The 56,016-nt window shown below is 67.1% G+C and carries 53 protein-coding genes (2 of these 53 cut by a window edge); 43 read left to right on the top strand and 10 right to left on the bottom strand.

Features of this window, described 5'->3' with window-relative positions; genetic code table 11:
• The 17 genes from ACWIEX_RS00575 to ACWIEX_RS00495 form a co-directional block, all read left to right on the top strand.
• Window positions 1-399, top strand: partial view of a copper chaperone gene (locus ACWIEX_RS00575; protein ID WP_454031221.1) — the end only. 429 nt of this gene lie to the left of the window's left edge; 399 of the gene's 828 nt are visible here — the last part of the coding sequence; its start codon lies beyond the left edge, outside the window; its stop codon occupies window positions 397-399.
• 117 nt (window positions 400-516) lie between these two features.
• A complete protein-coding gene (locus tag ACWIEX_RS00570) occupies window positions 517-1,011 on the top strand; it encodes a CMD domain-containing protein (RefSeq protein ID WP_454031220.1) in 495 nt (164 codons plus the stop codon).
• Window positions 1,008-1,589 carry a peroxidase-related enzyme gene (locus ACWIEX_RS00565; protein ID WP_091862095.1) on the top strand — a complete coding sequence of 194 codons (582 nt, stop codon included), beginning with the start codon at window positions 1,008-1,010 and terminating at the stop codon, window positions 1,587-1,589. Before ACWIEX_RS00570 ends, ACWIEX_RS00565 begins: the two co-directional genes overlap by 4 nt.
• Window position 1,590: 1 nt before the next feature.
• Window positions 1,591-2,547, top strand: a complete 957-nt coding sequence (locus tag ACWIEX_RS00560) for a LysR family transcriptional regulator (protein ID WP_454031219.1) — start codon at window positions 1,591-1,593, stop codon at window positions 2,545-2,547.
• Window positions 2,544-3,998, top strand: a complete 1,455-nt coding sequence (locus ACWIEX_RS00555; RefSeq protein ID WP_454031218.1) for a SidA/IucD/PvdA family monooxygenase — start codon at window positions 2,544-2,546, stop codon at window positions 3,996-3,998. The genes ACWIEX_RS00560 and ACWIEX_RS00555 overlap by 4 nt, the downstream gene beginning before the upstream one ends.
• Complete coding sequence (locus tag ACWIEX_RS00550) at window positions 3,998-4,972, top strand: ABC transporter permease (protein WP_454031217.1); 975 nt, start codon at window positions 3,998-4,000, stop codon at window positions 4,970-4,972. The genes ACWIEX_RS00555 and ACWIEX_RS00550 overlap by 1 nt, the downstream gene beginning before the upstream one ends.
• Complete coding sequence (locus ACWIEX_RS00545; RefSeq protein WP_454031216.1) at window positions 4,969-5,871, top strand: ABC transporter permease; 903 nt, start codon at window positions 4,969-4,971, stop codon at window positions 5,869-5,871. Before ACWIEX_RS00550 ends, ACWIEX_RS00545 begins: the two co-directional genes overlap by 4 nt.
• Window positions 5,868-6,857 (top strand): ABC transporter ATP-binding protein, encoded by a 990-nt coding sequence (locus ACWIEX_RS00540; RefSeq protein ID WP_454031215.1) that lies wholly within the window; start codon window positions 5,868-5,870, stop codon window positions 6,855-6,857. The genes ACWIEX_RS00545 and ACWIEX_RS00540 overlap by 4 nt, the downstream gene beginning before the upstream one ends.
• The gene (locus ACWIEX_RS00535; RefSeq protein ID WP_454031214.1) at window positions 6,854-7,876 is read left to right on the top strand and encodes an ABC transporter ATP-binding protein; all 1,023 of its coding nucleotides are present in this window, start codon (window positions 6,854-6,856) and stop codon (window positions 7,874-7,876) included. The genes ACWIEX_RS00540 and ACWIEX_RS00535 overlap by 4 nt, the downstream gene beginning before the upstream one ends.
• A complete protein-coding gene (locus tag ACWIEX_RS00530; RefSeq protein WP_454031213.1) occupies window positions 7,873-9,444 on the top strand; it encodes an ABC transporter substrate-binding protein in 1,572 nt (523 codons plus the stop codon). The genes ACWIEX_RS00535 and ACWIEX_RS00530 overlap by 4 nt, the downstream gene beginning before the upstream one ends.
• Window positions 9,445-9,454: 10 nt before the next feature.
• A complete protein-coding gene (locus ACWIEX_RS00525; RefSeq protein WP_454031212.1) occupies window positions 9,455-10,741 on the top strand; it encodes an acyl-CoA thioesterase/bile acid-CoA:amino acid N-acyltransferase family protein in 1,287 nt (428 codons plus the stop codon).
• Window positions 10,742-10,899: 158 nt separating this feature from the next.
• Entirely contained in the window at window positions 10,900-11,937 is a 1,038-nt protein-coding gene (locus ACWIEX_RS00520) for an ABC transporter ATP-binding protein (protein ID WP_454031211.1), read from the top strand.
• 53 nt (window positions 11,938-11,990) lie between these two features.
• Complete coding sequence (locus tag ACWIEX_RS00515; protein ID WP_454031210.1) at window positions 11,991-13,280, top strand: ABC transporter substrate-binding protein; 1,290 nt, start codon at window positions 11,991-11,993, stop codon at window positions 13,278-13,280.
• Window positions 13,281-13,403: 123 nt separating this feature from the next.
• A complete protein-coding gene (locus ACWIEX_RS00510; RefSeq protein WP_454031209.1) occupies window positions 13,404-14,282 on the top strand; it encodes a carbohydrate ABC transporter permease in 879 nt (292 codons plus the stop codon).
• Entirely contained in the window at window positions 14,279-15,142 is an 864-nt protein-coding gene (locus ACWIEX_RS00505; RefSeq protein ID WP_454031208.1) for a carbohydrate ABC transporter permease, read from the top strand. The genes ACWIEX_RS00510 and ACWIEX_RS00505 overlap by 4 nt, the downstream gene beginning before the upstream one ends.
• Before the next feature lie 10 nt (window positions 15,143-15,152).
• On the top strand, window positions 15,153-15,995 hold the full coding sequence (locus ACWIEX_RS00500; protein WP_454031207.1) for an endonuclease/exonuclease/phosphatase family protein: 843 nt from the start codon (window positions 15,153-15,155) through the stop codon (window positions 15,993-15,995).
• On the top strand, window positions 15,992-16,816 hold the full coding sequence (locus tag ACWIEX_RS00495) for an inositol monophosphatase family protein (RefSeq protein ID WP_454031206.1): 825 nt from the start codon (window positions 15,992-15,994) through the stop codon (window positions 16,814-16,816). Before ACWIEX_RS00500 ends, ACWIEX_RS00495 begins: the two co-directional genes overlap by 4 nt.
• Window positions 16,817-16,987: 171 nt before the next feature.
• Here the strand turns inward: ACWIEX_RS00495 and ACWIEX_RS00490 are convergent, their stop codons facing one another.
• Both ACWIEX_RS00490 and ACWIEX_RS00485 read right to left on the bottom strand, forming a co-directional pair.
• Window positions 16,988-19,444, bottom strand: coding sequence for a DNA translocase FtsK (locus ACWIEX_RS00490; RefSeq protein WP_454031205.1), 2,457 nt, complete (start codon window positions 19,442-19,444; stop codon window positions 16,988-16,990).
• Window positions 19,445-19,720: 276 nt separating this feature from the next.
• A complete protein-coding gene (locus ACWIEX_RS00485) occupies window positions 19,721-20,377 on the bottom strand; it encodes a helix-turn-helix domain-containing protein (protein ID WP_454033431.1) in 657 nt (218 codons plus the stop codon).
• Window positions 20,378-20,577: 200 nt separating this feature from the next.
• Between ACWIEX_RS00485 and ACWIEX_RS00480 the strand changes: the two genes are divergently transcribed.
• Window positions 20,578-21,051, top strand: coding sequence for a hypothetical protein (locus tag ACWIEX_RS00480; RefSeq protein WP_454031204.1), 474 nt, complete (start codon window positions 20,578-20,580; stop codon window positions 21,049-21,051).
• Between the two features lie 27 nt (window positions 21,052-21,078).
• On the opposite strand, the gene ACWIEX_RS00475 is transcribed toward ACWIEX_RS00480, so the two are convergent.
• The 6 genes from ACWIEX_RS00475 to ACWIEX_RS00450 all read right to left on the bottom strand — a co-directional run bounded on the left by ACWIEX_RS00475 (window position 21,079) and on the right by ACWIEX_RS00450 (window position 27,192).
• A complete protein-coding gene (locus tag ACWIEX_RS00475; RefSeq protein ID WP_454031203.1) occupies window positions 21,079-21,798 on the bottom strand; it encodes a ribonuclease activity regulator RraA in 720 nt (239 codons plus the stop codon).
• A 131-nt stretch (window positions 21,799-21,929) separates the two neighbouring features.
• Window positions 21,930-22,847, bottom strand: a complete 918-nt coding sequence (locus ACWIEX_RS00470; RefSeq protein WP_454031202.1) for a dihydrodipicolinate synthase family protein — start codon at window positions 22,845-22,847, stop codon at window positions 21,930-21,932.
• Window positions 22,848-22,880: 33 nt separating this feature from the next.
• Window positions 22,881-24,392, bottom strand: coding sequence for a tripartite tricarboxylate transporter permease (locus tag ACWIEX_RS00465; protein WP_454031201.1), 1,512 nt, complete (start codon window positions 24,390-24,392; stop codon window positions 22,881-22,883).
• An 18-nt stretch (window positions 24,393-24,410) separates the two neighbouring features.
• Complete coding sequence (locus ACWIEX_RS00460; protein WP_454031200.1) at window positions 24,411-24,899, bottom strand: tripartite tricarboxylate transporter TctB family protein; 489 nt, start codon at window positions 24,897-24,899, stop codon at window positions 24,411-24,413.
• A 192-nt stretch (window positions 24,900-25,091) separates the two neighbouring features.
• Window positions 25,092-26,087, bottom strand: a complete 996-nt coding sequence (locus tag ACWIEX_RS00455; protein WP_454031199.1) for a Bug family tripartite tricarboxylate transporter substrate binding protein — start codon at window positions 26,085-26,087, stop codon at window positions 25,092-25,094.
• 70 nt (window positions 26,088-26,157) lie between these two features.
• Window positions 26,158-27,192 carry a 4-hydroxythreonine-4-phosphate dehydrogenase PdxA gene (locus tag ACWIEX_RS00450; protein ID WP_454031198.1) on the bottom strand — a complete coding sequence of 345 codons (1,035 nt, stop codon included), beginning with the start codon at window positions 27,190-27,192 and terminating at the stop codon, window positions 26,158-26,160.
• Between the two features lie 148 nt (window positions 27,193-27,340).
• Here ACWIEX_RS00450 and ACWIEX_RS00445 point away from each other — a divergent pair, with 148 nt between their 5' ends.
• From ACWIEX_RS00445 to ACWIEX_RS00405, 9 genes are all read left to right on the top strand, one after another.
• Window positions 27,341-28,747, top strand: a complete 1,407-nt coding sequence (locus tag ACWIEX_RS00445; RefSeq protein WP_454031197.1) for an NAD(P)H-dependent oxidoreductase — start codon at window positions 27,341-27,343, stop codon at window positions 28,745-28,747.
• A gap of 52 nt (window positions 28,748-28,799) precedes the next feature.
• The gene (locus tag ACWIEX_RS00440; protein WP_454031196.1) at window positions 28,800-29,465 is read left to right on the top strand and encodes a GntR family transcriptional regulator; all 666 of its coding nucleotides are present in this window, start codon (window positions 28,800-28,802) and stop codon (window positions 29,463-29,465) included.
• A gap of 282 nt (window positions 29,466-29,747) precedes the next feature.
• Window positions 29,748-31,340 (top strand): ABC transporter substrate-binding protein, encoded by a 1,593-nt coding sequence (locus ACWIEX_RS00435; protein ID WP_454031195.1) that lies wholly within the window; start codon window positions 29,748-29,750, stop codon window positions 31,338-31,340.
• Window positions 31,341-31,489: 149 nt separating this feature from the next.
• Window positions 31,490-33,106 carry an ABC transporter substrate-binding protein gene (locus tag ACWIEX_RS00430; protein WP_454031194.1) on the top strand — a complete coding sequence of 539 codons (1,617 nt, stop codon included), beginning with the start codon at window positions 31,490-31,492 and terminating at the stop codon, window positions 33,104-33,106.
• 95 nt (window positions 33,107-33,201) lie between these two features.
• Window positions 33,202-34,026: a M55 family metallopeptidase gene (locus ACWIEX_RS00425; RefSeq protein WP_454031193.1), complete on the top strand. Its 825-nt coding sequence runs from the start codon at window positions 33,202-33,204 to the stop codon at window positions 34,024-34,026.
• A 62-nt stretch (window positions 34,027-34,088) separates the two neighbouring features.
• Window positions 34,089-35,099 (top strand): ABC transporter permease subunit, encoded by a 1,011-nt coding sequence (locus ACWIEX_RS00420; protein WP_454031192.1) that lies wholly within the window; start codon window positions 34,089-34,091, stop codon window positions 35,097-35,099.
• 39 nt (window positions 35,100-35,138) lie between these two features.
• Window positions 35,139-36,047: an ABC transporter permease subunit gene (locus ACWIEX_RS00415; RefSeq protein WP_454031191.1), complete on the top strand. Its 909-nt coding sequence runs from the start codon at window positions 35,139-35,141 to the stop codon at window positions 36,045-36,047.
• A 4-nt stretch (window positions 36,048-36,051) separates the two neighbouring features.
• On the top strand, window positions 36,052-37,074 hold the full coding sequence (locus ACWIEX_RS00410) for an ABC transporter ATP-binding protein (RefSeq protein ID WP_454031190.1): 1,023 nt from the start codon (window positions 36,052-36,054) through the stop codon (window positions 37,072-37,074).
• Window positions 37,071-38,051 carry a peptide ABC transporter ATP-binding protein gene (locus tag ACWIEX_RS00405; RefSeq protein ID WP_454031189.1) on the top strand — a complete coding sequence of 327 codons (981 nt, stop codon included), beginning with the start codon at window positions 37,071-37,073 and terminating at the stop codon, window positions 38,049-38,051. The genes ACWIEX_RS00410 and ACWIEX_RS00405 overlap by 4 nt, the downstream gene beginning before the upstream one ends.
• Window positions 38,052-38,093: 42 nt before the next feature.
• Here the strand turns inward: ACWIEX_RS00405 and ACWIEX_RS00400 are convergent, their stop codons facing one another.
• The gene (locus ACWIEX_RS00400) at window positions 38,094-38,840 is read right to left on the bottom strand and encodes a glycerophosphodiester phosphodiesterase family protein (protein WP_454031188.1); all 747 of its coding nucleotides are present in this window, start codon (window positions 38,838-38,840) and stop codon (window positions 38,094-38,096) included.
• Between the two features lie 120 nt (window positions 38,841-38,960).
• Between ACWIEX_RS00400 and ACWIEX_RS00395 the strand changes: the two genes are divergently transcribed.
• From ACWIEX_RS00395 to ACWIEX_RS00365, 7 genes are read left to right on the top strand one after another with little or no spacing between them, the layout of a single operon-like run.
• On the top strand, window positions 38,961-39,800 hold the full coding sequence (locus ACWIEX_RS00395) for a MurR/RpiR family transcriptional regulator (RefSeq protein WP_454031187.1): 840 nt from the start codon (window positions 38,961-38,963) through the stop codon (window positions 39,798-39,800).
• A gap of 59 nt (window positions 39,801-39,859) precedes the next feature.
• A complete protein-coding gene (locus ACWIEX_RS00390) occupies window positions 39,860-41,467 on the top strand; it encodes an ABC transporter substrate-binding protein (RefSeq protein ID WP_454031186.1) in 1,608 nt (535 codons plus the stop codon).
• Window positions 41,464-42,327, top strand: coding sequence for an ATP-binding cassette domain-containing protein (locus tag ACWIEX_RS00385; RefSeq protein ID WP_454031185.1), 864 nt, complete (start codon window positions 41,464-41,466; stop codon window positions 42,325-42,327). Before ACWIEX_RS00390 ends, ACWIEX_RS00385 begins: the two co-directional genes overlap by 4 nt.
• Window positions 42,324-43,316, top strand: coding sequence for an ABC transporter ATP-binding protein (locus tag ACWIEX_RS00380; RefSeq protein WP_454031184.1), 993 nt, complete (start codon window positions 42,324-42,326; stop codon window positions 43,314-43,316). The genes ACWIEX_RS00385 and ACWIEX_RS00380 overlap by 4 nt, the downstream gene beginning before the upstream one ends.
• The gene (locus ACWIEX_RS00375) at window positions 43,313-44,038 is read left to right on the top strand and encodes a glycerophosphodiester phosphodiesterase (RefSeq protein ID WP_454031183.1); all 726 of its coding nucleotides are present in this window, start codon (window positions 43,313-43,315) and stop codon (window positions 44,036-44,038) included. Before ACWIEX_RS00380 ends, ACWIEX_RS00375 begins: the two co-directional genes overlap by 4 nt.
• Complete coding sequence (locus ACWIEX_RS00370) at window positions 44,038-44,970, top strand: ABC transporter permease (protein WP_454031182.1); 933 nt, start codon at window positions 44,038-44,040, stop codon at window positions 44,968-44,970. Before ACWIEX_RS00375 ends, ACWIEX_RS00370 begins: the two co-directional genes overlap by 1 nt.
• A 1-nt stretch (window position 44,971) precedes the next feature.
• The gene (locus ACWIEX_RS00365; RefSeq protein WP_454031181.1) at window positions 44,972-45,853 is read left to right on the top strand and encodes an ABC transporter permease; all 882 of its coding nucleotides are present in this window, start codon (window positions 44,972-44,974) and stop codon (window positions 45,851-45,853) included.
• A gap of 6 nt (window positions 45,854-45,859) precedes the next feature.
• On the opposite strand, the gene ACWIEX_RS00360 is transcribed toward ACWIEX_RS00365, so the two are convergent.
• Window positions 45,860-46,615, bottom strand: a complete 756-nt coding sequence (locus tag ACWIEX_RS00360) for an AraC family transcriptional regulator (RefSeq protein ID WP_454031180.1) — start codon at window positions 46,613-46,615, stop codon at window positions 45,860-45,862.
• A 92-nt stretch (window positions 46,616-46,707) separates the two neighbouring features.
• Here ACWIEX_RS00360 and ACWIEX_RS00355 point away from each other — a divergent pair, with 92 nt between their 5' ends.
• The 9 genes from ACWIEX_RS00355 to ACWIEX_RS00315 all read left to right on the top strand — a co-directional run.
• Window positions 46,708-47,907 (top strand): MFS transporter, encoded by a 1,200-nt coding sequence (locus ACWIEX_RS00355; protein WP_454031179.1) that lies wholly within the window; start codon window positions 46,708-46,710, stop codon window positions 47,905-47,907.
• 151 nt (window positions 47,908-48,058) lie between these two features.
• Window positions 48,059-48,838, top strand: a complete 780-nt coding sequence (locus ACWIEX_RS00350) for a GntR family transcriptional regulator (protein ID WP_454031178.1) — start codon at window positions 48,059-48,061, stop codon at window positions 48,836-48,838.
• The gene (locus tag ACWIEX_RS00345; RefSeq protein ID WP_454031177.1) at window positions 48,835-50,340 is read left to right on the top strand and encodes an ABC transporter substrate-binding protein; all 1,506 of its coding nucleotides are present in this window, start codon (window positions 48,835-48,837) and stop codon (window positions 50,338-50,340) included. Before ACWIEX_RS00350 ends, ACWIEX_RS00345 begins: the two co-directional genes overlap by 4 nt.
• A gap of 6 nt (window positions 50,341-50,346) precedes the next feature.
• Complete coding sequence (locus ACWIEX_RS00340; RefSeq protein ID WP_454031176.1) at window positions 50,347-51,273, top strand: ABC transporter permease; 927 nt, start codon at window positions 50,347-50,349, stop codon at window positions 51,271-51,273.
• A complete protein-coding gene (gene nikC, locus ACWIEX_RS00335; protein ID WP_454031175.1) occupies window positions 51,270-52,127 on the top strand; it encodes a nickel transporter permease in 858 nt (285 codons plus the stop codon). Before ACWIEX_RS00340 ends, nikC begins: the two co-directional genes overlap by 4 nt.
• A gap of 11 nt (window positions 52,128-52,138) precedes the next feature.
• Window positions 52,139-52,924 (top strand): SDR family NAD(P)-dependent oxidoreductase, encoded by a 786-nt coding sequence (locus tag ACWIEX_RS00330; protein WP_454031174.1) that lies wholly within the window; start codon window positions 52,139-52,141, stop codon window positions 52,922-52,924.
• A 13-nt stretch (window positions 52,925-52,937) separates the two neighbouring features.
• Entirely contained in the window at window positions 52,938-53,834 is an 897-nt protein-coding gene (locus tag ACWIEX_RS00325; RefSeq protein WP_454031173.1) for a polysaccharide deacetylase family protein, read from the top strand.
• A complete protein-coding gene (locus ACWIEX_RS00320) occupies window positions 53,834-55,378 on the top strand; it encodes a gamma-glutamyltransferase (protein ID WP_454031172.1) in 1,545 nt (514 codons plus the stop codon). The genes ACWIEX_RS00325 and ACWIEX_RS00320 overlap by 1 nt, the downstream gene beginning before the upstream one ends.
• A protein-coding gene (locus ACWIEX_RS00315) for an ABC transporter ATP-binding protein (RefSeq protein WP_454031171.1) crosses the window boundary here: on the top strand, window positions 55,375-56,016 show its 5' portion. 339 nt of this gene lie beyond the right edge of the window; 642 of the gene's 981 nt are visible here — the first part of the coding sequence; the start codon lies at window positions 55,375-55,377; its stop codon lies beyond the right edge, outside the window. Before ACWIEX_RS00320 ends, ACWIEX_RS00315 begins: the two co-directional genes overlap by 4 nt.

The raw sequence follows: 56,016 nt of genomic DNA, 5'->3' as shown, positions 1-56,016 counted from the left end.
AGCCTGGCCCAGGCAGCACTCCAATTTCCCTCGCTCGGACGCCTCGGCCCGATAGCGGGGGCGGTGGCGATCCTGATCGCCGGACTTGCACAGGCTTCGCACTGGAAAGCGCGGCTGCTGGCGGATTGCCATGCGGCTCCCCGCGCATCGGAGACTCCTCCCGGCGCGATTGCGGCCGCAGGGGCAGGCGCCATTCTCGGCCTGCGCTGCTGCCTGTCCTGTCTCGGCCCGATGGCGGCGCTGACTGCGGGCGGCCTCATGGATCTGCGCCTGATGGCCGGCGTGACGATCGCCATCACGGCCGAGCGCGTGTTGCCGGCGGAAACACGCGTCGCGGAGGCCATCGGCGCCCTCATGGCTGCCGCCGGGCTGCTTCTGTTCGTGCAAGTGCTCGGATGAACGGCTCGCCGCAGAACGCCCATGGCGACCAGTTTAGTTCGGCGCCGGCAAAGCTCCTTGACGCAGCGCAAATTCGTTGCTTCATTCGCAGAAGGTATCAATCAGTGGAGTTGATGCATGAAAGGGATCGCCATGGCTCAACCCGCCAACCCTGAGGCCTCTCCCTGGATCGGCGCCGCCGCATCGGCCGCCGCGCAATCGCGCAGCAATATCTTCGAGATGAGCCGGCAGGCCGAAAGCGCGGTGATCGACCCGCGCGACGCGGGCGGCTTTCCCTCCGGATGGCGCCGCGCCGTTGCCGCCCGGATCGCGACGCTGAACGCATTGCCGGAGCTCGCCGCGCATTATCTCGCACCCGTGGCCGATCCGGCCTTGCGCAGCCTCGCCGACCCCGCCGAGGCCGGGCGCGAGCCCCGCGAGCGCAGTGTCATCACCTTCATGGATCGGGTCGCGACCCAGCCGCGCGCTGTGCAGGCCGAGGAGATCGACGGGCTCAAGGCGGCCGGCGTGACTGATGCCGATATCGTGCGGCTCTGCGAACTCAACGCCTTCATGAGCTATCAGTGCCGTGTCCTCGCCGGGCTTGCGGCCCTCAAGGGAGCTTCCGCATGAGCCGGGTCGTGCATCGCTTCACCCGCAACGTGCCGGACTGGCAGCCGCGGGTCACCCCGGTCGACCTCGCCAAGGCGAGCCCCGAACAGCTCGACGCGCTGAAGGTTACGCCCTCCAACACCAAGGTCTCGGATTACGTGCTGGTGCTGGCGCATGATCCGGAGACGCTCAACGTGCGCTCGCCGCTGTTCAACGGGATCATGTACGACCCCGGCGGACTGAGCCGGGCCGAGCGCGAGCTCGGGGCGATCGGCGCCTCGGTGGTCAACCGCTGCATCTACTGCGCAGCCGTACATGCCGCCCGCCACGCGCAGCTCAGCAAGGACACTGCCGTCACCGATGAACTCTTCGCCAATGGCGAGAAGGCCAGGCTCGGCCCGCGCGACCAGGCGATCTTCGACTATTCGGTGAAGCTCTCGCAATCGCCGCCGGCCGTGACCGAGGCCGACACCGCCCGCTTGCGGGAAGCGGGGCTGGACGAGGCCGAGATCGTCGACCTCATCCTGTCCACGGCGCTGTTCGGCTGGGCCAACCGGCTGATGCACATCCTCGGCGACCCCGTCCGCAAAGACGGGTGAGATGAGCCGTCTCAAGATCCTCGAAGCCTATCTGCAGGTCGCCTCGCTCGGCAGCGTCACGGCCGCGGCGAAGCATCTGGGTGTGTCCCAGCCTTCGGTCAGCCGGATGATCCAGGAGCTGGAGCGCGATCTCGGCCAGCCGCTGTTCGAGCGCGTCGGCCAGCGCCTGGTGCTGACGCAGAACGGCATGGTGCTGCGCGACGATGTCGAGCGGGCACTGGCCGGCTTCGTCAACCTGTGGGAACGCGCCCGCGAGGTGATCGGCGAGGCCGAGCCGCCGATCCGGATATCGGCGGTTTCGTCGCTCGCCTTCGGCCTGCTCACCGATGCCTGGAACGGAGCGGATGCGCCACGGCTCGCGATCGAGGTCGAGAATCCCGACCGCGTGCAGAACGCGGTGATCTCCGGCAACGCGCAGCTTGGCGCCACCAGCGCGCCCTTGCTGCATCGCGATCTCGCGCTCGAATGGCTGGGCACCGCGCCTTGCGTGCTCGCCGTGCCCGAGACCGACCCGCTCGCTCAGGTCGAAGGACCCATCGATCTCCATGCCTTGTCGGGGCGGGACCTCGTCGGCATGTCGCTACGCCGAGGCTTTCCGGCGCGAATTCGCGCGGCGCTCCACACGGCCGGCGTCGATGTCCGGGTCCGGATCCGCACGACCTCGACCATGAACGTGCTCTCCTTCATCCGGGCCGGCGCGGGCATCGCGATCGTCGAGCCGCTGACGCTGACCGGCAACCCGACGCCGGGCATCCGCATCCTGCCGCTGGCGACCTCGATCCCCTATTGCTTCGGCGTGGTGACCGCGCGCGGCGTCACCATCTCCTACAAGGCACGCGACCTGATCGCCGCGCTCAAGACGAGTGCGCAGAAGCGGATCGCCGATTTCACCCTGATCCCGCCCGAAGAGCACCAGGCGCTCCTCGCCTCGCTGACCAAACAGGAAACGCGGCTGTGACGACGAAACAGGCCGAGACGCCGGAAGGGCTGGAGGCGCTGAACCGCCGCGTCGCCCGCGAACTCGAACTCTTGACCCTGCCGGCCGCTCCTTGGGTTCCGGAGACAAGCGTCGGCGGCGAACCGGTGCTCGACGTCGCGATCATAGGCGCCGGCATGGCCGGGCTTGCCGCTGCCGCGGCTTTCCGCAATCTCGGCCTGCGTGCCGTCAATTTCGACCGCCGCCCGCAGGGCTTCGAAGGCCCTTGGGCGACCACGGCGCGGATGGAGACGCTGCGCTCGCCCAAGACCCTGACGGGACCGGCGCTCGGCATTCCCTCGCTGACCTTCCGCGCCTGGTTCGAGGCGCAGTTCGGCGCTGCCGCCTGGGAGGCGCTCGACAAGATTCCGCGGCTGATGTGGATGGACTATCTGCGCTGGTTCCGCGAGGTTCTCGCTCTCGATGTCCGCAACGGCCATGAGATCGCGATGATCCATCCCGGCCCCGAGCATGCGACGCTGGAGATCGACGCCGCCGGCACCCGCCGGCGCGTGCTCGCCCGCCATGTCGTGCTCGCCACCGGCCGCGACGGGCTCGGCGGCCCCGCCGTGCCGGAGATCGCCGAGAGCCTGCCGCGCGGGCGCTGGGCCCATTCCTCGGACGAGAACGACTATGCGCAGCTCCGCGGCAAGCGGGTCGCCGTCATCGGCGCCGGTGCCTCGGCGATGGACAGCGCCGGCACGGCGCTCGAAGCCGGCGCGGCCAGCGTCGACCTGCTGATCCGCCGCCGCGACATTCCGCGCATCAACCGCGGCAAGGGCATGGGCCATCCGGGCTCGATCGCCGGCTATCGCCATCTCCCCGATGCCTGGAAATGGCGGATCAACAGCTATATCGCCCGCGAGCAGGTGCCGCCTCCCCGCGCCAGCGTGCTGCGCGTCTCGCGCCACCCGAACGCCTTCTTCCGGCAGGGCACCGCGCTGATCTCGGCCCGGATGGAGGGCGACGAGATCGTGGTCGAGACCAGCGCCGGCCCGATGCGCTTCGATTTCCTGATCTTCTCGACCGGCTTCAAGGTCGACTGGGGCAGCCGGCCCTTCCTCAGGGAGATCGCCGCTTGCGCCCGCAACTGGATCGATCGCGGCGTGCCCGAGGATGCCGAACCCAGCCTCAGTGCCATGCCCGATCTCGGCCCCGCCTTCGAGTTCCAGCCGAAGGTACCGGGCACCTGTCCTGGGGTCGAGCGCATCCATTGCTTCTGCTACCCGGCAATGATGTCTCACGGTACGGTCTCCGGCGACATTCCCGCGATCAGCGACGGCGCCGAGCGGCTGTCGCAGGCGATCGCGTCGAGCCTGTTCCGCGAGGATATCGAGGTGCATTTCCAGCGCGGCCAGGACTATGCCGAGCCGGAGATCTTCGGCGACGAATGGGTACCGATCCTGCCCGAGCCCGTGAAGGTGCCGGTCTGATGCTCGGGTGGCTGCTCCAGCGCGTCGCGCAGGCGCTCCTCGTGATCTTCGCCATGTCGCTCGTGGTCTTCCTCGGGCTGCACGCCGTCGGCAACCCCGCCGACCTCCTGCTGGCGCCGGACGCGACCCAGATCGACCGGGCGGAACTGGTGGCGCGGCTCGGCCTCGACCGGCCGCTCTGGGAGCAGTACCTCAACTTCGCGGGCAGCGCCCTGCAGGGCGATCTCGGCCGCAGCTTCGTCTACAACGTGCCGGCGGTGACGCTGATCCTGCAGCGCCTGCCGGCGACGCTGGAACTCGCCTTCGCCGCGATGATCTTCGCGGTCGTCATCGGCGTGCCGCTCGGGCTCTATGCCGGGCTCTATCCCGAGCGCCTGCTCTCGAAACTGATCCAGACCGGCAGCATCCTCGGCTTCTCGCTGCCGACCTTCTGGGTCGGGCTCCTGCTGATCATGACCTTCAGCGTCTCGCTGGGCTGGCTACCGGCGAGCGGGCGCGGCGAGACGGTGCGCGTCTTCGGGGTCGAATGGTCGTTCCTGACGCTGAACGGCTGGCGCCACCTGCTCTTGCCGGCGATCAACCTGTCGCTGTTCAAGGTCTCGCTGGTGATCCGCCTGACGCGAGCCGGCGTGCGCGAGGTTCTACCGCTCGACTATGTCCGCTTCGCCCGCGCCAAGGGCCTGCGCCGCGGCCGGATCGTGATGATGCATATCCTGCGCAACATCATGATCCCGCTGGTGACGGTGCTCGGGCTGGAACTCGGCTCGACCATCGCGTTTGCGGTGGTGACCGAGAGCATCTTCGCCTGGCCGGGCTCCGGCAAGCTCATCCTCGACAGCATCAACGCGCTCGATCGGCCGGTGGTGATGGCCTACCTGCTGGTCGTGGTGACGCTCTTCGTCATCATCAACCTCATCGTCGACATCCTCTACCGCTTCCTCGATCCGCGCGTCCGCGAGGAGGCCTCGGCATGACCACGGTTCCAGCCGCCGCTTCCGCCCGCCGTCCATCGAGCAGCGCGTTCCGCCGCTTCCTGCGCGCGCCTTCCGCCTGGATCGGGCTCGGCCTGATGACGCTGCTCGTGATCGGCGCCGTGTTCGCGCCGCAGATCGCGCCGCAGAACCCGTTCGACCTTGCCGCCATCGACGTGCTCGATGCCCGGATGACGCCGGGCTCCGTATCGTCCGGCGGCGACATCACCTATCTCCTGGGCACGGACGGCCAGGGCCGCGACCTGTTCTCGGCGATCCTCTACGGCCTCAGAACGAGCCTCACGGTCGGCGTCGGCTCGGCCGTGCTCGCCGGCATCATCGGCATCCTGCTCGGGCTGATCGCAGCCTGGAGCGGCGGCCTGATCGACGCACTGATCATGCGCCTCGTCGACTTGCTGATGTCGCTGCCCTCGATCCTGATCGCGCTCCTGATGCTGGCGCTGCTCGGCAAGGGCATCGGCAATGTCGTGCTGACCTTGGTGCTGCTGGAATGGGCCTATTATGCCCGCACCGCCCGCGCCCAGGCGCTGGTCGAGCGCAAGCGCGATTATTTCGAAGCCGCACGAGGGCTGGGCCTGCCGACCTCGCGCATCCTGCTGCGCCATGTCCTGCCCAATTGCCTGCCGCCGTTGCTGGTCATCGCCGCCTTGCAGGTCGCGCGCGCCATCACACTGGAGGCGACCTTGTCCTTCCTCGGGCTCGGCGCCCCGGTGACGCAGCCCTCGCTCGGCCTGCTGATCGCCAACGGCTTCCAGTTCATGCTCTCGGGCGAATACTGGATCAGCTTCTTCCCGGGGCTCACGCTGCTCGCGGCCATCGTCGCGATCAATCTCGTCGGCGACCGCCTGCGCGAAGTCCTCGATCCGAGGGCACTGAAATGACCGCGCCGCTGCTCGAAGTCCGGAAACTGCGCACCCGCTTCCGCACCGATCGCGGCGATCTCGACGCCGTGCGCGACGTCTCCTTCACCCTGCGGGCCGGCGAGACGCTCGGCCTCGTCGGCGAGAGCGGCTCGGGCAAATCGGTCACCGGCTTCTCGATCATGGGGCTGATCGACCCGCCCGGTCAGGTCGTCGGCGGCGAGATCTTCTTCCGCGGACAGGACCTGACCCGGCTCGACGAGGAGGCGATGCGCTCCTTGCGCGGCAACCGCATCGCCATGGTCTTCCAGGACCCGATGATGACGCTGAACCCGGTGCTCCGGATCAGCACGCAGATGATCGAGACGATCCGGGCGCATGAGGTGATCGACGACATCACCGCGCGTGGCCGGGCCCGCGACCTGCTCGGCACCATGGGCATCCCGAGCCCGGAGGCACGGCTCGACGCCTATCCGCACCAGCTCTCCGGCGGCATGCGGCAGCGCGTCGCCATCGCCATCGCGCTGATCAACAAGCCCGACCTGATCATCGCGGACGAGCCGACCACCGCGCTCGACGTCTCGATCCAGGCGCAGATCCTGGCCGAGGTGCAGCAGCTCACCCGCGAGAGCGGCACCGCCCTGCTCTGGATCACCCATGACCTCTCGGTGATCGCCGGCATCGCCGACGAGATCGCGGTGATGTATGCCGGGCGCATCGTCGAGCATGGCGGAATCGATGCCGTCCTCGACCAGCCCAGCCACCCCTATACGGCCGGGCTGATCGGCAGCCTGCCGGGAGCGAGCGCGCCGGGCGCGATGCTGGTGCAGATTCCCGGCACGACGCCGGACATGGTCGACCCACCCCGGGGCTGCGCCTTCGGGCCGCGTTGTGCCCGCCGCGATGATGCCTGCGAGCGCCAACCTGCCTTCACGGACGGTACGCACCGTTTGCGCTGCTTCCATCCGCTGTCCGGCCCCGCTTCATCGGCCGAGGTGGCGGCATGACGACGAAACCCGCCCCCGTTCCGGCGCTGGAGACGCATAATCTGAGCCGCCGCTTCGGCCGTGCGGACGGGCTCGCGGTCAAGCTGCATCTCGCCAGGCGGCAGCCCGTCATTCACGCGCTCGACGGCATCGACCTGACCATCCCGACCGGCGAATTCGTCGGGCTCGTCGGCGAATCAGGCTCCGGCAAGTCGACGCTCGGGCGCATCGCCGCTGGCCTGCTGCCGCCGAGCGGCGGCACGGCCGCGGTCTTCGGCCGCGATCCGCAGGGCGATCGCTCGGTCCACCGCGACGTGCAACTGATCTTCCAGGACCCGCAGGCGAGCCTCAATCCGCGCATGCGGGTGGCAGAGGCGATCGGCGAGGCGCCGCTGGTCCATGGCATCGCCTCGCGGTCCGAGATCGACGACTATGTCTGCACGCAGATGCGCCGGGCGGGGCTCGACCCGGTCTATCGCCAGCGCTTCCCGCACCAGTTCTCCGGCGGCCAGCGCCAGCGCATCTCGATCGCCCGCGCGCTGGCCATGCAGCCGCGCTTCCTGGTCTGCGACGAGTCGGTCGCCTCGCTCGACGTCTCGATCCAGGCGCAGATCCTCAACCTGTTCATGCAGCTCCGGCGCGAGCTCGACCTGACCTATCTCTTCATCAGCCACGACTTGCGCGTCGTCCAGCACATCGCCGACCGCGTCGTCATCATGTATCTCGGCCGCATCGTCGAGGATGCGCCGGCCGCCCGGTTCTTCGCCCATCCGAACCACCCCTATACGCAGGGGCTGCTGGCGGAGATCCCCGACCTGAAGCAGCGGCGGCGCGTCTATGCGCCGGTGAAGGGCGAAATCCCGAGCCCGGCCGCCCCGCCGCCCGGCTGCCATTTCCACCCGCGCTGCCCGGCCGCCTTCGACCGCTGCCGCGTCGAAAGACCCGCCCTGCGCGAAATCGTGCCGGGCCACCGTTCTGCCTGCCACCTCAACGACGTCGCAGCGGCCCCGGCCCGCGCGCAAACAGGAGAGATCGCATGACGACCAGACTGAGCACATTTGCCCTCTCGGCGGCACTGAGCCTCGCCGCAGGCGCCGCCCATGCGGAAGACCTGCGCATCGGCTTCGGTGACCCGGTCTCGGCGATCGACCCGCAGCTCAACAACCATGCCGGCGACCATTCGGTCTCGCAGCATTTCTGGTCGCGCCTCGTGGCGCAGAAGACCGAGGGCGGCGTGGTCCCCGATCTCGCGGCCTCCTGGAAGAACCTCGCGCCCAATACCTGGGAGTTCAAGCTGCGCGAGAACGCGGTCTGGACCGACGGCAAGCCGGTCACGGCCGAGGATGTCGTCTTCTCCTATGAGCGTGCCCAGGCCGTTCCGGGCTCGGTCGCCAGCTTCAAGGGCTTCCTGCGTAATGTCGCGAAGGTCGAGATCAAGGACCCGCACACGCTGGTGATCACCAGCCGCGCGCCCGATCCGCTGCTGCCGATCAACATCTCCAGCATCTATGTCGTCAGCAAGCATGTCGGCCAGACCGCGACGACGGACGACTACAACAGCGGCAAGGCGATGGTCACCGACGGCCCCTATGCCTTCGTCAGCTATACGCCGGGCGACCGCATCGAGATGAAGCGCAACGACAGCTTCTGGGGCCCGAAGGCCGAGTGGGACAAGGTCAACTACCGCTATATCGCCAACCCGGCGGCGCGCACGGCCGCCCTGCTCTCGGGCGATGTCGACGTCATCGACAAGGTCTCGTTCTCCGATATCGAGAAGCTCGAGAAGAACCCCAAGGTCAAGGTCTGGTCCTATCCGGGCCTGCGCGCCCTGATCCTGCAGCCGAGCTTCAACCCGAACCCGTCGAAATTCATCACCGACAAGGCTGGCAAGCCGCTCGACAAGAACCCGCTGCTCGATGTCCGCGTCCGCAAGGCGCTCAACATCGCGATCAACCGCGAGGCGATCGCGGATCGCGTGGCTCGCGGCGGCGTGACCGTGGCATCGCAGTGGATGCCGGCCGGGAGCTTCGGCTACGATCCCGACCGCGCCAAGATCGATCTCGACCCCAACAAGGCCAAGGCCCTGCTTGCCGAGGCCGGCTATCCCGACGGCTTCAAGCTGACCATGCATGTGCCGGGCGAGCGCTATCCGCTGGCGCCCGAGACCGCGCAGGCGATCGCACAGTTCTGGACCCGTATCGGCGTCGAGACGCAGGTCGAGGTTGTGCCCTTCTCGGTCTATTCCGGCGCGGCCAACAAGAACGAATATGCGATGAGCATGATCGGCTGGGGCAACGGCACCGGCGAAGGCACCTATGCGATGACCGCGATCCTCGCGACCGCCAACGCCTCGAAGGGCCTCGGTGCCTCGAACTGGGGTCGTTACAGCAACCCGAAGCTGGACGAGGCCCTCGCCAAGGCCAGCGCGGAGTTCGACGACGCCAAGCGCGAGGCGATCATCAAGGATGCGGTCAAGGTCGTGATGGACGATGTCGGGATCATGCCGCTCTATCACTACAAGAACATCTGGGCGAGCCGGCCGGACCTGAAGGTCGTGCCCTGGCATAGCGACCGCACCGTCGCGATGCAGGTCAGCAAGGCCAAGTAAGGACGCTGCCATGCCCGCCGCCTTCGCGATCAGCCCCGTCCTCGCCCTGATCGATGTACCCCGCCGGATTGTCCTGACCGGGCTGCCGACGGGCGTGGAGGTGACCATCGCCGCGGAAACCCCGCGCGACGGCCATCTCTGGCGCGCGGAGGCGGTGTTCGCGGCCAAGGCCGACGGCAGCGTCGACCTCGAACGCGATGCGCCCTTGCGCGGTGACTACGAGGGCGCGGCGGGTATGGGGCTGACCTGGGCGCAGACCGGCAATGGGGAGCTCTTCCCCGCGGACCTGTCCCGCCCGCTCGAAACCACGCTCATCGCCAAAATCGGCGGTGAGACCGTCGCAACCGGATGCTTCAGCCAGACACTGATGGCGGACGGCGTGACGCGGCACCCGCTCGCCGAGGATGGGCTCGTCGGGACGCTGTTCCTGCCGTCCGGCGCTGGCCCGCATCCGGCGATCATGATCCTGAACGGCTCGGGCGGCGGCATCAACGAGCCGCGCGCGGCGCTCTGGGCCTCGCGCGGCGTGGCTGCGCTGGCGCTCGGCTATTTCGGCGCGCCCGGCCTGCCGAAATATATCTCCAACACGCCGCTTGAGTATTTTGCCCGTGGCCTCGACTGGCTGCGTGCCCGCGTGCGGCCGAAGAACGACTTTGTCGCCGTCGCCGGGCAGTCGCGCGGCGGCGAGCTCGCGCTCCTGCTCGGCGCCACCTTCCCCGACAAGGTCTCGGCGGTGCTGGGCTATGTGCCGAGCGCCTTCGTGCATGGCGGGCAGGCCGCCGCCGATCCGGCTGCGGACCTCGGCCGCGACGGTCCCTGCTGGACTTTGAATGGCAAGCCGCTCGACCACCAATGGCAGGACAACGCCACGGCGAGCTGGAAGCCCTATGACGAGGCGACGGATATGCGCCGCAATGCCGACGCGATGCGGACCGCGCTCGCCCACCCCGTCGCCATGGCCCGTGCCCGCATCCCGGTGGAACGCATCGCCGGGCCGGTCCTCCTCATCTCGGGCGGCGACGACGGAGCCTGGCCTTCCGATCTCTATTCGCTGATCGTGCAGGCGAGTCTGCTCGCGGCCGGGCATCCGCACGAAGTCATCTGGAAGAACTGGCCGGCAGCCGGCCATTCCATCCTGTTTCCTCATACGCCCGCGACGCGCATCGCCCATCGCCACCCGGTCAGAGGCATCGCCACGACGATGGGCGGCACGCCGGCCGCCAATGCCGAGGCCAATGCCGGCGCCTGGGAAGCGGCTCTCGCCTTCGTCAGGCGCCATGGTGGGCAAGCCGGCTGACAGTCACCCCACAGCACGAGCGAACCTGTGGACCACCCATCGGCGGGCCACGGCCTCTTGTGCGGGGAAGAATTTTCACGTCATGTCCCGCTGACGCCATGCCGGCGCAGCACCACTGCGGTGCCGGCTCAACATGACCTCGGCTGGCCGGATCGCGAATGGTTTCTGTAGCGCTGAAGACGGTTTCGAAGAGCTGGGGCGGCGCGGCCGCCGTCGATGCGATCAGCTTCACCGTCGAAGGCGGCAATCTCGTCGCGCTGCTCGGCCCATCCGGCTGCGGCAAGTCGACGACGCTGCGGCTCATCGCCGGGCTCGAAGAGACCAGCGGCGGCACGATCGCGATCGGCGGGCGCGACGTCACCCATGCCTCGCCCTCGCAGCGCGGCATCGCCATGGTCTTCCAGAACTACGCGCTGTTCCCGCATCTGAGCGTCGCCGAGAACATCCTGTTCGGGCTCAAGGTGCGCAAGGTCGGGCGTGCCGAGCGCGACGAGCGCCTCGCCCGCGCCGCCTCGATCCTGGGCCTCTCCGCCCTGCTGGAGCGCAAGCCCTCGCAGCTTTCCGGCGGCCAGCAGCAACGCGTCGCGCTCGGCCGCGCCATCGTCGCCGAAGCGCCGGTCTGCCTGATGGACGAGCCGCTTTCGAACCTCGACGCCCAGTTGCGCGTGGAGATGCGCCGCGAGATCCGCGAATTGCAGCAGCGGCTCGGCATGACCATGGTCTATGTCACGCATGATCAGGTCGAGGCGATGACCATGGCCGACCAGGTCGTGCTGATGCGCAACGGCCGGATCGAGCAGGATGCCCCACCGGACATGCTCTACGAGAACCCCGCGACGATCTTCGCGGCCCGCTTCGTTGGCACGCCGCCGATGAACGTTCTGCCGCTCACCACGGTGCAGGCGCGGGGCGGTGTGGCGACCCCGCCCGACGACCTGGACCCCGCCGGACTCGCGGTTGGCATCCGCCCGGAGATGGTCGAGATCACCGAGCGCGGCATGGCCGCCGATGTCGTCGCGGTCGAATATCTCGGCTCCGACACGCTGCTCGAAACCCGCGTCGACGGGCATTCCTTCATCGTCAAGCGGCCCGGCAAGGTGCGGGCCACAGCCGGCGAAGCGGTCTACATCACGTTGTCACAATCGGCGCTGCACTGGTTCGACCAGGCGTCGGAACGGAAGGTGGTTCGCAACTGAACCGGCCGGAGCGTCGGACGAGCGGACCATCCCAACAAGGGAGAGAGGACATTATGGACAGGCGTGAATTTCTTGGCGGCACGGCCGCCCTTGCGGGCGCGATCGCTCTTCCCGGCATCGCCCGGGCGCAGGGCGCGGAACTCTCGCTCTTCTATCCGGTCGCGGTCGGCGGCCCGATCACCAAGCTGATCGACACCTACGCGGCCGACTTCGAGAAGGACAACCCGTCCATCAAGCTGAAGCCGATCTATGCCGGCACCTATCAGGAAACCATCGTCAAGGCGCTGACCGCGCATAAGAGCGGCACGCCGCCGGTGCTCTCGGTGCTGCTCTCGACCGACATGTTCACGCTGATCGACGAAGAGGCGATCGTGCCCTTCGACGACTTCATCAAGACCGACGAGGACAAGAAGTGGCTTGCCGGCTTCTATCCCGGCTTCATGGAGAACAGCCAGACCGGCGGCAAGACCTGGGGCATTCCGTTCCAGCGCTCGACCGTGGTGCTCTACTGGAACAAGGAGCTGTTCAAGGAAGCGGGCCTCGACCCCGAGAAGCCGCCGAAGACCTGGGCCGAGCAGCTCGAATTCGCGCAGAAGCTGACCAAGCGCGACGCCTCCGGCAACACCACGCAATGGGGCATCCAGATCCCCTCCTCCGGCTTCCCCTACTGGCTGTTCCAGGGCCTCACGACCCAGGCCGGCGCGATCCTCGCCAACAGCGCGGGTGACAAGACCGATTATGCCAATCCGGGTGTGGTCGAGGCGCTGCAGTACTGGGTCGACCTCGCGCAGAAGCACAAGGTCCATCCGCCCGGCATCGTCGAATGGGGCACCACGCCGCGCGACTTCTTCGAGAAGAAGGTCGCGATGATGTGGACCACCACCGGCAACCTCACCAATGTCCGCGCCAACGCCAAGTTCCCCTTCGGCGTCGCGGTTCTGCCGGCCGGCAAGAAGCCCGGCAGCCCCACCGGCGGCGGCAATTTCTACCTCTCCAAGAAGGCGACCAAGGCCGAGCAGGAAGCCGCCTTCAAGTTCGTGCGCTGGATCACTACGCCCGAGCGCGCCGCGCAGTGGAGCATCAATACCGGCTATGTCGGGGTGACGCCGGCGGCCTACGAGACCGAGGCGATGAAGAAATACGTCGCCGACTTCCCGCCGGCGATCGTCGCGCGCGACCAGCTCTCGAGCGCGGTGGCCGAGCTCTCGACCCATGAGAACCAGCGCGTCACCAAGGCGCTGAACGACGGGTTGCAGGCGGCGCTGACCGGCACCAAGACGCCGCAGAAGGCGATGGAGGACGCACAGGCCGAGGCCGAGCGCATCCTCAAGGCCTACCGGTAAGCCTTCCTGATGCGGTCAAACCGTCATTGCGAGGAGCGAAGCGACGAAGCAATCCAGGGGCGGCAGAGCGCTACGTCCCCCTGGATTGCTTCGCTTCGCTCGCAATGACGGGGGGTTGAATCGATGACGAACCGCGCGACCGCGACGCTCCATGGCTGGCTGCTCCTGCTGCCGGCCATGGCGTGCCTGGCCCTGTTCACGCATTGGCCCGCGGTCGCGAGCTTCATCGAGAGCTTCCATTCGACCCCGAAGGCGCGCCGCCCGGCGCGCTTCATCGGGCTCGAGAACTACCAGCAGATGCTTGCCGATCCGATCTTCTGGAAGGCGATGAGCAACAATCTCTGGTTCGCGCTCGGCACGATCCCGACCTCGATCGCGCTGGCGCTGCTGATGGCGGTCTGGGTCAACGACAAGATCGCCGGGCGCACGCTCGTCCGCATGGCCTTCTTCACGCCGACGATCCTGCCGATGATCGCGGTCGCCAATATCTGGCTGTTCTTCTACACGCCGCAATACGGGCTGCTGGAGCAGATCACCGGCCTGTTCGGGGCGCGCTCGACCAACTGGCTGGGCTCGCAGGACACCGCGCTCTACGCCATCACCGTCGTCGCGATCTGGAAGGAAGCCGGCTTCTTCATGATCTTCTACCTCGCGGCGCTGCAGGCGATCCCGCCCAGCCTCGGCGAGGCTGCGGCAATCGAGGGTGCCTCGCGCTGGACCTTCTTCCGGCGCATCCAGTTCCCGCTGCTGATGCCGACGACGCTGTTCGTGCTGATCAATGCCGTGATCAATGCCTTCCGCATGGTCGACCATGTCTTCGTGATGACGCGCGGCGGCCCGGACAACGCGACGACGCTCTTGCTCTTCTACATCTATCAGGTCGGCTTCGGCTTCTGGGACACGGCCTATGCGGCGACGCTGACCTGCGTGCTGCTGGCGCTGCTCGCGCTCGTCGCCTTCGTCCAGTACGGCTGGCTTGAACGCAGGACGCATTATCAATGAGCGCCGCGCCCCACCCCGCTCCGACGGCAGCGCGCGCCGACCCTTACGCGCCCAAGGGCCTCGCGCTCACGCTGGAATCGACCGGCGCGATCCTGCTCGCTTTGCTCTGGGTGCTGCCGCTGGCCTATGCCGTCTGGGCAGCGTTCCACCCGGCCGAATACACCACGCGCTTCGTGCTGACCGCGCCATTGACGCTCGACAATTTCACCCGCGCCTGGGCGGCAGCGCCCTTCGCTCGCTATTTCCTCAATACCTTCATCCTCGTCACGCTGATCCTCGCCTTCCAGATCGTGCTGGGGACGCTCGCCGCCTATGCCTTAGCGCGGCAGGATTTCTGGGGCCGCGACGTCGCTTTCGTGCTGATCCTGGCGCAGCTCATGATCATGCCGGACGCGCTGATCGTCGAGAACTACCGCACGCTCGCCAAGCTCAACCTGATCGACACGATCCCGGCGATCGCCCTGCCCTATATCGCCTCGGCCTTCGGCATCTTCCTGCTGCGGCAGACCTTCAAGACCGTGCCGAAGGAGCTCGACGACGCCGCCCGCGTCGAGGGCGCGAGCCCGCTGCAGGTGCTGATGAAGGTCTATGTGCCGCTGGCGAAACCGACCTATGTCGCCTATGGTCTCGTCTCGGTCAGCTACCACTGGAACAACTTCCTCTGGCCGCTGCTCGTCACCAACTCGGTCGAGTCGCGCCCGCTGACGGTCGGCCTCCAAGTGTTCTCCTCTGCCGATCAGGGCATCGACTGGGCGGTGATCTGCGCGGCGACGCTGATGACCTCGGCGCCGTTGCTCGTCGGCTTCCTGCTGTTCCAGCGCCAGTTCGTGCAGAGCTTCATGCGCGCCGGCATCAAGTAACGGCATTCCGATGAAGCTGATCACCTGGAACATCCAGTGGGCCCGCGGCGTCGACGACGAGGTCGATCCGCGCCGCATCATCGACCACGCCCGGCAGATGGCGGATTTCGACGTGCTCTGCCTGCAGGAGGTCGCGGCGAATTTCCCCGACCTTGACGGCAATGACCGCACCGACCAGTTCGCGCTGTTCAGCGAACTCCTGCCGGGCTTCACCGCGATCGAGGCCATCGGCGTCGATGTTCCGGACGGCGCCGGCGGACGCAAGCGCTTCGGCAACCTCGTCCTGTCGCGGCTGCCAGTGGCGCAGGCGCTGCGCCATGTCCTGCCCTGGGAGGCGGCGGCAACGCGCAACATGCCGCGCGTTCTGGTCGAGGCGATGGTCGAGACGCCCTTCGGCCCGATCCGGGTGATGACCACCCATCTGGAATATTCCTCGCCTGTGCTGCGCGCCGCCCAGGTCGAGGGCATCCGGCAGATCCACCGCATGGCCGCGGCGCGGCAGACGACGCCACGCCAGCCCGGCCCTCACACCTATGCGCCGACGCCGAATGCGGCGAGCGCGATCCTGACCGGCGACTTCAACATGCGGCCCGACGATGCCGGGCTGGCGCAACTGCTCGCGCCGTTCGAGGGCGGCGTGCCGCCGCTGGTCGATCTCTGGCCGGTGTTGAAGGGCGAGGCCCCGCACCCGCCCTCCGCCTTCATCTGCGACCAGACCTACGGGCCGCCGGGCTGTCTCGACTTCGTGCTGGCGACGCCGGACCTCGCCGATCGGGCGCGCGCGATCACCTACGACATCGAGACGCGGGCCTCGGACCACCAGCCGATCCTCGTCGAATTCGACCTCGGATGATCTTCACCCGGCAGGACCACGAGCGGCTCGACGCCATCCTGCGCGAGGCGGCGCGGCGCGAGGTGATGCCGCGTTTCCGCCGGTTGGCTGATAGCGATATCCGCGCCAAGCAGAACCCGGTCGATCTCGTCACGGAAGCCGACGAGGCAGCCGAGCGCTTCATCTGTGCCGCGTTGGCCAAGGCCTTTCCGGGCGCCGCGCTGATCGGCGAGGAAGGTGTCACGAAAGATCCCTCGCTCCTCGAAGAGCTGGCGCAAGCCGATCTCGCCTTCGTCATCGACCCGATCGACGGCACGTTGAACTACGCCAGCGACCTCTCGCTCTTCGCCGTCATGGCCGCGGTCGTCATCCGAGGCGAGATCGCCGCCGCCGTGATCCATGATCCGACGGCCGATGACAGCGCCATGGCGCTGCGCGGCGAAGGAGCCTGGATGGACTCCGCAGACGGTACGAGCCGCGACCTGCGCGTCGCACCAGCCGTCGCAACCCGGCAGATGAATGGCATGGCGAGCTGGCAGTATTTTCGCGAGCCGCTGCGCAGCACGCTTCCCGGCCGTTTCCCGGCCTTCCTCGAAGTCGGCTCGCTGCGCTGCTGCGGGCAGGAATACCGGCTGGCGGCTGCGGGGCGCCTGCAGTTCCTGCTCTATGGCGTGCTCAACCCGTGGGACCACGCGCCGGGCGTGCTGCTCTACAGCGAGGCCGGCGGCCATGCGCGCCTGCTCGATGGCCGGCCCTATGCGCCGACCGGGCGCCCTGCTGGGTTGCTCTGCGCGCCCGACGAAGCGAGCTGGCGCGAGATCAGGTCGATCCTGCTGGATTGAGCGGCGAAGCCGCTACTCTCCACCTTTGCCCTAACCTCATCGTCATCCCGGACAAGCCGCGAAGCGGCGCCGATCCGGGATCCATTCCGGAGCGCTTCCGGCAAAGGTTCAGGCATGGATCCCGGGTCTGCGCTTCGCTTCGCCCAGGATGACAGCCCTTCTCTGGGACGCTCAGTCCTCGTCGTCGCGCTGACGCGGACCTTCCCCGAGGATTTCGCGCTTTCCGGCGTGGTTTGCGGGTCCGACGATGCCCTCGTTCTCCATGCGCTCCATGATGGATGCGGCGCGGTTGTAACCGATCTGGAGGCGGCGCTGGATATAGGAGGTCGAGGCCTTCTTGTCCCTCAGCACGACCGCGACCGCCTGCTCGTAGGGGTCGTCGCTCTCGACCGAACCCATGCCGGTCTTGTCGAAGACGGCACCATCCTCGTCCTCGCCGCCCTCGTCCTCCTCGGAGGTGACGGCGTCGAGATATTGCGGCCGGCCTTGCGTCTTGAGATGCGCGACGACCTTCTCGACCTCGGCGTCCGAGACGAAGGGGCCGTGGACACGGGTGATGCGCCCGCCGCCGGCCATGTAGAGCATGTCGCCCTGGCCGAGCAGCTGCTCGGCGCCCATCTCGCCCAGGATCGTGCGGCTATCGATCTTCGAGGTGACCTGGAAGGAGATCCGGGTCGGGAAGTTCGCCTTGATCGTGCCGGTGATGACGTCGACCGAGGGGCGCTGCGTCGCGAGGACCACGTGGATGCCGGCGGCGCGCGCCATCTGGGCGAGGCGCTGGATCGTGCCCTCGATCTCCTTGCCGGCGACCATCATCAGGTCGGCCATCTCGTCGACGATGACGACGATATAGGGCAGAGGCTCGAGGTCCATGACCTCCTCCTCGTAGATCGCTTCGCCCGAATGCTTGTCGAAGCCGGTCTGGACGGTGCGGGTGATGACCTCTCCGGCCGCGGCCGCCTCCGCAACCCGTGCATTGAAGCCGTCGATGTTGCGCACCGAGAGCTTCGACATCTTCTTGTAGCGCTCTTCCATCTCGCGCACCGCCCATTTCAGGGCGACGACCGCCTTCTTGGGATCGGTGACGACGGGGGTGAGCAGATGCGGGATGCCGTCATAGACGGAGAGTTCGAGCATCTTGGGATCGACCATGATCAGGCGGCACTCCTCCGGCTTCAGCCGGTAGAGGATCGAGAGGATCATGGTGTTGATGGCGACCGACTTGCCCGAGCCGGTGGTGCCGGCGACGAGCAGGTGAGGCATGCGGGCGAGATCGGCGATCACCGGCTCGCCGCCGATGGTCTTGCCGAGGCAGAGCGCGAGCTTGTGCTTGGTCGCCTCGAAATCCTGGCTGGCGAGGAGTTCGCGCAGGAAGACGGTCTCGCGCCGGGTGTTCGGCAGTTCGATGCCGATCGCGTTCTTGCCCTGCACCACCGCAACACGCGCCGACACCGCACTCATCGAACGCGCGATGTCGTCGGCCAGGGAAATCACCCGGGAACTCTTGATGCCGGGGGCCGGCTCCAGTTCGTACAAGGTGACGACCGGGCCGGGACAGGCCTGGACGATCTCGCCCCGGATATTGAAATCCTCGAGCACGCCTTCGAGCAGGCCGGCATTCTGCTGGAGCATCTCGACCGGCATGGTCTCGGCCTGCGCCTGCGGCGGCTCGGCCAGGAACTCGATCGGGGGCAGCTGGAAGCCCGCATCCTGCACGACCGGCAATTCGACGAGGCGGAGCTTTGCCCTGAACGGGGTCACCTTGGCGGGCTGGGCCACAGATTCAGGGCGCGCAGGTTCCGGTTGGGCTGGCTGGGGCTGAACCGGTTTGGATGGAACAGGCTTGGGCTCGACCGCAGGCCGCGTGCTGCGCGCCAGCGGCACGCCGGGCTTCGCTACAGGCACAGTTTCTTCCGGGGCCGGAGCCTCGTCCGCGACCGCAACCGTTTCCACGGCCGGGGCCTGCCAGGAGGGCGTCGCGATCTGGAAGCTCACCTGATAGCTCTGCCCCCAGCCGAAGCCGGACCAGGCGGGCGCAACCACCGGAGCAGTTACCGCGATCGGCGGCGCTTCGCGCTTCGCGACCCGCGGCTCTTCGTCGAAGGCGATGACCGGGGCATGGGCCAGCGCTTCCGCCGCCATCGGTGGAGAGGCGGGCTCGAAGGAGAACTCGGCGTCGTCGCGCTCGGCCTCGGGCACGCATTCCCAGAAGGCATGATCCGAGATGAAATCGAGTGGCGTCGCGACGTCCTGCTCCGGGACGACACCGATCTCCGCAGGAGCCTCGAACGCCATCTCGTCGGTGAAGGCGTTCTCGCCCTCGTTGAACGTCAGCTCGACGGAGACCGTTTCATCAGATGCCGGTTCGGGCGCCGTCTCGGTGCCGGGCGCTCCCCAGACCTGCCGGATCAGATGATCCGGCGTGCGCCAGAAGCGGACACGGCTCTCGCCCGGAGCGGGAGCATTCGGGGGCATGGCGATGTCGAGGGCCTGACCCAGAACCGGGGAAGCGGCCAGCTCCTGCTCGGCCTGCGTCAGCTTGCGCTGGACGTCAGCAGAGCGCGAGGGCCTGACATAGGTCGGCCAGAGGCTGGAGGATGATCCCCCCTGCCGAATCGACTCTGCCACAGGGGCTTCCGGCGTCGCGGACGACGCACCCTCCTGTGGCTGAACGAAGCGATTATCCTCGGGAACGACGGCGTTCGCGCGGCGGTGACGGTCCAGTTTATGCATGGGCTTAGGCGAACACTACGCTTCGTTAACCTGAGCCCCAGTGCTAGCCCGGCAGGGTTAAGAGACCGTTCAGATCGAGCACGCAGGGGCCGGCAGGATCAGCACGGCGACGGCGATCATCAGCGCCCTGGCCCTGAGAACCGCGCCATCTCGTATCGCGCGCGGCAGCCCTCAGGCCGCGACGGCGCTCATCCGCGCAGCGTTCATCACGCGCACGCCACCGGGGACGATCAGGATTGTCTTTTCGCGGGCGAGGCGGGTGAAGGTGCGGCTCACCGTTTCGATGGTCAGGCCGAGGAAATCGGCGATGTCCTGCCGGGTCATCGGCAGCGGCACCGTGACCGACGGCTTGCCGAGGCGCGCCCAGCGCTGCTGCATGCCGAGCAGGAAACAGATCAGCTTCTCCTCGGCGGTGCGCCGGCCCAGCAGCAGCATCTGTTCATGGGCGAGCGTCAGCTCATGCGTCGCGAACTCGTGCAGTCGCTTGAGCAGATGCGGCTTGGCATCGACCAGCGCGGTATAGGCGCCGCGCGCGAAGGCGCAGACCGCGACATCGCCGATGGCATCGGCCGAGAAGCCGTAGGCATCGCGCATCGCAAGGCCGAGAAAATCGCCCGGCAGGGCGAAGCCGACCACCTGCCGGCGACCGTCGGAGAGCAGCTTGTAGAGGCGCACGACGCCGGCCGTGACGTTGTAGACGGAATGCGCCTCGCGGCCTTGCGTGAACAGCGTCGCGCCGGAGGCGAAATGCGTGGGATGCGCCAGGGATTCGAGCAGCGCCAGCTCGTCATCCGTCAGGGACGCACAGACGCTGACCAGGCGCACCATGCAGCTGCGGCAGCCGCCATCGCCGCAGGCCGTGGGGTGACAGTTCACGATCGCACCTTCCTGATCATCGGCAGACCATAACGCATGGGTTTGAGCCCACAAAGCGCGCTTCTGGTCGCAAGCCGCCGATTTGATCCAGATCAATGCGCCCTTGCCGAGCCGGCAATCACGGTACGCCCTCGAAATCCCGGAGAGCGTTCGTGACTGGCGATGATATCTTCGAGGTCGCGCGCATCGCGCCGGCGGGCGCCGACACGGTCTTCAGCCTCGTCGCCATGCTGCATCCGGAGGTGACGCCCGACGGCTGGGCCGAGTTCGTGCGCGACAATTCGCAGGATGGTGCCCGGCCGCGCGGGGTCTTCGCACTGCGCGACGCGCGCGCCATGCCGCATGCGGTCTTCACCTTCCGCGTCGCGCAGACAATCGCGGGCGGCACGGCACTTGAGATATCCGAACTGGCGATGCTGAGGCTGCCGGGGACCTGCCTGGTCGATGCTTTGCTGCGCTTCGCCAACCAGCTCGCCATCGAGCTCGACCTGCCGCGGATCGCGATCTCGCTGGAGCGCTCGGCCGCCTGGCCGCAGGACCATGACGCGCTCCAGCGCTCCGGCTTCCAGATCGACCGGATGATGGTGCTCGGCCGGGCGCGACTGGCGCCGACGGCCACCAATTGACCTGCCTCAACTCGAAGGCCGTCCGGATCAGCGACCGTTGGCCTTCCGCCACGCCGCGAAATCGACCTTGGTCTGCTCCTCCGTCGCCGGGTAGAGGCCGAGGATCGAGCGGCCTTTCAAGACCTCCTCGGTGACGAAATCCTCGAAGGCCGTCATCTCGACGGCCTCGGCCCCGACCTCGTCGGCGAGATGAGCGGGGATCACAATGACGCCCTCGGCATCGCCGACCACGACATCGCCCGGGAAGACTGCAACGTCGCCGCAGCCAATTGGTCCATTGATCTCGATCGCCTGATGCAGGGTCAGGTTGGTCGGGGAGGACGGGCGGTTGTGATAGGTCGGGAACGGCAATCCAGCGATTTCATAGGAGTCGCGGAAGCCGCCATCGGTAACGACACCGGCGACGCCGCGCTTCATCAGGCGCGAGACGAGGATGCCGCCGGCCGAGGCTGCGCGCGGGTCCTTGCGGCTATCGATCACCATCACCGCGCCAGGCGGGCAATCCTCGACCGCCTTGCGCTGCGGATGGGCGCGGTCCTGGAAAACGGAGAGTTGGTTCAGGTCCTCGCGCGCCGGGATGTAGCGGAGCGTGAAGGCCTCGCCGACCATGGTGCCGGCGCCGGGATTGAGCGGGCGGACATCCTGGATGAACTGGTTGCGCAGGCCGCGCTTGAACAGCGCCGTGCAGAGCGTGGCGACGGAGACCGTGCGCAGCTTCTCGCGGGTTTCCGGCTTGAGACTGGGCATGCGTTCACCTTCTCCGTCCATGGCCCCGCCGGGCGGCAGGTTCCGGAGAGGTTCCCGCGATCCGACCCGCTTTGTAAAGGCGGTGCGAGGCGCGAAATACGCAACCCCGCCCGCGCCTGTCGGGATGCCGCTTACTTGCCCCAGCGCAGCGCCAGCGGATCCAGCTCACGGGCGAGTTCGATCAGGCCCTCGCGTGTCTTCGGATGGAGCGGGGTCAGCGGATGGCGTACCGCTTCCGATTTGATGACGCCGCCTTCCTTCATCACCGCCTTGGCCGAGCGCAGGCCGCATTGCCGGTTCTCGTAATTGATGATCGGCAGGACGCGGGCATAAAGCGCCGCCGCCTGCTTGCGATCGCCGGCGGCGTGGGCGGCGAGGATCGGCTTGATCAGGTCAGGGATCATCGCGGAGGTCATCGTGCCGGTGGCGCCGGCGTCGAGATCGGCCATCAACGTGATCGCCTCCTCACCATCGAAGGGGCCGACCACGGCGTCGCCGCCGACCTCGATCAGCGCCCGCAGCTTGTTGGCCGTGCCGGGCACCTCGATCTTGAAATAGCGGACGAGCGGAACCTCCTTCGCCAGCCGGATCATGAAGGGCACGGTCATGGTCACGCCGGAGAGCGGCGCGTCCTGCAGGATGATCGGAATGCCGCAGGCCTCAGTGACCGCCTTGAAATGCTCGATCATGCCCTGCTCGTCAGCCTTGAGCAGCGCGCCGTGATAGGGCGGCATCATCATCAGCATCTTGGCGCCGGCATCCGCCGCGGCCTTGGCGCGCTGGGCGGCGATAAGGGTCGCGAAATGCGAGGTGGTGACGATGACCGGCACGCGGCCCGCGACCTGCTCCAGCGAGAGCCGCATCACCTGATCGCGCTCCTCGTCGGTGAGCAGGAACTGCTCCGAGAAATTCGCGAGGATGCAGATGCCGTCGACGCCCTGGTCGACCATCAGGTCCATGACGCGCCTGTTGCCCTCGACATCGAGGTCGCCATTCTCATGGAAGATGGTCGGCGCGATCGGCAGGATGCCCTTGTAGGGTTCGGTCATGGCGTCATCTCGTCGGTGGCGAACGGGGCGGGTTCAGACAGTGCTGGCGGCCTTGGTGCCGCGCAAGCGGCGCGCGGCGCTGCCGACGACCGGCAGCACCAGCAGGGCGAGGCCGATCGCCATCAGCGTCGAGACCAGCGGGTTCGACCAGAAGATCGAAAGCGAGCCCTGGCTGAAGATCATCGACTGGCGGAAGGCATCCTCGGCCTTGTCGCCGATGACCATGGCGAGCACCAGCGGCGCGATCGGGTAGTCGAGCTTCTTGAAGAGATAGCCGACGAGGCCGAAGACCAGCGCGAGCCAGATGTCGAATTCCTTGCTCGCGGCGGTGAAGGCACCGATGAAGCAGATCACCACGATGATCGGCCCGATGATCGAGAAGGGAATGCGCAGGATCGAGGCGAAGAGCGGCACCGTCGCCAGCACGATCACCACCGCCACGACATTGCCGAGATACATCGAGGCGATCAGGCCCCAGACGAAATCGGGCCGGTCGGTGAACAGCGTCGGGCCGGGATTGAGGCCCCAGATCATCAACCCGCCCATCATCACCGCAGCCGTCGCCGAGCCGGGGATACCCAGCGCCAGCATCGGCAACATGGCGGCGGACCCGGCGGCGTGGTCGGCCGTCTCCGGCGCGATCACGCCCTCGGGCTCGCCCTTGCCGAACTTGGCGGGGTTGCGCGAGGAGCGCTTGGCCATGGCGTAGCTCATGAAGGAGGCCGCGGTCGGCCCGCCCGGCGTGATGCCCATCCAGATGCCGATCAGCGAGGAGCGCAGCAAAGCGAGCCAGTAGCGCGGCAGCTTGGCGGCCGTGCGCAGCACGTCTCCGATACGGACTTTGGCGGCGACGCCCTCGAATTTCAGCCCCTCCTCCATGGTCAGCAGCAATTCGCCGATACCGAACAGGCCGATGACCGCGATCAGGAAGCTGACGCCGGCCAGCAGCACGTCGAACTCGAAGGTGAGGCGGACATTGCCGGAAACCGAGTCCATGCCGATGGTCGCCAAGGCGAAGCCGATCGCCATCGAGACCACCGTCTTGAACGGCGAGGCGCCGCCGAGCCCGATGAAGCTCGCGAAGGTCATGAAATAGACGGCGAAATATTCGGGCGAGGAGAAGCGCAGCGCAAAATTCGCGACCCAGCCCGAGAGCAGCGTGATCAGGATGACGCCGGCCATGGCGCCGAAGCCGGCCGAGAGAAAGGCGAAGGAGAGCGCCTCCGTCGCCTTGCCCTGCTTGGCCATCGGGTGGCCGTCGAAGGTCGTCGCGACCGATGAGGGTTCGCCGGGAATGTTGAACAGGATCGAGGTGGTCGAGCCGCCGAAGAGCGCGCCCCAGTAGAGCGAGGTCAGCAGGATGATCGCCGAGACCGGGTCCATCGAGAAGGTCAGCGGCAGCAGCAGCGAGACGCCGTTCGGCGCGCCGAGCCCCGGCAGCACGCCGACGAGCACGCCGAGCAGCACGCCCGCCATCATCAGCAGGACATGGTGCGTGGTGAGCGCGACCGAGAAGCCGTGCATCAGGTTGGCGACATTATCCATGCTGATATCCCCGCCGTCTCAGAGGCCGATGAGCGGCTCGATCGGGCCCTTGAGCAGGCCGATCTGGAAGAATTTCTCGAGCGCGAAATAGAAGAAGGCCGCCGTCACGAAAGCGGTCGCGAGGCTCTGCAGCCAGCCATAACCGCCCTGGAAGCGCATCGCGAAGACGAGATAGAGGATCGTCGCGACATACATGCCGAGCGTCGCGCTCATCACGACGAAGGCGACGAGCGGCAGCAGGAAGGACAGCACCCGCTTGCCACGCTCGGCGTCGAGAAAGGCCTCGGCAAGCGCAGCCCTGCCTACGATGCGCTGACCGAGCGTGACCGCGATCGTGCCGAGGCTTGCCACCGCGATCAGCGCCCCCGCATAGAAGGGAAAGGCGCCGGGCTGCGGACCGGACGTATCCCAGCCGATGCCGAATTCGAGCGAGCCCTTCACGATGACGAGCCCGAAGACCAGCGTCAGGATCGCGGTCCCGATCTCGGCCCAGAAGCGGGTGATCATGCGGTGGGTTCCTCCTTTCGGGAGCGGCGGGAAGGCACGGCTTTAAGGAGAAGCGGGTCATCCCGGACGGAGCGAAGCGCAGATCCGGGATCCATGCCTGAGCGGACCCGATGAAGGTTCCGGCATGGATCCCGGGTCAAGCCCGGGATGACCGCGTGTTTCCGAGGTAGATCGGCGCGCGCCGATCCCACCTTACTTCGCGACCCAGCCTTCGTTCTCGAAGACCTTCTTGTTGGCAGCCTCGTCCTTGGCGACGAAATCGGCAAGTTCCTTGCCCTTCATGAACTTGCCGGTCTGGGCGGTGCGCTTCACGAATTCCTGCCATTCCGGCGTCTTGGAGACCTTCTCCAGCAGGTCGGAATAATAGGTCACGGCATCGGCCGGGACATCGGCCGGCAGCCAGACGGTGCGCGGCATCTGGAAGGTCTCCAGCGGCAGGCCCGCCTCCTTGCAGGTCGGGATGTCGCCCCAGCCCTTGCCGTCATGGACGGGTTCGCCCTTGGCGAGGCGCACCGGCGAGAAGACGCAGAGCGGCTTGACCTGCCCGGCCTTCCACTGGCCGATATTCTCGTTGGGGTTGTTGGTGTTGGAATCGATATGGCCGCCGGCAAGCTGCACGGCCGCGGCGCTGCCGCCCTGGAACGGGATATAGATCCACTTCACCCCGGCTGCGTCCTGGATCATCGAGGTCAGGGTCTGGTCGGTGTCCTTCGACTGGCTGCCGCCCATCTTGAAGCCCATCGGCTTGGCCTTGACCGCCTCGAGATAGCTCTTGGCATCGGCATAGGGGGCATCGCCCTTGACCCAGAGCAGGAACTCGTCGAGCGCCAGCGCCGCGACCGGCGTCAGGTCCGTGAACTTGTAGCCGAGCTTGGCGACGTAAGGCAGCAGATAGGCGTTGTTGGTGCCGAAGATGACGCGGTTCGGGTCGCCCTTGGCGCTCTTGCCGTAGACATAGCCTTCGGCGCCGGAGCCGCCGCCCTTGTTCACCACGACGATCGGCTGCTCGGTGAACTTGTGCTTGGTGATGATCGACTGGATGATCCGGGCGAAATTGTCGGTGCCGCCGCCGGCGCCCGAGGTCACGACGAACTCGATCGGCTTGGTCGGCTCCCAGGCCTGGGCGGCACCGATGCCGCCGAAGGCAACCGCGCCGGCAAGCGCGGCCGAAATAGCAATAGTCTTCATGGTTTCTCTCCCTGTGAGCTGGAATTGACGGGCCGCTCTTGGCGGCGGCCTTGACGTGGACAGGCGGGGATCAGGCAGCGGCGCGGGTCTTTCCCTTGCCGTCCTGGGCCATCTTGATGGCGAGCGAGAGCGCGGCGCGCGTCGCGCCGAGATTGGCGACGCCCTTGCCGGCAATCTCATAGGCCGTGCCATGGGCCGGCGTGCAGATCGGGAAGGGGAAGCCACCGATCAGGGTGACGCCACGGTCGAAGCCGATCAGCTTCATCGCGATCTGGCCCTGGTCGTGATACATCGTCAGCACGGCGTCGAAATCGCCGTTTTTCGCGCGCAGGAACACGGTATCCGACGGGAACGGCCCCTCGACCGTGAAGCCCTTGGCCTTCGCCGCCTTCACCGCCGGCTCGATCGTCTCGATCTCGTCGCGGCCGAAATTGCCGCCATCGCCGGCATGGGGATTGATGCCGGCGACCGCGATGCGCGGCGGGTTGAAGCCGGCCGCGCGCAGATTGGCATCCGCCAGCGTCAGCGCCCGCAGGATGCGCTCCTGCGTGATGTTCCGCGCCACTTCCGAGAGCGGGATATGAGAGGTGACGCGGGCGTTCCAGAGCTTGTCGAGGATGTTGAACTCGCTCGCCGCGCCCTCGAAGCCGATGGCGTCACGCACGAAGCGGATCTCGTCGTCATAGCCGGGATAGGCGAAGCGCATCGCCGCCTTGTTGAAGGGCGTGAAGAACACCGCATCGGCCTGGCCTGACGCGGCGAATTGCAGCGCGCGGCGGAAATTCTCGGTCGCGGCCTTGCCGCCAGCGAGCGTCGCGGTGCCGCGCTTGAGATCGGCGGGATCGTGATTGGCGAGATCGACGAAGACGGGCTTGTCACCGAGCGGCAGCGCATCACCGTCCTTGACGACCTGAACCTGCGGATCGACGCCGCCATCCTTGATGCCGAGATCCAGCAGCCGCTTGTCGCCGAAGACGACATAGCGCGCGGCGCCGCGCAGATCAGCTTCCGACAGGATGCGCGCCGTCAGTTCGGGGCTGATGCCGGAAGGATCGCCCATCGCCACGGCGATCACCGGCAAGGCGTCATTCGTCCGCTCACTCATGGCCGCCACTCCGCTGCCTGTCCATTCGTCTGGCCGTTGGCTAACACAGGCAGTCCGGTCACTCAAGTATGCTGTATGCAGCATATCTCGATTGCTGTACCAAGCGGGAAGACACAGGCGCGGATTGCGCTGCTCCGGAGGAGGGCCGATGAATTTTCATGCGCATTACGCCGGGATCGCGGAGCCGGTCGAAACCTGCCTGGTCGGCAGCGGCAGCTTCGGGCGCAGCTATCTCGCGCAGTCGCGCCGGACGCGGCTGGTCAATGCGCGCATCGCTGTGGACGTCACCGCCGAAGCCGCCGCGCGCGCCTTCGTCGCCGCAGGTTTCGAGGCGGGCGAGATCGCGCTGTGCGCGACCGGCGCCGAGGCCAGGGCCGCATGGAACGCCGGCCAATGCATCGCCACGGCGAGCCTCGACGTCGTCATGGAACTGCCCTTCTCGCTTCTCGTCGAGGCCACCGGGAGCCCCGAGGCAGCCACACGGCACAGCCTCGCCGCGATCGATGCCGGCCGCCATGTCGCGCTGGTCTCGAAGGAGGCCGACAGCGTCGTCGGGCCGGGTCTGGCGCGGCTTGCCCGCGACAAGGGCGTCGTGGTGACGCCGGTCGACGGCGACCAGCCGAGCCTGCTGATCGCGCTCGCGAGCTGGGCCGAAGTCATCGGCCTCGAGATCATCGCGGCCGGCAAGTCGAGCGAATACGATTTCGTGCTGGATGCCGCGACCGGCAACGTCACCTGCAACGGCGTGACCCGCGCGCTGCCGGCGCTGCGCGAGCACTGGCTGCCGGGCTCGCGCTCGATCGTGACCAATGCAGCCGAGCGCGCCCGTATCCTCGGCGAGGCTTTCCCGCTGCGGGCCGTGCCCGATCTCTGCGAGATGACGCTCGTCGCCAATGCGCTGGACTTTTCAGCCGATGCCGCCGGTTTCCACGCGCCGCCGGCCCGCGTCCCGGAGCTCGCCGATCTCTTCGCGGAGCGCAGCGAGGGCGGGTTGATGGGCGGCACACGCCGGATCGACGTTTTCCACCATCTGCGGCTCAAGGAAGAAGCGAGCTTCGCCGGCGGCGTCTTCATCGTCGTGCGCTGCGACAATGACGAGACCTGGGAGATGCTCGCCGGCAAGGGCCATGTCGTCAGCCGCAGCGGCAGGACGGCCGCGCTCTACCTGCCGCGCCACCTGCTCGGCGTCGAGGTCGCGACCTCGATCCTCGATGCCGCCGGGCTCGGCCGCTCCGGCTATGGCGACGATTACCGCCCGCGGCAGGATCTCGTCGCCGTGGCACAGCGCGATCTCGCCGCCGGTACGGTGCTCGCGATGGGCGGGCACCATCACAGCATCGAGAATGTCGGTGCCGAGGTAAGGCCTGCGATGCCGCTGGCCGCCGAGCGCGCCGCCCCGTTCTATCTCGCCGCCGACCGGACACTCGTGCGCCCGGTCAAGGCCGGCGAGGCGATCCGCCTCGGTGATGTCGCGATTCCCGAGGATTCCGGGTTGCTGGCGATGCGCCGACGGCAGGATGCGCTGCTCGCCGCCGAGGACAGCGCGCCCGTTTGACAGCGCGAAAGCCGCATGCCGTAACGGAGAAATCGGGACCAGTGGAGCAACGATGAGCGAGACGGCGGCCGACTATATCCCGATCACGCGGCGGACCCTCCATGACGAGGTGCTGGAGCGCGTGCGCGACATGATCATCGAGGGGCGTCTCGCCCCCGGCCAGCGCATCAACGAGGGCCAGGTCGGCGCCCAGCTCGGCGTGTCGCGGACGCCATTGCGCGAGGCGATCAAGACGCTCGCCAGCGAAGGTCTCGTCGAGATCCTGCCGGCCAAGGGCGCGATCGTCCGGAAATTCTCGGCGCGCGACCTCGCCGACATCCTCGAAGTCATCAAGAGCCTGGAGCAGCTCGGCGGCCGGATCGCCTGTGCGCAGGCCAGCGACGCCACGGTCGAAGCGATCCACAAGCTGCACCGGGACATGCTGGCACTCTACGCGACGCGCGACCGGCTCGACTATTTCAAGCTCAATCAGGCGATCCACAGCGCCATCGTCGCGGCCTCCGGCAATGCCGTGCTGGCCGAGATGCACACCACGCTGCAATCGCGGATCAAGCGATTGCGCTTCGTCGGCAACGAAGGCCCGGAAAAATGGGCCGGCGCGGTCGCCGAGCACGAGGACATGATGGCGGCGCTGCTCAGGCGCGACGGCGACGCCCTGGCCGAGGCGATCGGCCGCCATATGGACACGACGCTGGTGCGGGTGCGCGAAGTCCTCTGAGAGCCTGCCCGGAACATCGGGCCTGTCCGGAACCCCTAGACTTTCGAATAAGCTTCCGACGGCAACAAAAGCTCTCTCGCGCCAGCCGGAATCCGTTCCGACACAATCGTTTACCCTCACCTTGGAGCCGGCCTTCAAGCCCTCCGAAACGGCTATCCGCGCTCTCCTTCTTTGAATAAGCTGTAGACAAGGCGGCCCGGGGACTTCCGCCCCAGGAGCTTCCGATACAACGGGGCCGTTTGCCGCCCTCGCGAGGGCGGAAAGACGTTCAAGGAGACACCCATGAAGACGATTCTGTTGGCGACGCTGTCGGCCGCCGCGCTGATGGCGGCGCAGCCGCTGATGGCCAAGACGCTGGTCTATTGCTCCGAGGGCAGCCCCGAGAATTTCGCGCCGAGCGTCAACACCACCGGCACATCCTTCGATGCGAACACCCAGATCTACGATACGATCGTCCAGTTCGAACGCGGCGGCACCAAGGTCCAGCCGGCCCTCGCCGAGAAATGGGATATCTCGCCGGATGGCCTGACCTACACCTTCCACCTGCGCAAGAACGTCAAGTGGCAATCCAACAAGAGCTTCAAGCCGACGCGCGACTTCAATGCCGACGACATCATCTTCATGATCGAACGGCAGTGGAAGGAGAACCACCCGTTCTTCAAGGTGACCAGCTCGAACCACTCGTATTTCAACGACATGGGCATGCCCAAGCTGCTGAAATCGGTCGAGAAGGTCGATGACTACACCGTCAAGTTCACGCTGAACCAGCCGGAAGCGCCGTTCCTCGCCGACCTCGCCATGCAATATGCCAGCGTGCAGTCGAAGGAATATGCCGATGCGATGCTGAAGGCGGGCACGCCCGAGAAGCTCGACCAGGACCCGATCGGCACCGGCCCGTTCTATCTGGTGCAGTACCAGAAGGACGCGATCATCCGCTACAAGGCCTTCCCGGATTATTGGGCCGGCAAGGCCAAGATCGACGACCTGATCTTCGCGATCACGCCGGACGCCTCGGTGCGCTGGGCCAAGCTGCAGAAGGGCGAATGCCATGTCATGCCCTATCCGAACCCGGCCGATCTCGACGCGATCAAGAAGGACGCCAATGTCCAGATCCTTGAGCAGCCCGGCCTGAACATCGGCTATCTCGCCTACAACACCACCAAGAAGCCGTTCGACGACGTCAAGGTGCGCCACGCCGTCAACAAGGCGATCAACAAGCAGGCGATCATCGACGCGGTCTATCTCTCCAGCGGCGTCGCGGCGATCAACCCGATCCCGCCGACCATGTGGTCCTATAACGAGACGATCAAGGACGACCCCTATGATCCGGAGGCGGCCAAGAAGGAGCTGGCCGAGGCCGGCTATCCGAACGGGCTGGAGATCGACCTCTGGGCCATGCCGGTGCAGCGCCCCTACAACCCCAACGCCAAGCGCATCGCCGAATTGATGCAGGCCGATCTCGCCAAGGTCGGCGTCAAGGCCGAGATCAAGAGCTTCGAATGGGGCGAGTACCGCAAGCGCCTGCAGGCGGGCGAGCACCAAACGGGCATGTTCGGCTGGACCGGCGACAACGGCGACCCGGACAACTTCCTGCACACGCTGCTGGGCTGCGACGCCGCCAAGAACAACGGCGGCAACGTCGCGAAGTTCTGCTACAAGCCCTTCGACGATCTGGTCGTGAAGGCGAAGACGGTCACCGACCAGGCCGAGCGCGAGAAGCTCTACCGGCAGGCGCAGGTGATCTTCAAGGAGCAGTCGCCCTGGTTCACGATTGCGCATGCGGTGCAGCTGAAGCCCGTCCGCAAGGAGGTGAAGGACTTCAAGCTCTCGCCGTTCGGCCGCCACACCTTCTACGGCGTCGACATCGGCAAGTGACCTCCCGCACCAACCGCGCCACATCGTGGCGCGGTTGGTGCTCGCCAAGTGGCGCGGCCCCGTCGGACCGCGTTCCGGGAGGTGGAGACGATGGGGCACGACGCCCCGCGCCCGATCCGCCTCTCCTGCCTGTCCCGAGAGAGATGCCCATGTCCGTTCGTGCCCGTTCTCTTGCCCTGACGCTGGGGCTGAGCGCCCTTCTGCTGCCCGCCGTCGCCAGCGCCCAGGCGCTCGTCGTCTGCTCCGAGGCCAGCCCCGATTATCTGAACCCGCAATTCAGCGGGCAGAACACCGCCTATGACGTCGCGGCACAGATCTATGAGCGGCTGACGGCGACGGAACGCGGGGGATCGCAGATCATCCCGAGCCTGGCCGAATCCTGGGTGATTTCCGAGGACGGGCTGACCTACACGTTCAAGCTGCGCAAGGGCGTGAAATGGCACGCCAACAAGAGCTTCACGCCGACGCGGGACTTCAACGCCGACGACGTGATCTTTTCGTTCGGCCGCATGTTCGACGAGAAGAATCCTTTCCACAAAGTCGGCAGCGGCAATTTCGGCTTCTTCGCCGAAATCGTGAAGCCGAGCCTGAAGGCGATCGAGAAGGTCGACGACTACACCGTCAAGCTGACCCTGACCAAGCCGAACTCGCCGCTGCTCTCGGCACTCTCGGTCGAGCCGATGTCGATCCTTTCGGCCGAGTATGCCGCGGCCATGCTGAAGGCCGGCACGCCCGAGCAGATCGATTTCGTGCCGATCGGCACCGGGCCGTTCTCGCTCACCTCCTATCAGAAGGACGCCGTGATCCGCTTCAAGGCGGTGCCCGACCACTGGACCAAGGCCGTCGGCAACCGCGATCGCATGGCGCTGGTCAACGACCTGATCTTCGTGATTACGCCGGATGCCTCGGTGCGCTTCGCCAAGGTGCGCTCGGGCGAGTGCCAGATCGCGCGCTATCCCAATCCCGGCGACCTGCCGGCGATGAAGGCGGAAGCCTCGATCAACCTGCTGCAGGGCAGCATCGCCGACCAGAGCTTCCTCGCCTTCAACCAGCAGAAGAAGCCCTTCGGCGACAAGCGCGTGCGCGAGGCGCTGGCCTATGCGACCAACATCCCCGCGATCATCGACGCGGTCTACCAGGGCACCGGCAAGATCGCCGCGGCGGCTGTGCCGCCCTCGCTCTGGTCGCATGACGCCGACCTGAAGCCGCGCCCCTATGATCCCGAGAAGGCCAAGGCGCTGCTGAAGGAAGCGGGTCTCGCCGACGGCTTCGAGACGACGCTCTGGGCCATTCCGGTGGTGCGCGCCTATATGCCGAACGGCCGCCGTGCGGCCGAGCTGATCCAGGCCGACTGGGCCAAGATCGGCGTCAAGGCGACGATCCAGACCTTCGAATGGGGCGAGTATCTCAAGCGCGGCCGGGCCGGCGACCATGAAGTCGGCATGTTCGGCTATACCTGGGATTATCCCGATCCGAGCCAGATCCTGCTTTCGGGCTGGACCTGCGAAGGCGTGAAGAGCGGGGCCAACCGCTCCCGCTGGTGCAATCAGGAAGCCTCGGACGCGCTGGCCAAGGCCAGCACCATCACCGACCAGGGCGAGCGCGCCAAGCTCTACAAGCGCTTCCAGGAACTGTTCCACCAGGATGTCGCGGGCCTGCTCTTCGCCAATGCGCAGGCGTTCACGCCGGTGCGCAAGGAAGTGAAGGACTACAAGATCCACTTCTTCGGCGGACAGCCCTTCTACGGCGTCTCCATCGCCAAGTAACCCAGCGCCCCTCTCGCCGCGGCAGCCTACGCTGCCGCGGTCGACTGCCTGCGCGCTCATGCGAGCGGCGCAGGGCCTCCCCGGAGCTCATCGCCATGCGCATCTACATTTCCGCCGACATCGAAGGCATCGCCGGCGTCGTCACCCGCGACCAGACCCTCGTGGAGGGCTTCGAATACCAGGCCGCCCGCATCTGGATGACCGACAGCGTCACCGCCGCGGCGCGGGCCGCCTATGCCAGCGGCGCCAGCGAGGTCGTCATTGCCGACAGCCACGGCAGAGGGCAGAACCTCCTGCTCGAGCGGCTGCCGCGCGAGGTCCAGCTCGTGCGGGCCCATCCGCGGCCGCTGTCGATGATGCAGGGCATCGAGGCCGGCAGCTATGACGGCGCGCTCCTCATTGGCTACCACACGGGCGCGACCAATCCCGAGGGCGTGCTGGCCCATACCTTCCGCAGCGCCTGCCTGCGCGAAGTCAGGGTCAATGGCGTCGCCGTGCCCGAGGCCGGCATCAATGCCGCCATCGCCGGGCATTTCGACGTGCCGGTCCTGCTGGTCAGCGGCGACGACGCCACCATCGCCGAGACCAGGGGCTTCCTGCCCGATATCGAGGGCGTGACGGTGAAATGGGCGCATAGCCGCCAATCCGCTCGCACGCTGATGCCGGAAGCCTCCTACGAGCTGATCGCGGAGGGCGTGAAGCGCGCCATCGCGCGGCGGGCTGCGATCAAGCCCTACCGGATCGCCGGGCCGGTCACGCTCGATGTCAACTTCCTGTTCCGGCAGCCGGTCGAGTATCTCGCGATGCTGAAGGCCGTGGAGCGCCTCGACGCCTTCACGATCCGCTATGTCGCGGACGACATTCTTGATCTCCAGCGCTTTTTGGTGTTTGCGCTGGGCTACAGCTCGACATTGCAATAAATCCAAACGACCTGTCGGCGTGAGACAATCCTTTCGCGCCGGCCAAGAACATCGGCAGAACCATGCTGCGCTTCATCTTCACCCGGCTGAGCCTGGTCGTCCCGACCTTCATCGGCATCACGCTGCTGGCCTTCTTCCTCGTCCGCCTCGTCCCCGGCGATCCGATCGAGACCATGGCTGGCGAACGCGGCATCGACGCCGCCCGCCACGCCCAGCTCCTGACCGAATACGGCCTCGACCGGCCGCTGCTCGTCCAGTACGGCAAATATATCGAGCGCGTCGTCCAGGGCGATCTCGGCAAGTCGATCGTCACCCGCGAGAACGTGCTGACCGAATTCGGCCAGCTCTTCCCGGCGACGATCGAGCTCGCGATCTGCGCCATCCTGATCGCGCTGATCGTCGGGCTCCCCGCCGGCATCATCGCAGCGGTGAAGCGAAACTCGATCTTCGACCACGGCGTGATGGGGATATCGCTGACCGGCTATTCGATGCCGATCTTCTGGTGGGGCCTGCTGCTGATCCTGCTGTTCTCGGTGCAGCTCGGCATCACGCCGGTCTCGGGCCGCATCGCGGTGCAGTATTTCATCGAGCCGGTGACCGGCTTCCTCACCATCGACAGCCTGCTGGCGGGCGATATCGATGCCTTCTGGTCGGCCTTGTCGCATCTCGTCCTGCCGGCGATCGTGCTCGGCACGGTGCCGCTCGCGGTCATCGCCCGCATGACCCGCTCGGCGATGCTGGAGGTTCTCGGCGAGGACTATATCCGCACCGCCCGCGCCAAGGGCATGGCGCCGATCCGGGTCGTGGCCATGCACGCGCTGCGCAATGCGCTGATCCCGATCGTCACCGTCATCGGCCTGCAGGTCGGCGCGCTCTTCACCGGCGCGATCCTGACCGAGACGATCTTCTCCTGGCCCGGCGTCGGCAAATGGCTGATCGAGGCGATCAGCCGGCGCGACTACCCGGTCCTGCAAGGCGGCACGCTGATGCTCGGCGTCGTGGTGATGAGCGTCAATCTCTTCGTCGACCTGCTTTACGGCCTGATCAACCCGCGCATCAGGCACGCAAGATGAATCATCATTCCCTTTTCGCTCCCGTCGGAGCCTGACCGCATGAGCCTAGAGACCCTCAACGCCCCGACTGCTGCGCCCGGCATCGCGCCGCCGCATCCGCTGCGCGAGTTCTGGACCTATTTCAGTGCCAATCGCGGCGCCGTCGCCGGCCTCGTCATCATCGTGCTGGTGCTGCTCTGCGCGCTGTTCGCGCCCCTGATCGCGCCGCATGAGCCGAACCTGACCAACAACGCAGTCTTCCTGAAGCCGCCGTTCTGGCAGGAGGGCGGCTCGCTTTCCTATCCGCTCGGCACCGATGCGATCGGCCGCGACATCCTCTCGCGCCTGCTTTTCGGCGCGCGGCTCTCGCTGGTGATCGGCATCGCGGTCGTGGCGCTCGCGATCGTCGTCGGTATCGTGCTCGGGCTGATCGCCGGCTATTTCAAGGGCATCGCCGATATCGCGATCATGCGCCTGATGGATATCCTGATGACGATGCCGAGCCTGCTGCTCGCGATCGTCATCGTCGCCATCCTCGGCCCCGGCCTGATGAACGCCATGCTCGCGGTGGCCATCGTCGTGCTGCCGCACTATGTCCGCATCACCCGCGCCGCCGTCATCGCCGAAGCTAGCAAAGACTATGTCGTCGCCGCCCAGGTCTCGGGCGCGCAGACGATACGCCTGATGTTCTCCGAGATCCTGCCGAACTGCGCCGCGCCGCTGATCGTGCAGGCGACGCTCGGCGTCTCCACCGCGATCCTCGATGCCGCCGCGCTCGGCTTCCTCGGGTTGGGCGCCCAGCCGCCGACACCGGAGTGGGGCACGATGCTCGCCGACGCGCGCGAGTTCGTGCTGCGCGCCTGGTGGGTCGTCACCTTCCCGGGCCTCGCCATCCTCATCACCGTGCTCGCCTTCAACCTTCTCGGTGACGGCCTGCGCGATGCGCTCGACCCCAAGCTGAAGCGCTGATCCCATGCCCCTGCTCGAAATCGAAAACCTCAGCGTCGAATTCCCGACCTCCCAGGGAACGTTGCGCGCCGTCGATCGCATCGACCTCACCCTCGAGGAGGGCGAGGTGCTTGGCGTCGTCGGCGAATCCGGCTCCGGCAAGAGCGTGACCATGCTCGCGCTGATGGGCCTCGTCGGCTATCCAGGCCGGGTTCGCGCCGACAAGCTGCGCTTCGACGGCCGCGACCTCCTGACCATGTCCGCGCGCGAGCGCCGCCAGCTCACCGGCAAGGACGTGGCGATGATCTTCCAGGAGCCGAGCACCAGCCTGAACCCGTGCTTCACCATCGGCTTCCAGCTTGCCGAGACTCTCAGGAAGCACGAGGGCATGGATAGCAAGGCGGCGAAGCGCCGCTCGATCGAATTGCTCGAGCAGGTCGGCATCCCCGCGCCGGAAAGCCGCCTCAAGGCTTATCCCCACCAGATGTCCGGCGGCATGAACCAGCGCGTGATGATCGCGATGGCGATCGCCTGCAATCCGCGCCTGCTGATCGCCGACGAGCCGACGACCGCGCTCGACGTCACCATCCAGGCGCAGATCCTCGACCTGCTGATGTCGCTGCAGCGCGAGCGCAACATGGCGCTGGTCCTCATCACCCACAATATGGGCGTCGTCGCCGAGACCGCGCAGCGCATCATGGTGATGTATGCCGGGCAGATCATGGAGGAGCGCAAGGTCGACGCGCTCTTCGCCAACCCGCAGCATCCCTATTCCGCAGCTCTGCTCGCAGCCCTGCCGGAGCGCAGCGAGCATGCCACCCGGCTCGCCACCATCCCCGGCATGGTGCCCGGCCTGAACGACCGGCCGAAGGGCTGCCTGTTCTCGCCGCGCTGCGCCTACGCGACCGAGCACTCGCGCAATATCCAACCGGAATTGCGGGATTGGGCGGACGGACGCGTGCGCTGCCACTATCCGCTCGGCGATCCCCAGCGCGATGCCGATCGTGCCCGCGACGAAGCCGGCCAGGCGACGGAGGCCGTGCGATGAGCAATCCCGTCATCGAAGCGCGCGAGCTGACGCAGATCTATCCGGTCAAGCAGGGGCTCTTTCGCGCCCCGGCACAGTTGCAGGCGGTGAACAAGGTCTCCTTCGCGGTCGAGGCCGGGCGCACGCTCGCCGTCGTCGGCGAATCCGGCTGCGGAAAGTCGACGCTGGCGCGCATGGCGACGCTGATCGAGGCGCCGACCTCCGGCGCGCTGACGCTGGACGGGGTCGATGCCGTCTCGCCGCCGGCCAGCGAGCGCCGGCGCCTGCGCCGCACCGTGCAGTTCGTCTTCCAGAACCCCTATGGCTCGCTCAATCCGCGCAAGAAGGTCGGGACGATCCTGGAGGAGCCGCTCAAGATCAACACCGACCTCTCCGCGGCCGAGCGCACCGAGAAGGCGCGCGCGATGATGGCCAAGGTGGGCCTGCGGCCCGAGCACTATGCCCGCTATCCGCATATGTTCTCGGGCGGCCAGCGTCAGCGCATCGCGATCGCCCGCGCGCTGATCCTGTCGCCCAAGGTCGTGGTGGCCGATGAGCCGGTCTCGGCCTTGGACATCTCGATCCAGGCGCAGGTGCTGAACCTGCTGGCCGACCTGCAGGACGAGCTGAAGCTCGCCTATCTCTTCATCTCGCACGATCTCAGCGTCGTCCGCCACATCGCCCATGACGTGATGGTGATGTATCTCGGCAATGCCATCGAGCACGGGCAGAAGGAGCGCATCTACGCCCGGCCACTGCATCCCTATACGCAGGCGCTGCTCGCCTCGACGCCGCGCGTCGATGCCGGCAAGCGCGAGCGCATCATCCTGCGCGGCGAACTTCCCTCCCCGCTCAACCCGCCGAAGGGCTGCGTGTTCTCGACCCGCTGCCCGCATGTCACCGAACGCTGCCGTGCCGAGCGCCCGGAGAAGCGCGAGGTCGATGGCCGGCAGGTCGCCTGTCACTATGCCGAGGATTTCCTCGCCAAGGCGGCGTGATCGAGGGCGGAGGTTTCGAGCGGCCCGCCCGACGTCGGATGGCTAGCCGCCGATCTCGCGCCGGACAGCGATGGCGATGTCCGGCCGGTCGGTCGTGAAAGCGCTGACGCCGTCCGAAAAGGCCTTGCGGATCGCCGGCTCGTCATGGGCACCGTAATAGCCCAGCGTCACGGCCTCGCCGCGGCAGGCCTCGCCATCGCCATCCTGTGCCTGGGCGATGCGGATGGCGATCTCTCGCACACCGGCCGCGCGCGCCTCGCGGGATAGCTTGCTCAGGTCCCGCGTGGGTGGTGCCAGCAGCTTGTCGGCGACGAGCCAGATCGTCGGCGTGGCCGGCGCGAGGCGCAGGAGCTCCGCAAGCGTCGGCAGGTCGAAGGAGGTGAAGGTCGTCCTGTCGAGCAGGCGCCGCTCCCTCAGCCGCGCCACGACCTGCGCCTCGACCCCGGCGTAACGCTCGCCGCCCTGGCGGGTCTTCAATTCGATGCGCAGCCTGATGCCGCTCGGCTCGAGGATATCGAGGATCTCATCGAAGCTCGGGATGGTTTCGCCATCCGTGCCGATCAGCTCCACGGCCTGAAGCTGGGCCCAGTCCATCTCGCCGACTGCGCCTACCCCTGACGCGGTCCGACCGAGCAGGGGATCGTGATGGACGACAAGAACGCCGTCGCGGCTGCGATGGATGTCGAACTCGATGAAATCCACCGGGAGAACCGCGGAATTGCGGAAAGCGAGGCGGCTGTTCTCGGGCCAGATTTTGGCCCCGCCGCGATGTGAGGCGATGTCCGTCATATCCCTGTCACCGTCCGGGGAGATGTCTGCTTATGCAACATAAATTGCCGATGATCGAGTCTGCAATTTAACTTGCATATCGCTGCAAGGCTCCGTTACGCTGCCTTCATGGGAGACACGATGAACCTGACGGAGATCATCGCGGCGCGCCGGGACGAGCTGACCGAGTCAGACCGGCGACTGGTCGAGGTCCTCCTGGCCAACCGCACGGCAGGCAGCTTCCTGCCGTCGCACAAGGTTGCCGAACAGGCCGGCGTGCACGCCTCGACAGCCGGCCGCCTCGCCCGCAAGCTCGGCTTCGCCTCCTATCGCGAGATGCGCGGCGCGCTGCAGGACACGGTCGTGGCCGATCTCGACGCATCGGTGCGCGTGCAGCGCCGGCTCGACCGGGTTCGCGGCGATTCCCTGCTGGGCTCGGTCGTCGAAGGCGAAATCCGCGCGCTCGGTAACCTAGTCAACCAGATCACGGATGCGGAAATCGTCGCCACCGCCGCGATGATCCGGCAGGCCGGGCGCATCCTTGTCGTGGGCGAGGGTCATGCCAGCAGTCTCGCCGATATGTTCGTTCGGCGCCTCGTCAGATCCGGATACCGCGCTGCGGTCGTCGCCCATGCCGACTGGCAGGCGGCCGACCAATTGCTCGGCCTCGCCGCCGGCGACGTCGTCGTCGCCATGATCTTCCGCCACGAAAGTCCGACGGTGGCACGGCTGGTGTCCTGCGCCCGCGAGATCGGCGCCGCCACGCTGCTGATCACCGACCGGCGCACCGGCGTCCCCGCCTGCGACAGGCAACTCGTCGCCGCCCGCGGCGAACAGGGCGAGTTCCATTCGCTGACCGTGCCGATGGCGATCTGCAACACGCTGATCCTGGAATTGTCACGCACTGACCATGGCCGCTCGCTGAAGACGCTCGCGAAGGTCGAAACGCTGCAACGCCTGTTTCGCGGCAAGCCTGGATAAGGCTGCCGCATCGACGAACGACGGAACACCAAACGATTCCTGTCCGATGGGAGGATGCCATGACGAACTCAACCACACGCAAAGCGCCATTCGGGGTCATGCTCGGCGCAGGCCTCGCGATCGCCGCCTGCTCCGGCGCCATCGCGCAGGAGCGGCCCGCCCTGACGGTGGCGGTGAACGAGCTCGCCCGCTCGCTCGACCCCGGCGAGCACACCGGCAATGTCGATACCCGCATCTACTACTCGATCTTCGACACGCTGATCCGGCGCGACTTTGCCAAGCCGAAGGCCGATGGCGGCGCCAATCTCGTGCCCGGCCTGGCCGAGAGCTGGTCCTGGACGACGCCGACCACCTTCGACCTGAAGCTGCGCCGCGGCGTCGTCTGCCATGACGGCAGCCCGTTCGACGCCAACGACGTGCTGGCGACCTTCTCACCCGACCGGCTCTGGGGGCCCAAGGCCTATTATCCGGAAGGCCGCGTCTATTTCGGCAATTTCACCAATGTCGAGAAGCTCGACGACTTCACCGTCCGGATCACGGTGGCCCAACATGACCCGATCATGGAGCATCGCCTGTCGAGCTACATGTCCTTCGCGATCTGCGATGAGCCGTGGAACGCCTTCCGCAAGGAGGGCGTCGATTCCAAGGTCTGGATGGACCAGGCGGCCAAGGCCCTGCGCTGGAAGCCTGTCGGCACCGGCCCCTACAGCTTCGTCGACTACCAGAAGAACGACAAGATCACGCTCGCGGCCTTCGACCGCTATTTCGGCGGCCAGCCCGCGGCCAAGTCCATCACCTTCCGCTCGGTTCCCGAGGTCGCGGCCCGCGTCGCCGGCCTCGTCGCGGGTGATTTCGACATCGCGGTCGAATTGCCGCCGGACCAGTGGGACGGCTTGAAGCGCTACAAGGACGTCTCGGTGAAGACCGAGCCGCTGGAGAACAGCCATGTCCTCCAGTTCAACACCAGCGACCCCGTGCTCTCCGACAAGAAGCTGCGCCATGCCATGAGCCTGTCGATCGACCGCAAGGCGCTGATCGACGCACTCTGGAAGGGTCAGACCTATACGCCGAACGGCCACCAGCTCCCGAGCTTCGGGCCGATCTATGTCAAGGACAACAAGGGCTACGCCTATGATCCGGCGCTCGCCAAGAAGCTGCTGGCGGAAAGCTCCTACAAGGGTCAGGAGATCTCCTATCGCCTGATCCCGAACTACTACCTCTACAATGTCGAGGCGGCGCAGGTGATCCAGGAGATGTGGCGTGCGGTCGGCATCAATGCCCGCATCGACTTCGTCGACAGCTTCAAGGAGGTGCGCAAGCCGGGCGCGCAGGTCTTCGCCTGGTCGAACACCTATCGCGTGCCCGATCCCTCTGGCGCGATCCTGACGCTCTGGGGCCCCGCGAGCGAGAACCAGAAGACCTGGAAGCTCTATGGCGCGAGCCCGGCCTTCAACGACGCCGCCAAGGAGCTGACCGCCGAGACCGACGAGGCCAAGCGCCGGGCGACCTTCGCCAAGCTGCTCGTTGCCTTCGAAGACGATATGCCGATGACGATGCTCTACAACCCCGTCACCGGCTATGGCGTGAAGAAGGGCATCAACTGGGCGCCCTACAGCCAGTACTACATGGACTTCCGTCCCTCGAACTTCTCGCTGGCCGCGAAGTGACGAGGAGCGAACGCAGGACCGGGACCGACGGGAGCGGCGATGCGCTGCTCTCCGTCGAGGGCCTGACCGTCGGCTTCCGCACCGCCGCGGGCTACGCCGACATCCTGCACGCGGTTTCCTTCACTGTCCGGCCGGGTACGACGACCTGCGTCGTCGGCGAAAGCGGCAGCGGCAAGAGCGTCTCGTGCCAGGCGGTGCTCGGCCTGCTGCCCGCGAACGGGCGCCGGACGGCGGGGCGCATCCTGTTCGAAGGGCGCGACCTCGCTGCCGCCAGCGAGGCCGAGCTGGAAACCATCCGCGGCCGCGGCATCGGCATGGTCTTCCAGGACCCGCTCGGATCGCTCAACCCGCTGCATACGGTGGGCGCGCAACTGCGCGAGACCTTGCGCCTGCACACCGCGCTCTCCGAGCCGCAACGCCAGGCCCGCGCGCTGGAGCTGCTGCGCCTGGTCGGCATCCCCGAGCCCGAGCAGCGCCTCGCGTCTTACGTCCACCAATTCTCCGGCGGCATGGCGCAGCGCGTGATGATCGCGATGGCGCTGGCCTGCGAGCCGCGCCTGCTGATCGCCGACGAGCCGACGACCGCGCTCGACGTCACCATCCAGGCGCAGATCCTCGACCTGCTGAACAGGCTCAAGGCGGAGCTCGGCATGGCGATCCTGTTCGTCACCCATGATCTCGGCGTCGTCGCCGAGATGGCCGACGATGTCGTGGTGATGCGCCATGGCCGCGTCGTCGAAGCCGGCCCGACCGAGCGCCTGCTGAACGCTCCCGAAGCGCCCTATACGCGCGAACTCCTTGCCGCGATGCCGCGTCTCGATGTCGCCGCACCGGTCTATCGCGAACGGGCTGCCTCATGAGCGCCGCAACCGAGCCCCTGCTGCGCGTCTCCGCCTTACGCCGGCATTTCGGCGGCGGCCGCTCCTTGCTGCGGACGCAACGGACCATCCGCGCCGTCGAGGACGTGTCGCTGACCTTGCGGATCGGCGAGACACTCGGGCTCGTCGGCGAATCCGGCTGCGGGAAATCGACGACGGGCCGGATGATCGTCGGGCTCGAACGGCCGAGCGACGGCGAGATCCTCTTCAAGGGCCGCGATCTCACTGGACTGACGCCGAAGGACTGGCAGCGCCAGCGCCGCGACATCCAGATGATCTTCCAGAACCCGCAATCGGCGCTCGATCCGCGATTGAGCATCGGCCGCCAGATCCGTGAGCCGCTCGACCTACACGAGATCGGCGAGCGCAGCGGGCGCGACGCGGAAGTCCTGCGCCTGATGAAGGCCGTGGCATTGACGCCTGAAATGGCCGACCGCTTCCCGCATCAGATCAGCGGCGGGCAGGCGCAGCGCGTCGTGATCGCGCGGGCGCTGGCGATGAAGCCGAGCCTGATCGTCTGCGACGAGCCGGTCTCGGCGCTCGACGTCTCCGTGCAGGCGACGGTGACGGAGCTGCTGCAGGAGCTGCAGGAACGCTTCGACATCGCCTATCTCTTCATCTCGCATGACCTGCGCGTGGTGAAGAAGCTCTCGCACCGCATCGCCGTGATGTATCTCGGCCAGATCGTCGAGGAAGGCGCGACCGACCCGGTCTACCGCGCGCCGATGCATCCCTACACGATGGCTCTGCTCGCCGCGATTCCGGACCTTTCGACCTCCCGCTCAGACAGGCCGGTACGGCTCGCGGGCGATCCGCCCTCGCCGGCCAATCCGCCTTCGGGCTGCCATTTCCACACGCGCTGCCCTTATGCCCGCCCGCGCTGCTCGGCCGAGATGCCGAGCCTGCGCCCGCTTGGCGAGGGTCGCAGCGTCCGCTGTCATTTTGCTGGTGAACTGGGAGTTGCGTCATGACCCGGCCGCTCGTCATTGCCCATCGCGGCCATTCCGCCCGCTATCCCGAGAACACGCAGGAGGCCTATCGCGCTGCGATCGCGTCCGGCGCCGATCTCGTCGAGACCGATGCACGCCTCAGCGCCGATGGCGTCGTCGTCGCCTCGCATGATCCCGACCTCGTTCGCATCGCCGGCAACGATGCCGCGATCGCGGAAACGTCTCATGAGGACCTCAGGGCCATCGCCCGCGCCGGCGGCGTGGAACTCACGACGCTGGCCGAGGCACTGGCCGCGATCTGCCCGCATCGCGAGGCGTTGATCGATATCAAGACCAAGGACCTCGCAATCATCGATGCCGTGCTTGCGGTGATCCGGGAGCTCGGCGTCGCCGCCCGGGTCTGGGTCGGCGCGCGAGAGGCGCTCCAGGTCGCGCATGCCACGTTGACGCTCCCCGGCCTGCGTGTCCTTGCCTTCCTGCCCGACAAGGCCAATCCGGACCACTACGCCGCCGCAGGCGCGAGCGCCTTCCGCATCTGGGAAGGCAATCTAGACGGCCCGGTCGCGGCGCGGCTACTGGGGCGCGTGCCTGTCTGGGTCACATCCGGTGGCAACGGCACCGGACGCATCGTCGGCGATGTCGACGGCGACGGCCTCCTGCGCATCCTCGCGCATGCACCGCAGGCCGTACTGCTCAACGACCCCGACCTGCTGACCGGCCTGCAAAGCCGCAAGGCGTCGTGATGCCGGGCCGGCTCTTCCTGACGAAGCTCGCGCGCGGTCTCCTGACCGTGTGGCTGATCGTGACGCTGACCTTCGTCGCGCTCAATCTCTCCGGCGATCCGATCGAGGCGCTGGTCGGCGACCAGGCTCCTGCCGAGGTCATCGCGCATTACCGCGAAAAATTCGGGCTCGACCGGCCGCTCTGGCAGCAATATGTCTCCTATGTCGCGGGGATCGCGCAGGGCGATTTCGGACTGTCGCTCTCCGACCAGCAGCCCGCGATCGAGCTCATCGCCGCGGCCCTTCCACGCACGCTCAGGCTCGGGCTGACCGCCTTCGTGCTCGGCCTCCTGCTCGGTGTAGGGCTCGGCATCGTCGCTGCACTCAACCGCAACCGGGCGATCGACCGCTTCGTCATGAGCTTCGCGGTGCTCGGCTTCAGCCTGCCGAACTTCTTCCTCGGTATCCTGCTGATCCTGCTGTTCTCGCTGCACTGGCGCCTGCTGCCGAGTTCGGGCGACGCGACCATCTGGCACCTGATCCTGCCGGCGATCACGCTGGGCACGCATTTCGCCGGCACCTTCGCCCGCTTCACGCGCTCGGCCATGCTCGAGGTGCTCAACAAGCAATATGTCGTCGCCGCCCGGGCCAAGGGCGTGCCGCGGCCGCGCCGGGTGCTCTGGCACGCGCTGCCCAATGCCGCGATCCCGATCATCACGATCATCGGCCTCAAGCTCGGCGATCTCGTCGCCGGCTCGATCATCGTCGAGACGGTCTTCGCCGTCCCCGGCGTTGGCCGGCTGCTGGTCAACGCCGTGACCTCGCGCGATTTCGCGCTGGTGCAGGCGATCCTGATCATGACCTCGATCACGATGGTGCTCGCCAATCTCGCCGTCGACGCGGTCTACACGCTGATCGACCCGCGCATGCGCGCCGCCCGCTCGGAGAGCTGAGATGGCGTTTTCGACCCTGTTCCGCCGGAAGGACGATGCGCCGGTGCGCGCCGAGGCGCGCTATCCCGCGCTCGTGGTCGTGGCCCTTATCCTGCTCGGCCTGATCCTCGTGATCTTCCTCTTCGCCGACTGGCTCGCGCCTTACGACTACCGCACGCAGTCGCTCTTGAAGCGCCTGAAGCCGCCGAGTTTTCTGGGCGGCATGCCCGATCATCTGCTGGGGACCGACGAGCTCGGGCGCGACGTCCTGAGCCGCCTGATCTACGCGATCCGTTTCAGCGTGCTCGTCGCGCTCGGCGGCACGCTGATCGGCGCCTTCATCGGCACCACGCTCGGCTTCATCGCCGCCCATTTCCGCGGGCTCACCGAGGAAGCGATCATGATGCTGGCCGATGTGCAGGCATCGCTGCCCTTCATGATGATCGCGCTCGCGCTGATCGCCCTGTTCGGCGGCGGCTTCTTCCTGTTCGTCGCGATCATGGGCTTCTATGGCTGGGAGGTGTTCGCGCGCCTGACGCGCGGCGTCGTCATCGCCGCCAATACGCAAGGCTATGCGACGGCGGTGACCGCGCTCGGCGCGCCGGCCCGCCATGTCTATCTCCGGCATGTCCTGCCGAACATCCTGAGCGTGCTGATCGTCCAGTTCACGCTGAACTTCCCGCAGGTGATCCTGCTGGAGACCTCGCTCTCCTTCCTCGGGCTCGGCATCCGCCCGCCCCTGACCAGCCTCGGCCAGATGCTCGGCGCCGGCCGTGCCTATCTGACCAGCGCCTGGTGGATCGCGCTCCTGCCGGGCCTGGCGATCTTCCTCACGACGATGTCGATCTCGATCGTCGGCGACTGGATCCGGGACCGGCTCGATCCGACCCTGCAATCGCGCTGATCCGCTTCACGAGGGCAGATCGGCCCGGCCGAGGACACGCCTGGCCGCTGTCCGCAGCGCACGCTGGTCGGCATAGCCGACCGCCCTGGCAATCTGGTGGGGCGGCGCGCCATCGCTCGCCATCATCATGGCCCGGAGCACGCGCAGGCGGGACCTCCAGTCACCAAAGCTCAGACCGGTCTCCGCCCGGAAGCCGCGTGTCAATGTCCGCCGGCTTGCTCCCGCGCGCTGCGCCCAGCCATCGATGTCGAGGCCAGAACCGGGGTCCTTCAGCAAGGCATCGCAGATGCGCCGCAGGCGCACGTCCCGCGGCAAGGGCAGAGTCAGCGCGATCTCGGGGGCCCGCGCGATCTCGTCGAGGATCAGCGCGGCGAGATGGCCGCCACGCCCGGCCTCGTCATAGAGCAAAGGCTCGGCCGAGAGCGCCTCCAGCGCCGAAGCCAGCAAGGCCGAAACCTCCAGCACGCGACATCCCGCCGGCAGGACGCCCACCGCCTCGGGCGCGATATAGGCCGAGCACATCGAGACCGCGCCATGCATCCTGACCTCGTGCGAGAGGCCTGGCGGAATCCAGAGCGCATGCCGGGCCGGCAGCACCCAGGTGCCGTCCTCCGCCCGCACCAATGTCAAGCCGGCGGTGGCATAGAGCAGTTGCGCGCGCGGATGACTGTGCCAGCCCGTGCTGGCGCCGGCCTCGTAGCTCTTCGGCATGACGGCAACGGCGCGCGGCACCGTCTGGTAGGCCTCGCTCTCATTGCGCATCACATCTCCTGTTTGGCCCGATCCTGCCGAATAACGGCCCGACAGGCTTAACGGGTCAAGCTAAATTGACGCGTTATTATCGAGAGACCGCCATGAGCCCCGAAACGCTGTCGAAGCGCACACTTCTCTTCGTCAATGCCGCTCATGCGCTCGATCACTTCGTGCTGCTGATCTATCCGACGGCGGTGATCGCCATCGCGGCGCAGACGAACCTCAGCTATGCCGAGCTGATCGGCCTCGCCACCGGAGCCTTCGTCGCCTTCGGCCTGTGCTCGCTGCCGATGGGCTGGCTCTCGGACCGGTTCGGCCGGCGCAACATGCTCGCCGTGTTCTTCATCGGCTACGGCTTGTCCTGCCTCGGCGTCGCCAGCGCGGACCGGCCCGCCGCCTTCGCCGGCTGGCTGCTCGTGCTCGGCGTCGCCTCGGCGATCTATCACCCGGTCGGCTCGACCATGCTGGTCACCCATGCCCGCCAGCTCGGCCGCGATCTCGGCGTCAACGCCGTCTGGGGCAATCTCGGCGCAGCTTCGGCCGCGGGTGTCACCGCGCTGATCGCCGCGAATTTCGGCTGGCGCTTCGCCTTCGTCCTCCCGGGCCTCGTCTGCCTCGTTCTGGGCGCCGCCTTCGTCGCGCTCGTGCCCGGCGACGGAAGCCCATCCGCCAACCGCTCCGGCAAGGCCGAGCTGATCCCGGTCAATCGGCCGAAGGCTCTGCTCGCCATCTTCGCCGTGGCTGTCATCGCTGGCGGCATGACCTTCAACATCACCACGATCGCGCTGCCAAAGGTCATCGACGAGCGCCTCGGCCTCGACCTGCCGCTGGCGCTGATCGGCTCGCTGGCGACGCTGGTCTTCGTCTTCGGCGCCGCGACGCAATGGCTGATGGGCCGGCTGGTCGACCGCTACACGCTGCCGGCCCTGTTCGTCGGGCTCGCGCTGTTCCAGCCGCTCGGCCTCGCGCTCGCGGCGACGACCTCGGGTGTGCCGCTGCTCATCGGCCTCGTCATGACCATGGCCGCTATCTATGGGCAGGTCGTCGTCAACGACGCGATGGTCGCCCGCTACGTGCCGGCGCAGCATCGCGCCAAAGCGTTCAGCGTGCGCTATTTCCTCGGCTTCACCGTCAGCGGCTTCGTGGTCCCGATGCTGGCGCTGCTGCATGCGCAAGGCGGGTTCGGGCTGGTGCTGGCCGGTGCCACCGTCTTCGGGCTGATCGTCTGGTGCGCCTCGCTTGCGTTCTTCTTCCTGGCGCAGACAGCGCCGGCGGCGAGCACCGTTACGGCCGAGCAATAGGCTTCCGGCAGCGCAAGCTGCCGGCCCATCATTCAATCAGGATCAAGGCATAGCCCCGCCATGCATGGCGGGGCTCAACCATGCCTGATCATGCGTTTCTGACATCTCACAAAATTATTGTCAGATTTCAGAAACTGGGCCAGCATGACTCATGCTCGATCAATCGCCCTTCTCGTTTCCCAAGCCGCCTGCGGCGGAAAGCGACATCGCCTTCGCGAGCCGGCGCCTACGCCAGGCGCTTGTCCGCTGCGAGCTCATTCCAGGCACCTACGCCCACGAGGGCGATCTCGCCCAGCGTTTCGGGCTCGGTCGCGCGGCCGTCCGCGTCGCCCTGACCGAACTCGCGACGACCGGCTTCGTCGCCCGGCATGCACGGCAGGGCTGGTGCGTCGCGGCGGTCGATGGCGCTCTTGCCCGCGCGATTGTCGAGGCAAGGTTGCGGATCGAGCCGGCACTGGTCGAAAAGCCGCTCGATGAACGCAGCATTGCCCTGCTCGGCAGCCTGAGAGGCGCGATCGACGCCGTTCTGGGGCGGGACGATCCTTCAGCTCGCACCATGGCACAGCAATTGTGCCGGCAGGCGCTCGACCTGCTGGCGCAGCGGACCAGCGGCTTCATCGAAAGCTGGCTGCGCGATCTCTGGGATCACACCGAACGTCTGATCCGCTCCCTCGAACTCGCCGGAGCGGCGCCCCCTGCGGTCGATCCGCGCCCGCTACTCGATGCGCTCCTGCGCGGGGATCGTGACGCCGCGCTGCTCGCGCTTCAGGAAGAGCAGAAGCGCTTCACCGATGCGGTCGCGCATGGCTTTCTCGCGACCGCCCGCCTGCTCCCGCACGACCAGCCCGTTTCCGTGCGCAGCCGCCGGCCGCGCCGAAGCTCGAACGACCGCAAGCCGTCCCCCGCCGTATCCGAGGAGAAATCGCGATGAGCCGTGTTTCGAAAGCCGCAGCCGCCTTCCTCGTCGCCACCACGCTCGGCCTCGCGGCCGGGCCGGCGCTGGCCGCCAAGGACCGTTTCGTCGTCGACCTCGTCAACGAGCCGTCCTCGCTCGACCCGCAGGTGCAGTGGAACCCGGACAGCTACTATGTCTACCGCAACATCTTCGACAATCTCGTCACCCGCGACGACAAGGGCGCGATCATCCCGCAGGTCGCGACTGCCTGGAAGCAGATCTCGGACACCGAGATCGAGTTCGACCTGCGCAGCGACATCGCCTTCCATGACGGCTCGAAGCTGACCGCCGACGACGTCGTCTTCAGCGTCAAGCGCATCACCGATCCGAAATTCGCCAGCCCCCAGCTCGGCCAGTTCGACAAGATCACCGATGCGGTCGCGCTCTCGCCGACCAAGGTGAAACTCGTCACCGCCGGCCCCTATCCGGCGCTGCTGGCCCAGCTCGTGAAGCTCTCGATCGTGCCCAAGGCGGTCGTCGAGGCCGTCGGCAAGGACGCTTTCAACCTCAAGCCCGTCGGCAGCGGCCCGTACAAGTTTGAATCCTGGCAGCGCGGCGTGAATGTCCAGCTCACGCGCAACGACGCCTATTGGGGCACCAAGGCGCCGTTCCCGACGGTGACCTTCCGGGCGGTGCCGGACGCGGCGACCCGCCTCGCCAACCTGCAGGCGGGTTCGAGCGACCTCGTCGTCACGCTCGATGCCGACCAGGCCGCCCAGCTCAAGTCCGCGCCCAAGGCCCAGGCCCTGATCGGCCTGACCGAGCGTGTCGCCTATGTCCGGCTCAACACCACCAAGCCGCCCTTCGACAATCCCAAGCTCCGGCTGGCGGCGGCCTATGCGCTCGACAAGCAGGCGATGATCGACGGCCTGCTGGGCGGCCATGACAAGCCGGTGCCGGAACTGCTGACGCCGGCGATTTTCGGCTGGGTCGACGGCATCAAGGCGCCGGAACACGACCTCGCCAAGGCCAAGGCCTTGATCGCCGAAGCGGGACCGGCCGCGAAGGCCGAGATCGACCTCGCCACCGCGCCGGTCTTCGACCAACGCATCGTCCAGGCGATCCAGCAGATGCTGACCGAAGCCGGCTTCAACGTGAAGATCGCGATGTCGGACATGGCGACCTATCTCAAGCGCGCCCAGGCCGGACCGGAAGCAACCTCGATGCTCAGCTTCGGCCGCTGGTCCTGCGCCTGCCAGGATGCCGATGGCGTGCTCTTCCCGCTGCTGCACAAGAGCAGCGGCTGGTCGGCCTATCGCAACCCGAAGATGGACGCCCTGCTGGAAGAGGCCCGCGCCACGCTCGACACCAGCAAGCGCCTTGCGGCCTACAAGCAGGTCCATGAGATCGTCGCCGCCGACGTGCCGGTCGTGCCGCTCTACCAGGCGGTGGTGATCTACGGCGCGGCCAAGAACCTGACCTTCCAGCCGACGCCGAACGAAAGCATGTTCATCAACCGGATGAGCTGGAAGGACTGAGCCGCGGTGCCGGGTTTTCTGCTCCGCCGGCTGGGCCAGGCGCTCGTCACCATCCTCGGGGTGGTGACGCTGATCTTCTTCGTCCAGCGCCTGACGGGAGACCCGACCTACCTGCTCGTGCCGGAGACGGCGACGCAGGCCGATATCGCGGCCTTGCGCCACCAGCTCGGCTTCGACCGGCCACTGGTGGTGCAGTATCTCGACTTTCTCGGCGAGCTCGCCCGCTTCGATCTCGGGCAGTCCGTCGTGCAGCGCGTGCCAGTGACCACGATCATCGCCTCGCGCCTGCCCTATACGCTGATGCTCGCGGCCGGCGCGCTCCTCGTCGCCTGCGGCATCGGCGTGCCGATCGGCATCCTGCTCGCGATCTTCCGCAACTCGCCTGCAGCGAAGGCGGCCGCTGGCTTCGTCCTCGCCGCCCAGAGCATGCCGACCTTCTGGAGCGGCATCCTGATGATCCTGGTGTTCTCGGTGCTGCTCGGCTGGCTGCCGCCCTCCTCGACCGGCGATCTCTGGCATCTCGTGATGCCGTCCTTCGCGCTCGGTCTGTTGAGCATGGCGACCTTCGCGCGGATCACCCGCTCGGCCCTGCTCGACGAACTCTCGAAGGATTATGTCCGCACCGCCCGCTCGCGCGGCGTTCGCAGCGGGCGCCTGCTCATCCGCCATCTCGCCCGCAACGCCTCGATCCCGGTCATCACCGTCGCCGCGCTGGAAATCTCGAACCTGCTCGCCGGCGCCGTCATCGTCGAGACCGTCTTCGCCTGGCCCGGCCTCGGGCAGGTCACGGTGCAGGCGATCCTGGCACGCGATTTCATGATCGTGCAGGGTGTCGTGCTGCTCGGCGCCTTCGTCACGGTGCTGCTCAACCTGCTCTCGGACCTGCTCTACAGCCTGGTCGACCCGCGCATCGTGCTGGAGGGCGCGCGATGAGCGTTGCAGCCGCAACCTCCATGCCGCGCCGCAAGAGCCGTGGCCTGTGGCGCTGGTGGCCGGTCGGCATCATCGCGCTCATCGTGCTGGTCGCAATCTTCGCACCCTGGCTCGCACCTTATGATCCCAACCAGCAGAACCTGCTTGGCCGATTGAAGCCGCCAGGCACGGTCTCGCGCAGCTTCCATTACTGGCTCGGCAGCGACGAGCTCGGCCGCGACCTGCTCAGCCGCGTCATTCATGGCGCGCGAATCTCGCTGATCGTCGCCTTCGCCTCGGTCGTGCTGTCCGGCGTGGTCGGAACGACGCTCGGCATGATCGCCGGCTATCGGCGCGGCTGGGTCGAGATCGCGGTGATGCGCGTCGTCGATGTCTTCCTGTCGATCCCGGCGATCCTGCTTGCGATTATCACGGTCGCGGTGCTCGGCACCGGCATCGTCAACGTCATCATGGTGCTCGCGCTGACGCGCTGGCCGCGCTACGCCCGCATTGCCTACAGCCAGACGCTCTCCGTCGCGAACATGCCCTATGTCCGGCTCTCGGCCTTGATGGGAGCGAGCGCGCCGCGCGTGCTCTTCCGCCACGTCCTGCCCAATATCGTCGGCGCCGTCAGCGTCGTCGCGACACTCGAATTCGGCCTGATGATCCTGTTCGAAGCGGGGCTCTCCTTCCTCGGGCTCGGCGTCCAGCCGCCGACGGCGAGCTGGGGCGCGATGCTCTCCACCGGCCGGAACTATGTCGCGACCGCCTGGTGGGTCGCCACGCTGCCGGGCGCCTGCCTGTTTGTGCTGGTGCTCGCCGTCAATCTCACCGGCGACGCCGTGCGCGACCGCCTCGATCCCCGCCATCGCTGAAGGAAGTACCTATGTTCGACGACATCAAGGGGAAGCGCGCCGTCGTCACCGGCGCCTGCGGGGTCATCGGCCGCTGGATCGCCGAGGTGCTGCACGAGGCCGGCGCCACGCTCTGCCTGACCGATGCCCGCGCCGACGACCTGGAGGCGCAAGCCAAGGCGATGGGCCTTTCCGGCGAGAGCTTCGTCATGCCGGCAGACCTGACCGACGAGGCTTCGATCACGGCGCTCGCGACGGAAATCGGGAAGCGCTGGGGCGCGGCCGACATCCTCGTCAACAATGCCGGCATCTATCCGAGCGCCTTCCTGCTGGACACGTCGACCGCCGAGTTCGATCGCATCCTCGCGATCAACCTGCGAGCACCCTTCATTCTGACCCGCGAGCTTGCGACCCAGATGGTGCGCAAGGGCGTGAAGGGATCGATCATCAACATCTCGTCGGGCGCCTCGCGCAAGATGCGGCGCACGGCCTGCGTCTACTCGATGTCGAAGACGGCGCTCGACCGGCTCACCAAGGGTTTTGGCGTCGAGCTTGCCGAATACGGCATCCGCTCCAACGCGCTGGAGCCGGGCTTCGCCGCCGGCAGCACGGTCAGCGCCCTCACCGATGCGCATATCCAGAACACGGTCGCGCAAATCCCGCTCGGCCGGGCGTCGTCCCGCGCGGACGTCGGCAACGCCCTGCTCTATCTCGCCAGCGACGCCTCGGCCTATGTCACCGGCGCGACGCTCACAGTCGATGGCGGCAACTCGATCGGCTCGCTCGCGGTCCATCAGGACAAGAAGCAGGCGCTCTAAGGGAGGCAAGGACATGACCGGCCCCAACGCCGCCCGCCCCGCCTATGAATGGCCCGAAGGCAAGTCCAGCGCCTTCTGCTTCACCATCGATGTCGATGCGGAGAGCCCCTATCAGTGGAGCCTGCCGGAAGGCGCGCCGGTCGCGCTCGGGCAAATCGAGCAAAGGCTGTTCGGCCCGCGCGTCGGCATCTGGCGCCTGCTCGACTTGCTCGATCGGCACAGTATCAAGGCGACGCTGTTCGTGCCGGGGCTGATCGCGAAGAACCATCCGGAGCTGCTGCCGGCCTTCGTCGCGCGCGGCCACGAGATCGGCCTGCACGGCTATTTCCACGAACTCGCGACCGAGGCCGGGCCGGAGGAATTCGCGCGGGCGATGGACGAGTCGCTCGCGTTGTTCAAGAGCCAGGCGGGCGTCGTGCCCAAAGGCTTCCGCTCGCCGGCCTGGGAGATGACGCCGTTCATGCTGGAGGAGGTGAAGCGGCGCGGGCTCTACGATTCCTCGCTGATGGGCTTCGACCACCCCTACACCATCGACGGGGTGACGCAGGTCCCGGTGCTCTGGGCCGTCGACGACGCCATCTATTTCCGCTTCACCGGCAGCGCCCAGGACCGCGCCCCACCATCGCCGCAGAACGGCATCCTCGATGCATGGCTCGACGAATGGGAGGTGCTGCATCGCGAGGGGCGGATGATGATGCTCACCGTCCACGACTGGATCTCCGGCCGGGCCGGGCGCGTGCGCATGCTGGAGAAGCTGCTCGACGTGGTAACCGCCTCGCCCGGTGTCTGGATCGCGACAGTCGGCGAACTCGCGGCGCATCACGCCGCGAGCGCCAACGCGCAGCGCTTCAGCGTGCCCATGCGCCTGCCGCAACCGAGCGCGCCCTTGCGCTTCAGGACCAAAGCCTGATGCAGACCTTCAGCATCCGCCGCCCCGCCGTCCGCTCGCCGCACGGGCTTGTCGCCGCGCAGAACCGCCATGCCGCCGAGGCCGGCGCCGCCGTGCTCGCGCGGGGCGGCAATGCGATGGACGCGGCGATCGTCACCGCGCTGGTGCTGAGCATCGTCGAGCCATGGCTCTCCGGCGTGGGCGGCGGCGGCTTCCTGATCCATGCCGACAGCAAGACGGGCGCGCTCGATACGCTCGATTTCAACGTGCGCTCGCCGCGCAGGCTCGACCCGGCGGATTATCCGCTGACCGATGCGGGCTCGGGCAACTGGTTCGCCTGGCCTGCCGTGGCGGGCGAGCGCAATGTCGCCGGCTACAGCGCGATCTGTGTGCCCGGCGCCATCGCCGGCTTTTCCGCCGCACTGGAGCGCTACGGCACGATCTCCTGGAACGAGGCGCTGCAGCCGGCGATCGAGCATGCCGAGCGCGGGCTGGAGATCGACTGGTACGCCGCTCTCTGCATCGCGGTCGAGGTCGCCGGCCTGTCGCGCGATCCGGCCATCTCGGCGCTGCTGCTGGACAATGGTCAGCCGCCCAAAGCCGGGGCCGATACCCGCCGCTTCAAGCCGATGACGAACAAGGCAGAGCTGCTGAAGCGGCTGGCAAAGGCCGGTGCGCGCGACTTCTACGAAGGCGAGGCTGCGCGCCTGATCGCTGATGATCTCGAAGCCGGCGGTTCGGCGATCCGGGCGGACGATCTCGCGGGCTACCAGGCCGTCTGGTCGCCCGCCCTGACCGGGCGCTATCGTGATCTCGACATCGCCGCCATCCCCGGCCTCAGCGGCGGCCCGACCTTCTTCGACGCCGCGCGGCGCGTGGAAGCGCACACCCTTGGGCAGGGCAGTTCCGAGGCCGATGCGGCCCTGACTTATGCAACGGCGATCCGCGAGGCTTATGCGGTGAGGCTGAACAGCCTCGGCCATGCCGCGACGCCGCAGGCCGGCTGCACCTCGCATGTCAGCGTCGTCGATCGCGACGGCAACATGGTCTCGCTGACCAACACGCTGCTCTCGCGCTTCGGGGCGCGGGTGGCGCTGCCCCGCGCCGGCATCATCATGAATAACGGCATGATGTGGTTCGATCCGCGTCCCGGCCAACCCAACAGCATGGCGCCCGGCGTCAAGCCGCTCGCGAACATGTGCCCGCTGGTGCTGAGCCGCGGCGGCAGGCCCTGGCTCGCCATCGGCGCCGCCGGTGGCCGCACCATCTTCCCGACGCTGTTGCAGATGATCTCCGGCATGGCCGATTTCGGTCTGTCGCTCGAAGACGTCTTCCACCGGCCGCGTATCGACGCTTCGACCCCGCGCATCAAGGTCGACGCCCGGGCGGAGTCGGACGTGGCCGCGCGGATCGCCGGCGCCTTCCCGGTCGAGATCGTCGAGGACACGCTCTATCCGGTGAACTTCTCGGTTCCCTCGGCCGTGATGCGAGCTGAAGATGGCGGTTTCCTCGGCATGGCCCATCCGACCAGCCCTTGGGCCGCGGTCGCGGCAGCTTCGGCATGAGCGAGCCTGCCGCCCCGATGCTGGCGATCGAAGGGCTCGCGATCGAGATCGATGGCCACCGCATCGTCGATGGCGTCTCGCTCGGCGTCGAGACCGGCCGCATCCTTGCGATCGTCGGCGAATCCGGCTGCGGCAAGAGCCTGACGGCGCTCTCCGTGCTCGGCCTGCTGCCGGGCGCGGCGCGGGTGTCTGCCGGCTCGATCCGGCTCGGCGGGCGCGAGTTGACGGGGCTTTCCGAAGCAGAGCTTTCGCAGGTGCGCGGCAACGATGCGGCGATCATCTTCCAGGAGCCGGTCGCGTCACTCAATCCGCTGATGCGGGTCGGCGAGCAGGTCGAGGAAGCACTTCTCCTGCATCGCGGCCTGTCGCGCGCCGCTGCGCGCGAGGAGGCGATCGCGATCATGGCCCGCGTCGGTATCCCCGACCCGGCACGGCGCGCCCGGCAATATCCGTTCGAACTCTCTGGCGGCATGTGCCAGCGCATCATGATCGCCTCGGCCCTGATCTGCCGGCCCTCGCTATTGATCGCCGACGAGCCGACGACCGCGCTTGACGTCACCATCCAAGCGCAGATCCTCGACCTGATGCGCCGTTTGCGCGACGAGGTCGGCAGCGCGGTCGTGCTGATCACCCACGAC

The sequence above is a fragment of the Allobosea sp. NPDC055353 genome, assembly GCF_053644975.1.
Note: the sequence above shows the minus strand (reverse complement) of the source record. Positions and strands in the feature narration are given on the sequence as shown.

What these genes read in the sequence shown, in the direction of transcription:
- ACWIEX_RS00570 (WP_454031220.1), top strand. Translation starts at nt 517, where the DNA reads ATGAAAGGGATCGCCATGGCTCAACCCGCCAACCCTGAGGCCTCTCCC.
- ACWIEX_RS00565 (WP_091862095.1), top strand. Translation starts at nt 1,008, where the DNA reads ATGAGCCGGGTCGTGCATCGCTTCACCCGCAACGTGCCGGACTGGCAG.
- ACWIEX_RS00560 (WP_454031219.1), top strand. Translation starts at nt 1,591, where the DNA reads ATGAGCCGTCTCAAGATCCTCGAAGCCTATCTGCAGGTCGCCTCGCTC.
- ACWIEX_RS00550 (WP_454031217.1), top strand. Translation starts at nt 3,998, where the DNA reads ATGCTCGGGTGGCTGCTCCAGCGCGTCGCGCAGGCGCTCCTCGTGATC.
- ACWIEX_RS00545 (WP_454031216.1), top strand. Translation starts at nt 4,969, where the DNA reads ATGACCACGGTTCCAGCCGCCGCTTCCGCCCGCCGTCCATCGAGCAGC.
- ACWIEX_RS00540 (WP_454031215.1), top strand. Translation starts at nt 5,868, where the DNA reads ATGACCGCGCCGCTGCTCGAAGTCCGGAAACTGCGCACCCGCTTCCGC.
- ACWIEX_RS00535 (WP_454031214.1), top strand. Translation starts at nt 6,854, where the DNA reads ATGACGACGAAACCCGCCCCCGTTCCGGCGCTGGAGACGCATAATCTG.
- ACWIEX_RS00530 (WP_454031213.1), top strand. Translation starts at nt 7,873, where the DNA reads ATGACGACCAGACTGAGCACATTTGCCCTCTCGGCGGCACTGAGCCTC.
- ACWIEX_RS00525 (WP_454031212.1), top strand. Translation starts at nt 9,455, where the DNA reads ATGCCCGCCGCCTTCGCGATCAGCCCCGTCCTCGCCCTGATCGATGTA.
- ACWIEX_RS00520 (WP_454031211.1), top strand. Translation starts at nt 10,900, where the DNA reads ATGGTTTCTGTAGCGCTGAAGACGGTTTCGAAGAGCTGGGGCGGCGCG.
- ACWIEX_RS00515 (WP_454031210.1), top strand. Translation starts at nt 11,991, where the DNA reads ATGGACAGGCGTGAATTTCTTGGCGGCACGGCCGCCCTTGCGGGCGCG.
- ACWIEX_RS00510 (WP_454031209.1), top strand. Translation starts at nt 13,404, where the DNA reads ATGACGAACCGCGCGACCGCGACGCTCCATGGCTGGCTGCTCCTGCTG.
- ACWIEX_RS00505 (WP_454031208.1), top strand. Translation starts at nt 14,279, where the DNA reads ATGAGCGCCGCGCCCCACCCCGCTCCGACGGCAGCGCGCGCCGACCCT.
- ACWIEX_RS00500 (WP_454031207.1), top strand. Translation starts at nt 15,153, where the DNA reads ATGAAGCTGATCACCTGGAACATCCAGTGGGCCCGCGGCGTCGACGAC.
- ACWIEX_RS00495 (WP_454031206.1), top strand. Translation starts at nt 15,992, where the DNA reads ATGATCTTCACCCGGCAGGACCACGAGCGGCTCGACGCCATCCTGCGC.
- ACWIEX_RS00485 (WP_454033431.1), bottom strand. Translation starts at nt 20,377, where the DNA reads ATGGTGCGCCTGGTCAGCGTCTGTGCGTCCCTGACGGATGACGAGCTG.
- ACWIEX_RS00475 (WP_454031203.1), bottom strand. Translation starts at nt 21,798, where the DNA reads ATGCCCAGTCTCAAGCCGGAAACCCGCGAGAAGCTGCGCACGGTCTCC.
- ACWIEX_RS00470 (WP_454031202.1), bottom strand. Translation starts at nt 22,847, where the DNA reads ATGACCGAACCCTACAAGGGCATCCTGCCGATCGCGCCGACCATCTTC.
- ACWIEX_RS00465 (WP_454031201.1), bottom strand. Translation starts at nt 24,392, where the DNA reads ATGGATAATGTCGCCAACCTGATGCACGGCTTCTCGGTCGCGCTCACC.
- ACWIEX_RS00460 (WP_454031200.1), bottom strand. Translation starts at nt 24,899, where the DNA reads ATGATCACCCGCTTCTGGGCCGAGATCGGGACCGCGATCCTGACGCTG.
- ACWIEX_RS00455 (WP_454031199.1), bottom strand. Translation starts at nt 26,087, where the DNA reads ATGAAGACTATTGCTATTTCGGCCGCGCTTGCCGGCGCGGTTGCCTTC.
- ACWIEX_RS00450 (WP_454031198.1), bottom strand. Translation starts at nt 27,192, where the DNA reads ATGAGTGAGCGGACGAATGACGCCTTGCCGGTGATCGCCGTGGCGATG.
- ACWIEX_RS00445 (WP_454031197.1), top strand. Translation starts at nt 27,341, where the DNA reads ATGAATTTTCATGCGCATTACGCCGGGATCGCGGAGCCGGTCGAAACC.
- ACWIEX_RS00440 (WP_454031196.1), top strand. Translation starts at nt 28,800, where the DNA reads ATGAGCGAGACGGCGGCCGACTATATCCCGATCACGCGGCGGACCCTC.
- ACWIEX_RS00435 (WP_454031195.1), top strand. Translation starts at nt 29,748, where the DNA reads ATGAAGACGATTCTGTTGGCGACGCTGTCGGCCGCCGCGCTGATGGCG.
- ACWIEX_RS00430 (WP_454031194.1), top strand. Translation starts at nt 31,490, where the DNA reads ATGTCCGTTCGTGCCCGTTCTCTTGCCCTGACGCTGGGGCTGAGCGCC.
- ACWIEX_RS00425 (WP_454031193.1), top strand. Translation starts at nt 33,202, where the DNA reads ATGCGCATCTACATTTCCGCCGACATCGAAGGCATCGCCGGCGTCGTC.
- ACWIEX_RS00420 (WP_454031192.1), top strand. Translation starts at nt 34,089, where the DNA reads ATGCTGCGCTTCATCTTCACCCGGCTGAGCCTGGTCGTCCCGACCTTC.
- ACWIEX_RS00415 (WP_454031191.1), top strand. Translation starts at nt 35,139, where the DNA reads ATGAGCCTAGAGACCCTCAACGCCCCGACTGCTGCGCCCGGCATCGCG.
- ACWIEX_RS00410 (WP_454031190.1), top strand. Translation starts at nt 36,052, where the DNA reads ATGCCCCTGCTCGAAATCGAAAACCTCAGCGTCGAATTCCCGACCTCC.
- ACWIEX_RS00405 (WP_454031189.1), top strand. Translation starts at nt 37,071, where the DNA reads ATGAGCAATCCCGTCATCGAAGCGCGCGAGCTGACGCAGATCTATCCG.
- ACWIEX_RS00400 (WP_454031188.1), bottom strand. Translation starts at nt 38,840, where the DNA reads ATGACGGACATCGCCTCACATCGCGGCGGGGCCAAAATCTGGCCCGAG.
- ACWIEX_RS00395 (WP_454031187.1), top strand. Translation starts at nt 38,961, where the DNA reads ATGAACCTGACGGAGATCATCGCGGCGCGCCGGGACGAGCTGACCGAG.
- ACWIEX_RS00390 (WP_454031186.1), top strand. Translation starts at nt 39,860, where the DNA reads ATGACGAACTCAACCACACGCAAAGCGCCATTCGGGGTCATGCTCGGC.
- ACWIEX_RS00380 (WP_454031184.1), top strand. Translation starts at nt 42,324, where the DNA reads ATGAGCGCCGCAACCGAGCCCCTGCTGCGCGTCTCCGCCTTACGCCGG.
- ACWIEX_RS00375 (WP_454031183.1), top strand. Translation starts at nt 43,313, where the DNA reads ATGACCCGGCCGCTCGTCATTGCCCATCGCGGCCATTCCGCCCGCTAT.
- ACWIEX_RS00370 (WP_454031182.1), top strand. Translation starts at nt 44,038, where the DNA reads ATGCCGGGCCGGCTCTTCCTGACGAAGCTCGCGCGCGGTCTCCTGACC.
- ACWIEX_RS00365 (WP_454031181.1), top strand. Translation starts at nt 44,972, where the DNA reads ATGGCGTTTTCGACCCTGTTCCGCCGGAAGGACGATGCGCCGGTGCGC.
- ACWIEX_RS00360 (WP_454031180.1), bottom strand. Translation starts at nt 46,615, where the DNA reads ATGCGCAATGAGAGCGAGGCCTACCAGACGGTGCCGCGCGCCGTTGCC.
- ACWIEX_RS00355 (WP_454031179.1), top strand. Translation starts at nt 46,708, where the DNA reads ATGAGCCCCGAAACGCTGTCGAAGCGCACACTTCTCTTCGTCAATGCC.
- ACWIEX_RS00350 (WP_454031178.1), top strand. Translation starts at nt 48,059, where the DNA reads ATGCTCGATCAATCGCCCTTCTCGTTTCCCAAGCCGCCTGCGGCGGAA.
- ACWIEX_RS00345 (WP_454031177.1), top strand. Translation starts at nt 48,835, where the DNA reads ATGAGCCGTGTTTCGAAAGCCGCAGCCGCCTTCCTCGTCGCCACCACG.
- nikC (WP_454031175.1), top strand. Translation starts at nt 51,270, where the DNA reads ATGAGCGTTGCAGCCGCAACCTCCATGCCGCGCCGCAAGAGCCGTGGC.
- ACWIEX_RS00330 (WP_454031174.1), top strand. Translation starts at nt 52,139, where the DNA reads ATGTTCGACGACATCAAGGGGAAGCGCGCCGTCGTCACCGGCGCCTGC.
- ACWIEX_RS00325 (WP_454031173.1), top strand. Translation starts at nt 52,938, where the DNA reads ATGACCGGCCCCAACGCCGCCCGCCCCGCCTATGAATGGCCCGAAGGC.
- ACWIEX_RS00320 (WP_454031172.1), top strand. Translation starts at nt 53,834, where the DNA reads ATGCAGACCTTCAGCATCCGCCGCCCCGCCGTCCGCTCGCCGCACGGG.